58 protein-coding genes (1 of these 58 running past the window's edge) are annotated in these 55,706 nt (G+C 70.2%); 29 read left to right on the forward strand and 29 right to left on the reverse strand.

Annotated features, from left to right (window positions below; all coding sequences use genetic code 11):
• Positions 1-1,029, reverse strand: a 1,029-nt coding sequence (locus ACFFC4_RS16235) for an MFS transporter (protein ID WP_375502728.1), incomplete at its 3' end; no start/stop codon positions are given.
• 83 nt (positions 1,030-1,112) lie between these two features.
• Positions 1,113-1,697 (reverse strand): TetR/AcrR family transcriptional regulator, encoded by a 585-nt coding sequence (locus ACFFC4_RS16240; RefSeq protein ID WP_375502730.1) that lies wholly within the window; start codon positions 1,695-1,697, stop codon positions 1,113-1,115.
• 97 nt (positions 1,698-1,794) lie between these two features.
• Here ACFFC4_RS16240 and ACFFC4_RS16245 point away from each other — a divergent pair, with 97 nt between their 5' ends.
• From ACFFC4_RS16245 to ACFFC4_RS16255, 3 genes are all read left to right on the forward strand, one after another.
• Positions 1,795-2,184 carry a nuclear transport factor 2 family protein gene (locus ACFFC4_RS16245; RefSeq protein WP_375502732.1) on the forward strand — a complete coding sequence of 130 codons (390 nt, stop codon included), beginning with the start codon at positions 1,795-1,797 and terminating at the stop codon, positions 2,182-2,184.
• Positions 2,185-2,283: 99 nt separating this feature from the next.
• Positions 2,284-3,570, forward strand: a complete 1,287-nt coding sequence (locus ACFFC4_RS16250; protein WP_375502734.1) for a hypothetical protein — start codon at positions 2,284-2,286, stop codon at positions 3,568-3,570.
• A 3-nt stretch (positions 3,571-3,573) separates the two neighbouring features.
• Positions 3,574-4,668 (forward strand): Abi-alpha family protein, encoded by a 1,095-nt coding sequence (locus tag ACFFC4_RS16255; RefSeq protein ID WP_375502736.1) that lies wholly within the window; start codon positions 3,574-3,576, stop codon positions 4,666-4,668.
• A 2-nt stretch (positions 4,669-4,670) separates the two neighbouring features.
• Here the strand turns inward: ACFFC4_RS16255 and ACFFC4_RS16260 are convergent, their stop codons facing one another.
• On the reverse strand, positions 4,671-5,297 hold the full coding sequence (locus tag ACFFC4_RS16260) for a flavin reductase family protein (RefSeq protein ID WP_375502738.1): 627 nt from the start codon (positions 5,295-5,297) through the stop codon (positions 4,671-4,673).
• A gap of 38 nt (positions 5,298-5,335) precedes the next feature.
• Here ACFFC4_RS16260 and ACFFC4_RS16265 point away from each other — a divergent pair, with 38 nt between their 5' ends.
• Positions 5,336-5,998, forward strand: coding sequence for an alpha/beta fold hydrolase (locus ACFFC4_RS16265; protein ID WP_375502740.1), 663 nt, complete (start codon positions 5,336-5,338; stop codon positions 5,996-5,998).
• Between the two features lie 15 nt (positions 5,999-6,013).
• Here ACFFC4_RS16265 and ACFFC4_RS16270 read toward each other — a convergent pair whose 3' ends face one another.
• From ACFFC4_RS16270 to ACFFC4_RS16285, 4 genes are all read right to left on the reverse strand, one after another.
• Positions 6,014-7,918 carry a glycoside hydrolase family 15 protein gene (locus ACFFC4_RS16270; protein WP_375502742.1) on the reverse strand — a complete coding sequence of 635 codons (1,905 nt, stop codon included), beginning with the start codon at positions 7,916-7,918 and terminating at the stop codon, positions 6,014-6,016.
• Positions 7,919-8,133: 215 nt separating this feature from the next.
• Positions 8,134-8,775 carry a VOC family protein gene (locus ACFFC4_RS16275; RefSeq protein WP_375502744.1) on the reverse strand — a complete coding sequence of 214 codons (642 nt, stop codon included), beginning with the start codon at positions 8,773-8,775 and terminating at the stop codon, positions 8,134-8,136.
• 84 nt (positions 8,776-8,859) lie between these two features.
• Positions 8,860-9,636, reverse strand: coding sequence for a YaaA family protein (locus ACFFC4_RS16280; RefSeq protein ID WP_375502746.1), 777 nt, complete (start codon positions 9,634-9,636; stop codon positions 8,860-8,862).
• 37 nt (positions 9,637-9,673) lie between these two features.
• Positions 9,674-10,150 carry an NUDIX domain-containing protein gene (locus ACFFC4_RS16285; RefSeq protein WP_375502748.1) on the reverse strand — a complete coding sequence of 159 codons (477 nt, stop codon included), beginning with the start codon at positions 10,148-10,150 and terminating at the stop codon, positions 9,674-9,676.
• Positions 10,151-10,425: 275 nt separating this feature from the next.
• On the opposite strand from ACFFC4_RS16285, the gene ACFFC4_RS16290 reads away from it, so the two are divergent.
• Positions 10,426-11,118: a hypothetical protein gene (locus ACFFC4_RS16290; RefSeq protein WP_375502750.1), complete on the forward strand. Its 693-nt coding sequence runs from the start codon at positions 10,426-10,428 to the stop codon at positions 11,116-11,118.
• A gap of 196 nt (positions 11,119-11,314) precedes the next feature.
• Positions 11,315-12,394: a DUF4192 domain-containing protein gene (locus ACFFC4_RS16295; protein ID WP_375502752.1), complete on the forward strand. Its 1,080-nt coding sequence runs from the start codon at positions 11,315-11,317 to the stop codon at positions 12,392-12,394.
• Here ACFFC4_RS16295 and ACFFC4_RS16300 read toward each other — a convergent pair.
• The 5 genes from ACFFC4_RS16300 to ACFFC4_RS16320 all read right to left on the reverse strand — a co-directional run bounded on the left by ACFFC4_RS16300 (position 12,339) and on the right by ACFFC4_RS16320 (position 18,090).
• Positions 12,339-13,805 carry a glutamate synthase subunit beta gene (locus ACFFC4_RS16300; RefSeq protein WP_375502754.1) on the reverse strand — a complete coding sequence of 489 codons (1,467 nt, stop codon included), beginning with the start codon at positions 13,803-13,805 and terminating at the stop codon, positions 12,339-12,341. The two genes, ACFFC4_RS16295 and ACFFC4_RS16300, sit on opposite strands and share 56 nt — an antisense overlap.
• Before the next feature lie 131 nt (positions 13,806-13,936).
• Positions 13,937-14,638 carry a metal-dependent transcriptional regulator gene (locus ACFFC4_RS16305; RefSeq protein WP_375502756.1) on the reverse strand — a complete coding sequence of 234 codons (702 nt, stop codon included), beginning with the start codon at positions 14,636-14,638 and terminating at the stop codon, positions 13,937-13,939.
• 51 nt (positions 14,639-14,689) lie between these two features.
• Entirely contained in the window at positions 14,690-15,940 is a 1,251-nt protein-coding gene (gene sigB / locus ACFFC4_RS16310; RefSeq protein ID WP_375502758.1) for an RNA polymerase sigma factor SigB, read from the reverse strand.
• Between the two features lie 171 nt (positions 15,941-16,111).
• Entirely contained in the window at positions 16,112-16,537 is a 426-nt protein-coding gene (dtd, locus tag ACFFC4_RS16315) for a D-aminoacyl-tRNA deacylase (RefSeq protein ID WP_375502760.1), read from the reverse strand.
• Entirely contained in the window at positions 16,534-18,090 is a 1,557-nt protein-coding gene (locus ACFFC4_RS16320) for a methyltransferase (protein ID WP_375502762.1), read from the reverse strand. Before ACFFC4_RS16320 ends, dtd begins: the two co-directional genes overlap by 4 nt.
• Before the next feature lie 90 nt (positions 18,091-18,180).
• Between ACFFC4_RS16320 and ACFFC4_RS16325 the strand changes: the two genes are divergently transcribed.
• Positions 18,181-18,507 (forward strand): DUF3099 domain-containing protein, encoded by a 327-nt coding sequence (locus ACFFC4_RS16325; RefSeq protein ID WP_375502764.1) that lies wholly within the window; start codon positions 18,181-18,183, stop codon positions 18,505-18,507.
• Positions 18,508-18,532: 25 nt separating this feature from the next.
• Positions 18,533-18,751, forward strand: coding sequence for a DUF3039 domain-containing protein (locus tag ACFFC4_RS16330; RefSeq protein WP_375502766.1), 219 nt, complete (start codon positions 18,533-18,535; stop codon positions 18,749-18,751).
• Here ACFFC4_RS16330 and ACFFC4_RS16335 read toward each other — a convergent pair.
• Complete coding sequence (locus ACFFC4_RS16335) at positions 18,748-19,788, reverse strand: YihY/virulence factor BrkB family protein (RefSeq protein WP_375502768.1); 1,041 nt, start codon at positions 19,786-19,788, stop codon at positions 18,748-18,750. The genes ACFFC4_RS16330 and ACFFC4_RS16335 overlap by 4 nt on opposite strands.
• Positions 19,789-20,045: 257 nt before the next feature.
• Here ACFFC4_RS16335 and ACFFC4_RS16340 point away from each other — a divergent pair, with 257 nt between their 5' ends.
• Both ACFFC4_RS16340 and ACFFC4_RS16345 read left to right on the forward strand, forming a co-directional pair.
• Positions 20,046-21,761, forward strand: a complete 1,716-nt coding sequence (locus ACFFC4_RS16340) for a DEAD/DEAH box helicase (protein ID WP_375502770.1) — start codon at positions 20,046-20,048, stop codon at positions 21,759-21,761.
• Positions 21,762-22,085: 324 nt separating this feature from the next.
• Positions 22,086-22,313, forward strand: a complete 228-nt coding sequence (locus ACFFC4_RS16345) for a hypothetical protein (RefSeq protein ID WP_375502772.1) — start codon at positions 22,086-22,088, stop codon at positions 22,311-22,313.
• 341 nt (positions 22,314-22,654) lie between these two features.
• Here ACFFC4_RS16345 and ACFFC4_RS16350 read toward each other — a convergent pair whose 3' ends face one another.
• On the reverse strand, positions 22,655-23,923 hold the full coding sequence (locus ACFFC4_RS16350) for an RNA polymerase sigma factor (RefSeq protein WP_375502774.1): 1,269 nt from the start codon (positions 23,921-23,923) through the stop codon (positions 22,655-22,657).
• Between the two features lie 186 nt (positions 23,924-24,109).
• Complete coding sequence (gene ppgK, locus ACFFC4_RS16355) at positions 24,110-24,883, reverse strand: polyphosphate--glucose phosphotransferase (RefSeq protein ID WP_375502776.1); 774 nt, start codon at positions 24,881-24,883, stop codon at positions 24,110-24,112.
• Between the two features lie 109 nt (positions 24,884-24,992).
• Here ppgK and ACFFC4_RS16360 point away from each other — a divergent pair, with 109 nt between their 5' ends.
• Entirely contained in the window at positions 24,993-25,847 is an 855-nt protein-coding gene (locus ACFFC4_RS16360) for an inositol monophosphatase family protein (RefSeq protein ID WP_375502778.1), read from the forward strand.
• A 3-nt stretch (positions 25,848-25,850) separates the two neighbouring features.
• On the opposite strand, the gene ACFFC4_RS16365 is transcribed toward ACFFC4_RS16360, so the two are convergent.
• Positions 25,851-26,417 (reverse strand): LytR C-terminal domain-containing protein, encoded by a 567-nt coding sequence (locus ACFFC4_RS16365; RefSeq protein WP_375502780.1) that lies wholly within the window; start codon positions 26,415-26,417, stop codon positions 25,851-25,853.
• 284 nt (positions 26,418-26,701) lie between these two features.
• On the opposite strand from ACFFC4_RS16365, the gene ACFFC4_RS16370 reads away from it, so the two are divergent.
• Positions 26,702-27,010 (forward strand): DUF4193 domain-containing protein, encoded by a 309-nt coding sequence (locus ACFFC4_RS16370; RefSeq protein WP_375502782.1) that lies wholly within the window; start codon positions 26,702-26,704, stop codon positions 27,008-27,010.
• A 72-nt stretch (positions 27,011-27,082) separates the two neighbouring features.
• On the opposite strand, the gene ACFFC4_RS16375 is transcribed toward ACFFC4_RS16370, so the two are convergent.
• Both ACFFC4_RS16375 and ACFFC4_RS16380 read right to left on the reverse strand, forming a co-directional pair.
• Positions 27,083-27,880, reverse strand: a complete 798-nt coding sequence (locus ACFFC4_RS16375) for an SDR family oxidoreductase (protein WP_375502784.1) — start codon at positions 27,878-27,880, stop codon at positions 27,083-27,085.
• Between the two features lie 19 nt (positions 27,881-27,899).
• Positions 27,900-28,382 (reverse strand): DUF3093 domain-containing protein, encoded by a 483-nt coding sequence (locus tag ACFFC4_RS16380; RefSeq protein ID WP_375502786.1) that lies wholly within the window; start codon positions 28,380-28,382, stop codon positions 27,900-27,902.
• On the opposite strand from ACFFC4_RS16380, the gene dut reads away from it, so the two are divergent.
• The 4 genes from dut (at position 28,381) to ACFFC4_RS16400 (ending at position 30,630) form a co-directional block, all read left to right on the forward strand.
• A complete protein-coding gene (gene dut / locus ACFFC4_RS16385) occupies positions 28,381-28,932 on the forward strand; it encodes a dUTP diphosphatase (protein ID WP_375502787.1) in 552 nt (183 codons plus the stop codon). The genes ACFFC4_RS16380 and dut overlap by 2 nt on opposite strands.
• Positions 28,932-29,570: a DUF3710 domain-containing protein gene (locus tag ACFFC4_RS16390; protein ID WP_375502789.1), complete on the forward strand. Its 639-nt coding sequence runs from the start codon at positions 28,932-28,934 to the stop codon at positions 29,568-29,570. Before dut ends, ACFFC4_RS16390 begins: the two co-directional genes overlap by 1 nt.
• Positions 29,571-29,593: 23 nt before the next feature.
• Positions 29,594-29,956 carry an OB-fold nucleic acid binding domain-containing protein gene (locus ACFFC4_RS16395; protein WP_375502791.1) on the forward strand — a complete coding sequence of 121 codons (363 nt, stop codon included), beginning with the start codon at positions 29,594-29,596 and terminating at the stop codon, positions 29,954-29,956.
• 74 nt (positions 29,957-30,030) lie between these two features.
• Positions 30,031-30,630 carry a DUF3159 domain-containing protein gene (locus ACFFC4_RS16400; protein WP_375502865.1) on the forward strand — a complete coding sequence of 200 codons (600 nt, stop codon included), beginning with the start codon at positions 30,031-30,033 and terminating at the stop codon, positions 30,628-30,630.
• A 37-nt stretch (positions 30,631-30,667) separates the two neighbouring features.
• On the opposite strand, the gene ACFFC4_RS16405 is transcribed toward ACFFC4_RS16400, so the two are convergent.
• Positions 30,668-31,366 (reverse strand): potassium channel family protein, encoded by a 699-nt coding sequence (locus tag ACFFC4_RS16405; protein WP_375502793.1) that lies wholly within the window; start codon positions 31,364-31,366, stop codon positions 30,668-30,670.
• Positions 31,363-32,031, reverse strand: coding sequence for a potassium channel family protein (locus ACFFC4_RS16410; protein WP_375502795.1), 669 nt, complete (start codon positions 32,029-32,031; stop codon positions 31,363-31,365). The genes ACFFC4_RS16405 and ACFFC4_RS16410 overlap by 4 nt, the downstream gene beginning before the upstream one ends.
• A 75-nt stretch (positions 32,032-32,106) precedes the next feature.
• On the opposite strand from ACFFC4_RS16410, the gene ACFFC4_RS16415 reads away from it, so the two are divergent.
• The 5 genes from ACFFC4_RS16415 (at position 32,107) to ACFFC4_RS16435 (ending at position 39,432) form a co-directional block, all read left to right on the forward strand.
• Complete coding sequence (locus ACFFC4_RS16415; protein ID WP_375502797.1) at positions 32,107-34,185, forward strand: APC family permease; 2,079 nt, start codon at positions 32,107-32,109, stop codon at positions 34,183-34,185.
• Between the two features lie 11 nt (positions 34,186-34,196).
• Complete coding sequence (locus ACFFC4_RS16420) at positions 34,197-35,465, forward strand: class I SAM-dependent RNA methyltransferase (protein WP_375502799.1); 1,269 nt, start codon at positions 34,197-34,199, stop codon at positions 35,463-35,465.
• Positions 35,466-35,589: 124 nt separating this feature from the next.
• Positions 35,590-37,557, forward strand: coding sequence for a 1-deoxy-D-xylulose-5-phosphate synthase (dxs, locus tag ACFFC4_RS16425; RefSeq protein WP_375502801.1), 1,968 nt, complete (start codon positions 35,590-35,592; stop codon positions 37,555-37,557).
• Positions 37,558-37,591: 34 nt separating this feature from the next.
• Entirely contained in the window at positions 37,592-38,293 is a 702-nt protein-coding gene (locus ACFFC4_RS16430) for a response regulator transcription factor (RefSeq protein ID WP_375502803.1), read from the forward strand.
• Complete coding sequence (locus tag ACFFC4_RS16435; protein WP_375502805.1) at positions 38,290-39,432, forward strand: sensor histidine kinase; 1,143 nt, start codon at positions 38,290-38,292, stop codon at positions 39,430-39,432. The genes ACFFC4_RS16430 and ACFFC4_RS16435 overlap by 4 nt, the downstream gene beginning before the upstream one ends.
• Positions 39,433-39,448: 16 nt before the next feature.
• Here ACFFC4_RS16435 and ACFFC4_RS16440 read toward each other — a convergent pair whose 3' ends face one another.
• The 4 genes from ACFFC4_RS16440 to ACFFC4_RS16455 form a co-directional block, all read right to left on the reverse strand.
• Positions 39,449-40,354 (reverse strand): HAD family acid phosphatase, encoded by a 906-nt coding sequence (locus tag ACFFC4_RS16440; protein WP_375502807.1) that lies wholly within the window; start codon positions 40,352-40,354, stop codon positions 39,449-39,451.
• Between the two features lie 337 nt (positions 40,355-40,691).
• The gene (locus tag ACFFC4_RS16445; RefSeq protein WP_375502809.1) at positions 40,692-41,948 is read right to left on the reverse strand and encodes an HRDC domain-containing protein; all 1,257 of its coding nucleotides are present in this window, start codon (positions 41,946-41,948) and stop codon (positions 40,692-40,694) included.
• A gap of 1 nt (position 41,949) precedes the next feature.
• On the reverse strand, positions 41,950-42,555 hold the full coding sequence (locus ACFFC4_RS16450; RefSeq protein WP_375502811.1) for a DUF3000 domain-containing protein: 606 nt from the start codon (positions 42,553-42,555) through the stop codon (positions 41,950-41,952).
• A gap of 19 nt (positions 42,556-42,574) precedes the next feature.
• Positions 42,575-42,790: a hypothetical protein gene (locus ACFFC4_RS16455; protein ID WP_375502813.1), complete on the reverse strand. Its 216-nt coding sequence runs from the start codon at positions 42,788-42,790 to the stop codon at positions 42,575-42,577.
• A 136-nt stretch (positions 42,791-42,926) separates the two neighbouring features.
• On the opposite strand from ACFFC4_RS16455, the gene hemE reads away from it, so the two are divergent.
• The 3 genes from hemE to hemQ are packed head-to-tail and all read left to right on the forward strand — an operon-like array spanning position 42,927 to position 46,007.
• Positions 42,927-43,949 carry a uroporphyrinogen decarboxylase gene (hemE, locus tag ACFFC4_RS16460; RefSeq protein WP_375502815.1) on the forward strand — a complete coding sequence of 341 codons (1,023 nt, stop codon included), beginning with the start codon at positions 42,927-42,929 and terminating at the stop codon, positions 43,947-43,949.
• Positions 43,946-45,316 carry a protoporphyrinogen oxidase gene (gene hemG / locus ACFFC4_RS16465; RefSeq protein ID WP_375502817.1) on the forward strand — a complete coding sequence of 457 codons (1,371 nt, stop codon included), beginning with the start codon at positions 43,946-43,948 and terminating at the stop codon, positions 45,314-45,316. The genes hemE and hemG overlap by 4 nt, the downstream gene beginning before the upstream one ends.
• A 4-nt stretch (positions 45,317-45,320) precedes the next feature.
• On the forward strand, positions 45,321-46,007 hold the full coding sequence (hemQ, locus tag ACFFC4_RS16470) for a hydrogen peroxide-dependent heme synthase (RefSeq protein ID WP_375502819.1): 687 nt from the start codon (positions 45,321-45,323) through the stop codon (positions 46,005-46,007).
• Between the two features lie 7 nt (positions 46,008-46,014).
• Here the strand turns inward: hemQ and ACFFC4_RS16475 are convergent, their stop codons facing one another.
• Genes ACFFC4_RS16475 through ACFFC4_RS16495 form a run of 5 tightly spaced genes read right to left on the reverse strand, consistent with a single transcriptional unit; the run spans position 46,015 to position 50,533 of the window.
• Entirely contained in the window at positions 46,015-47,445 is a 1,431-nt protein-coding gene (locus ACFFC4_RS16475) for a serine/threonine-protein kinase (RefSeq protein ID WP_375502821.1), read from the reverse strand.
• A 35-nt stretch (positions 47,446-47,480) separates the two neighbouring features.
• Entirely contained in the window at positions 47,481-47,924 is a 444-nt protein-coding gene (msrB, locus tag ACFFC4_RS16480) for a peptide-methionine (R)-S-oxide reductase MsrB (RefSeq protein ID WP_375502823.1), read from the reverse strand.
• A 36-nt stretch (positions 47,925-47,960) separates the two neighbouring features.
• Entirely contained in the window at positions 47,961-48,212 is a 252-nt protein-coding gene (locus ACFFC4_RS16485) for a hypothetical protein (RefSeq protein WP_375502825.1), read from the reverse strand.
• Between the two features lie 14 nt (positions 48,213-48,226).
• Positions 48,227-49,135 carry a DMT family transporter gene (locus ACFFC4_RS16490; RefSeq protein WP_375502827.1) on the reverse strand — a complete coding sequence of 303 codons (909 nt, stop codon included), beginning with the start codon at positions 49,133-49,135 and terminating at the stop codon, positions 48,227-48,229.
• Between the two features lie 3 nt (positions 49,136-49,138).
• Entirely contained in the window at positions 49,139-50,533 is a 1,395-nt protein-coding gene (locus tag ACFFC4_RS16495; RefSeq protein WP_375502829.1) for an aspartate aminotransferase family protein, read from the reverse strand.
• 85 nt (positions 50,534-50,618) lie between these two features.
• On the opposite strand from ACFFC4_RS16495, the gene hpnC reads away from it, so the two are divergent.
• The 5 genes in view from hpnC to shc are tightly spaced (at most 28 nt apart) and all read left to right on the forward strand, a layout consistent with a single transcriptional unit that may run on beyond the window.
• On the forward strand, positions 50,619-51,497 hold the full coding sequence (gene hpnC, locus ACFFC4_RS16500; protein ID WP_375502831.1) for a squalene synthase HpnC: 879 nt from the start codon (positions 50,619-50,621) through the stop codon (positions 51,495-51,497).
• Positions 51,497-52,366: a phytoene/squalene synthase family protein gene (locus ACFFC4_RS16505; protein WP_375502833.1), complete on the forward strand. Its 870-nt coding sequence runs from the start codon at positions 51,497-51,499 to the stop codon at positions 52,364-52,366. The genes hpnC and ACFFC4_RS16505 overlap by 1 nt, the downstream gene beginning before the upstream one ends.
• Positions 52,359-53,720 carry a hydroxysqualene dehydroxylase HpnE gene (gene hpnE, locus ACFFC4_RS16510; protein ID WP_375502835.1) on the forward strand — a complete coding sequence of 454 codons (1,362 nt, stop codon included), beginning with the start codon at positions 52,359-52,361 and terminating at the stop codon, positions 53,718-53,720. The genes ACFFC4_RS16505 and hpnE overlap by 8 nt, the downstream gene beginning before the upstream one ends.
• Positions 53,717-54,745: a polyprenyl synthetase family protein gene (locus tag ACFFC4_RS16515; protein ID WP_375502837.1), complete on the forward strand. Its 1,029-nt coding sequence runs from the start codon at positions 53,717-53,719 to the stop codon at positions 54,743-54,745. Before hpnE ends, ACFFC4_RS16515 begins: the two co-directional genes overlap by 4 nt.
• A 28-nt stretch (positions 54,746-54,773) precedes the next feature.
• A protein-coding gene (gene shc / locus ACFFC4_RS16520) for a squalene--hopene cyclase (protein ID WP_375502839.1) crosses the window boundary here: on the forward strand, positions 54,774-55,706 show its start. The gene runs 963 nt beyond the window's last position; 933 of the gene's 1,896 nt are visible here — the first part of the coding sequence; the start codon lies at positions 54,774-54,776; its stop codon lies beyond the right edge, outside the window.

Consider the following 55,706-nt stretch of genomic DNA (forward strand, 5'->3'; position numbering starts at 1 on the left):
CCAGCGAGGAGCAATCCTCACAGGCAAGGAGTCAACCGAACCGGGGGCAGTCCCGACGGTGTTGATGCGAGCACGTGCGCTGGGGCGCAGCGAATAGATCTCGTGCTGGCCCATCACCTGGTGGCACTGGACGGCGAGGTCGAGCAGCACCCCGCCAACGGCAAGCAGGACCACACTGCGGTGGCCGGTCCCGGCCAGCCCGATCGCGGCCGCGGCCAGCAGCAACATCAGCCCGCTGCCGGCGCGCCCGTACCCGTGATCGCCCAACCAGCCGCCGACGGGTGCGGCGGTCGCACCGCCGGCGCCGATCAGGGCGAACACCGCGATCGCGCCCTGCGACAAGCCGTGCTCGTCGACGAGCTCGTAGGCGATCGCCGTCCAGAAGGCGGTGAAGGCGCCGAACATCGCTCCCTGGCACAGGGCGCGGGCCCGCAGGATCGGCTCGTGCCGAACCAGTTCGAGCACGGACGCGAGCAGCGAACGGTAGCCCTCGGTGTGATCTGGACGCCGGGTGGGCAGCACCCGGTGCAGCAGCACGACCAGGACAGCCATCAGCGCCGCCGAGATCAGGTAGATCGCCCGCCAACCGAGCCACTCGGCCACCAGACTCGCGGCGGTGCGGGCGAGCAGGATCCCGAGCAGGAGCCCGCTCATGACCTGGCCCACCAGGCGACCGCTGTGCTCCGGCGGCGCGAGGTGCGCGGCGAGCGGCACCAGGATCTGCGCGACCACAGACGTCAGCCCGACGAGCACCGACAAGGCGACGAACACCCCGAAGACGGGTGACAACGCGGCCAGCACCAGGGCGACGGCAGTGCCCAGCAGCACCCGCGTGACGAGCGTGCGGTTCTCGACGAGATCGCCGAGCGGCAGCACGAACAGCAGGCCCAACGCGTAGCCGACCTGGGTCAGCGTGACGACGAGGGTGGCGGTGCCCTGGCCCACGTCGAAGGACTTCGAGATGAGGTCGAGCAGCGGCTGGGCGTAGTACAGGTTGGCGACCGTGAGCCCGCACGCAAGGGCCAGCACGATCGTGACCAGCCGGAGGGACGCGGGGGCTTGTCGGACGCGCGGTTCATTTACTGAACGCTACGGCTAGGAATGGTGACACGCTAGTCCTGGTGACCTATGCCATGCAGCAACTGGTTCACGAGGCGGTGCGCCAGGTCGTCGGGCAACGGGCCGTGGCCGAACATCAGCCGGAAGTACAGCGGGCCGTACAGCTGGTCCATGACGAGCTCGACGTCCAGATCGGGGCGCAGATCGCCGGCCGCGACGCCGGCGGTGAGCACAGCCGTGGTGACCGCGCGGCGCGGCGCCAGCCAGCGCTCGCGGACCGCGCGGGCCAGTTCGGGGTCGGACTGCGCCTCGCTCGCGATACCGCGCAGGGCAGAGCCGATTCTGGGGTCCCGGAACAGGGCCACCAGCTCCCCGATCTGGAACTCGAGCGCCGCCACGGTGCGGAGCCCTTCCGGAATGGCCAGCGAGTGACGCACCCGCTCGAGGAAGCCGTCCAGCACGACCGCGCCCCGGTTGGGCCACCACTTGTAGATGGTGGCCTTGCTGACGCCGGCCCGCCCGGCGATGGCCTCGACATGCGCCGCGGCGAGGCCACCTTCGAGCAGCAGGTCACCGGCCGCTTCGAGCACCGCGACGCGCGCCTGCTCACTGCGCGGTCGACCGCGCTGCCCACCCATGCGACTCCCTCAGGACCACGCGCCGACCTGAACGCCGCGTCCAGCAATGATGCCACCTGTGGCCTGGCAACGAACGCGAACCTGCCAGACTCCACCCATGAGCGTTCCTGCTGCCGTGCGCGCCTGGCACGAGGTGGCCGAGGCCCGCGACCCCGGGTTGCTGGCCGACCTGCTTGCCGACTACGTCGTCTTCCGCTCGCCGGCGGTCCATCGGCCGCAGGCCGGCAAACAGCTGACGACGGCCTACCTGACCGCGGCGCTGGTCGTACTCGGACCGACGCTGCGCTACGTCGAGCAGTGGCACAACGAGAGCAGCGCCGTCCTCGAGTTCGAAGCCGACCTGGACGGCACGTTCGTTCAAGGCGTGGACATGCTGCGCTGGAACTCCGATGACCGGCTCACCGAATTCACCGTCCTCGTCCGCCCGCTGCGCGGATTGCAGGTCCTGATCGACCGCATGGGTGCGCAGCTGCGCCCGGCCGGCTGACCTCGTGCTTGATTGTTGTTACTGACGGGTAGATCAAGGCGACGTGACGGCGCCGCATCACTAGAGTCGCCTGATGGCGGCGGCTAGGACGAGGGGAGCGTGGGCGGCGTAGTGGACAGCAAGACGATCGCCGACCTCATCTCGATCCCGCTCTTCACCGGCATCATCGGCTACATCACGAACTGGACCGGCGTCCTGATGCTGTTCCGGCCCATCCGCTTCCACGGCATCCGCGTGCCCGGGTTGCAAATCCTGTTCCCGGTGCTGCCGCGCAAGATCCGCGTGCTGCCGCTGTTCCGCTACGACGGACGCGTCGGTTGGCAGGGGATCGTCCCGTCCCGCGCGGACAAGATGGCCAGCATCAGCATGGACAAGGGCCTGGCCAAGATCGGCAGCGTCAGCGACTTCTACCGCGAGCTCGAGCCGGACAAGATCGCCGAGCACCTCGCCGCGGTGGCGCAGAACGAGATCCGTGACGTCGTCGAGCAGATCATGCAGCAGGAGAACCCCCAGCTGTGGCACGACCTCCCGCCGGTCATCAAGGAAGCCGTGTTCGCACGGGTGCGAGCTCAGCTGCCCGGCATCGTCAAGAACATCACCGACGAGATCGGCGAGAACGTCGATCAGCTGATCGACGCCAAGATGATGGTGATCAGCTACTTCGGCCGCAACCCTGAGTTGCTCAACGAGCTGTTCCTGATCATGGGCAAGAAGGAACTGAAGTTCATGCAGCGCTTCGGTTTCTATTTCGGCCTGCCGATGGGCTTCGTGCTCTTCGGCATCCTGCAGGTCTACCCGCAGTGGTGGGTCCTCCCGCTCGGCGGTGTCGTCATCGGCTGGGTCGCCAACTTCATCGGCATCGAGATGATCTTCGAGCCGGTGCACTACAACCGATGGATCCCGTGGCACCAGGGACTCCTTCTGCGCCGCAAGGAGGAGGTCACCGAGCTCTACTCGCGGATGATCTCCGACAAGGTCATCACCTTGCAGAACATCGGCAACGAGTTGCTCACCGGCCCGCGCAGCGACCGCACGCTGAAGCTGCTCGAGGACTCGTTGCGCCCCGCAGTCGACAGGGCGGTGGGGCCGGCCCGGGCGGCCGTGCGGATCGCGATCGGTTCGGCCGAGTACGACAACATCAAGGCCTCGGTGGCCACCGAGGCCACCGGGTTCGCGCCGATTGCCTTCAACGACGCAGAGTTCAGCCGTCAGCAGTCCTCCCGGATCTACACCTTCATCTCGGAGCAGATGAAACACATGGGCTCGGAGGACTTCACCGAGATGCTCCGGTCGGCGATCAAACAGGACGAGTGGCTACTGTTCTTCCACGGCGGCGTGCTGGGGCTGTTCGCCGGGCTGTTGCACCTCGCGATCTTCGGAGTCTGACCCATGGCCGAGAACCGGGTCGAGAACCTGGCCGACAATCTCGTTGAGAACGTCGCTCACGGCGTCGACAACGTCGCCCAGGGCGTAGTCGGCGCTGCGTCCGGGGTGGCTGACGCGGCGAAGGCCGTCGTGCGCCGCCCGCGGCCCGTGCCGAACGTCTCGCCCGACGGCACGGTCGTACCGCGCCGCCGCCCGATGCCCGGCCCGCCGGTACTGCGCGCGGCGCCCGACGTCGCCCGGGTCGCCGCTGCCTCTGCCTGGCACCTGGTCAGCTGGTCGGTGGGGGCCACCATCGCCGGGGCGAATTACGTCTCGCGGCGGGCCGTCGCCGGCGAGCCGGCCACTGCGATCCTGCAGGAGGCGGCATCAGATCTGCGGGCCGTGGCCTGGCGAGCGCTCGGCCTGCCCGGGGGCACCGCCACGAGTTCGAACGCCCATCCGCAGGACAAGGCAAACCCGCGCGGGTCATCGGTGCTCGACCTGCAGCGACGTGGCACCGACCTGCTGCGCCGCTCGAACGACGTGCACGTCATAGAGGACACGCATCCGGCCTTCGCCCGCATCCTCGCCGACATCACTCCCGATGAAGCGCGCATCCTGCGCTACGTCTACCTCGAGGGTCCGCAACCGGCCCTCGACATCCGCACCTACCGCCCGTTCGGCATCGGCTCCGAGCTGGTGGCCAGCGGGATGAACATGATCGCCGAGCACGCCGGGCTGCGCAACGTCGAGCGCATCGACCTCTACCTCACCAACCTCAGCCGGCTGGGCATGCTGGAGTTCTCCAAGGAGCCGGTCAAGAACCCGACCCGTTACCAGGTCATCGAGGCCCAACCGAAGGTCGCGTCGGCGATGGAGTCGGCAGGTCGCATGCCGCGCATCGTCCAGCGCAGTGTCATCCTGACGTCCTTCGGCGAGGAGTTCGTTCGCACCTGCCTGCCGCTGAACGGCAAGAGCGTGCCGAACCGCGAGGGGAGCCGCCCCGTGCCCAGTCGAACCGTGCCCAGCCGAACCGTGCCCAGTCGAACCGTGCCCAGTCGAACCGTGCCCAGCCGAACCGTGCCCAGCCGAACCGTGCGCTCCGAGCTCGGACGCTGAGCTCAGTCCGCCGAGCGACGGCCGTCGGCCCAGTCCTCGTAATGGATCCGATCGAGGTCGACAAGCTCGCCGAGCCGTGACCATTCGCTACGGCCGAGCCGGGCGAGCGGGTCGACCAGCGTCGCGTCGGGCAACCCGTCCTCGGCCAGCACCGAGCGGTGCGCGGCCAGGTGGACGACCTCGCCGAACACCATCACGCAGTCGCCGATGACGTGCTCGCCGGACACCCGGCACTCGAACGCGATCGGGGCGTCACGGACCCGCGGTGGCCGCACCACCACGCTGGGCTCTCGCTCGAGCGACGCGGCGTCGAACTCGCTGAGGTCGCCGGGGAAATTCGTGGCCGAGTCGTTCATCCGGTGCAGCTGCGAGCCGCTGCCGATGTTCAGGACGAACTCGCCGATCGAGCGGGCGTTGCGCAGCGTGTCCTTCGCGCCCACCGACACGAAGCACAGGGTCGCCGGGTCGATGCCGGCCACGGTGTTGAACGAGTGCGGGGCCACGTTGTCGACGCCGGCGTCCGACACCGTCGACACCCAGGCGATCGCGCGGGGAATGAGCGAGGCCGTGAGCCACGGATACACCTTGCGGCCGAGCTCGGCAGGGTCCAGTTCGATGCGATCGGGCATGCCCTCACTCAACCAGACCCGCGTGGCAGGGTAGGCGGGTGACCACCCTGTTGCTCGTGCACGGCATGTGGCACGGCGCGTGGTGTTGGGACGACGTCTGCGCCCGGTTGTCGCGGCCGTCGGTCGCGGTCGAGCTACCGATGCGCTCGCTGGCCCACGACGCAGAGGTCGTGCGCGCTGCGCTCGACTCCATCGACGACGAGGTCGTGCTCGTCGGGCACAGCTACGGCGGTGCGGTGATTACCGCCGCCGGGGCCCACCGGCGGGTCCGACGGCTCGTGTATCTGGCCGCTTTCCTGCTCGACGAGGGCGAGAGCGTGTCCCGCGTCGCCCCCGAGCTCGGCATCGCCGACACCGGCCTGGGAGCCGCCCTGCGGTTCAGCGAAGACCGCAGCGAGGTGAGGATCGATCCCGAGCTCGCACCGACGCTGCTCTATCAGCGCACGAGTCCAGCTGCGGTCGCGCAGGCTTCGGCCCGCCTACGTCCTGTCGCCCGTGCGGTGTTCGGTGAACGCCCGAACGCACTGGCATGGCGGCGCGTGCCCTCGACGTACGTCATCTGCACCGAGGACCGCACGGTGGCCCCGGCGCTGCAGCGGGTGATGGCCGCCCGCGCCACCGACGTCGTGGAATGGCCCAGCGACCACTCGCCGCAGGCCAGCCGCCCGGACGACGTCGCCGCCCTGCTCGACAGTGTTTAGGGTGCTTTACGCCTGCTAGGGGGTGGTCGCGCTCGGGACCCCGTCGGCCAGCTCAGCGGTGTCGATCACGTGCATCACGGCGTTGATCAGCGCCAGGTGGGTGAACGCCTGCGGGAAGTTGCCCAGGTGGGCGCCCGAATGCACGTCGATCTCCTCGGCGTACAGCTCGAGCGGACCGGCCAGCGAGAGCAGCCGAGCGCACAGGCCGCGCGCCCGCGTGTAGTCGCCGATCTCGCACAGTGCCGACACCAACCAGAACGAGCAGATGGTGAACGAGCCCTCTTCACCGCTGAACCCGTCGTCGGTCTCCTCGACGCGGTAGCGCAGGACCATTCCGTGCTCGGTCAGCTCGTCGGCGATGGCCCGCACGGTGTTGACGATCCGCTCGTCGTCCGGCGGCAGGAAGCGCAACAGGGGAGCGAGCAGGAGCGACGCGTCGAGGGCCTTCGTGCCGTAGTAGGCGGTCAACACCCCGCGGTCATCGACGCCGTGCTCGAGGATGTCGGCCTTGATCTCCTGGGCCGCGAGCTCCCACTCACCGGCCGCGGCGTCCTGGCCGATGACGGCGGCCAACCGCGCGCCCCGGTCGACGGCCACCCAGCACATGATCTTGGACGAGGTGAAGTGCTGCAGCTCGCCACGGACCTCCCAGATGCCGGCGTCGGGCGCCCGCCAGTTCTTCAGTGCGGCCTGCACCTGCTTGGCCAGGATCGGCCAGATGCGGCTGTCGACGTGGTCGGCGGCCTTGCTGTGCAGGTACACCGAGTCCAACAGCGCACCCCAGACGTCGTGCTGCTGCTGGGTGCTGGCCGCGTTGCCGATGCGCACCGGCCGTGAGTCGGCGTAGCCGGGCAGATGGTCGAGCGTGTGCTCGGTGAGATCGCGCTCCCCGCCGATGCCGTACATGATCTGCAGGTCGTCGTCGCGTTCGGCAATGTCGGCGATGAAGCTGAAGAAGTCGACGGCCTCCCAGTCGTAGCCCAGTGAGTACATGCCCCACAGCGCGAACGTGGCGTCGCGGATCCAGCTGAAGCGGTAGTCGTAGTTGCGCCCGCCGCCGATCGTCTCGGGCAGGGACGTGCTGCCGGCGGCGCAGATCGCCCCGGTGGGCGCGTAGGTCAGGCCTTTGAGGGTCAGCGCCGACCGCTGCAGGTAGGAGCGCCAGGGGTGGTCGGGAAAACGGCCGCGGGCCAGCCAGTGCTGCCAGTGGTGCGCGGTCCAGACCTGTCGGCCGTAGGCGTCCTCGTAGGTCAGGGGCGGGTCCTTGCGCCCCCAGGACAGCGCGATGAAGCGGGTGTCACCCTCCTTGAGCAGGGTGCGCGCGCTGGCCCGGCTGCCTTCGAACCCGAGTCGCATGTCGGTGGTGAGCAGCAGTTCGTGCTGCCAGCCCGGAGCCGTGCCGACGCCCTGGTGATAGACCTTGTCCGAGTACTGCCAGCGCACCGGTGCGCGGCCGTAGTCGGCGATCGGTTCGCATTCGACGACGGTCTGCACCTCGCCCTTGACGCAGCGGATCGTGCGCAGCAGGACGTGCTCGGCCTCGTAGTCGGTCGGCGTGCGGTGTTGGGTGCCCGACAGCGCCTCCTCGTGACGCCAAGGGCCCATGATCAGCGCGTCGCGGACGATGATCCAGCCGGTGTCGGTGCCCCAGCTCGTCTCGAGCACCATCGTGCCCGGCAGGTAGCGACGGGCGGACGGGACGGTGACGTCGGTCGGCGCCACCCGGAAGCTGCCGGCATGTCGACCGAGGATCGCTCCGAAGATGCTGGGTGAGTCCATCCGCGGCAGGCACATCCAGTCGACCGACCCGCCGGGGGAGACGAGCGCGGTGACCTCGCCGTCGGACAGGAAGCCGTAGTCGCCGATCGGGGTGGCGTGCGGTGCGATGACGCTGGGGCCCGCGCCGGCAGGGGTGGACATCAGCTGGTCTCCAGGCTTGTCGAGGTAGCGGGAAGCTTCCCGCTGTCGGCCGCGCCGCTCAACTCCGTCGAGCGATCCGGGCGTGGATGCGCGTCGTCCCAGCGGCTCGCACACTCACTGCTCAGGCGCTCGCCGCTGAACATCGTCGTGTGCACGCGACCACTATCCCGCGCGGGAGCGGGCCGTGGCAGCCCGTCCCCCAAGACCGCTGACCGTCAGTCGATGCGGACGCTGCCGCGCGGCGTGCCGAAGGTCGCCGCCACGACCCCGGTGTCGCCGTCGAAGGGTGAGAGCCATTCGACGTCGATGCCGTCGAGCGGCTGGCGGGAGGACGCGCCGAGGTAGTTGTCGACGGTCGGCTCGTCGCCGGCGATCTCGAGTGACTGCAGGGTGATCGTGGACCCGCCCTGCGCCGGGTGGTGCTCGGCGTCCGACTCCCACTGTGTGAAAAACGGCAGTTGCGGGTCCTCGGAGACGTCGTTGATGCCGATCTGGTGCCAGAGCAGGTCGAAGCCGTCGGGTCGTCGGCGATGCCCGCGGGCGGCCTTGCGGCCCAACCGGTCCTCGATGACCGAGATGTCGTCGACGGACACCGCCCACGCCAGCCAGCCGCCGCCGCTCTCGGCGCGCGCACGGACGGCCCGGCCGAACGGGGCCCGGTCGGCGGCCGGGTGGTCGAGGGCCTCGACGACCTCCAGGTAACACCCGTGCTCGAGCGGCAGCACGAAGTTGCGGGTGCCGAACGACGGATGGATGCCCCCGTCGCGGAAGCCGGCACCGAGCCGGGCCCCGAGGCGCTGCACGCAGGCGGCGAGGCCTTCGGGCCCGGCGGCGTAGGAGAGGTGGTCCAAGCGCATGCCGTCATGGTGACCCACCGCTGGGTGCGTGCGGTAGGCGGGTCACCCGCGCCCGGCCGGGTGCCCGTGGTAGCGGGTGCGCCGTCAGTTGGTGAAGAGGTCGAGCCGGCCGTCGGTGCGCTCTTCGTGACCGGCGCCGTCGCAGTCCGCCCAGGCCGCCGTGACGTCCTCGACGGTGGCGACCCGACCGCCGGCGGCAACCCGGCGAACCAGGGCAGCGCACAGCCGCCCCTTGCCCAACTTGCTGGTGTAGCTGATCACCGCGTGCCCGCCCCTGGGCGCGGGAGACAGCACGCGTACGGCCACCACCCGATCCGCTCCCGCCCGCTCCGGGCGCCACATCGCCGCGTAGTCACCTGAACGCAGATCGACGACGAGCCCGCGCTGCAACCGCTCGCCGAGCACGTCGACGAGCACGGGCCGCCAGAAGGTGGCGGCCACGCCGAGGCCGGGCAGGACGGCCTTGCCCGGGACCCGGTAGGCGGGCACCGGTTCATCGCCGCGGACGACGCCGAACAGCCCCGAGAAGACGTGCACGCTGCGGTTGGCGACCCGCTGCTCGGCCGGGGTCAGTGCGGCGAAGTCCAGGCCGTCGTAGACGACGCCGGCGTAGCGGCGTAGCGCCGGGGTGGTGCGTGCGTCGAGGACCCGGGCGTTGTCGGCCAGCGCCTGCTCGGTCACGCCCTTCGGCAGCAGCAGCGCGTCGGCGGCAACGGTGCGGTCGCCCGCGACCAGCTGCGCAAGCGCCGCGGTGGTGCGGACCCAGGCCACGCCGAGCGGACCGTCCCCGATCCGGTCGCGCAGCGGGCGCCCTCGTCCGCCCGCGGTCTTGGCCTCGCTGGGCGGCAGGAGCACGTGCACGTGCCGCGACGCTACGGCAGCGCCGCCGGGAGGGTCGTCACGCAATCTCGACGAGGGGGCGCAGCTCGGGCCAGGCGGCGGCGAATCCTCGGTGCAGCGCCAGCGTGGCGACCTCGGCGATCGGCCACCAGCGCACGGCCGTGCTCTCGGCGTTGGCCGGCTCGATGTCCAGGGCCTCGGCGGTGCGGGCCACGATGGTGGTGTACGTCCAGCCGCCGTGATCAACGCGCAACTCCTCGACCGGTTCGACGCTGGCCGGGTCGAGGCTGGTCTCCTCGCCGGTCTCGCGCAGCGCGGCGTCGAGTGCGCTCTCGTGGCTGTCGCGGGCGCCTCCGGGGACGGCCCACGTGTCGCCCTCGTGCGTCCAGGCCGCGCGGTGCTGCAACAGGACGTGCCGGCCGTCGGTCACGAGCAGCCCGGCCGCGCCGTAGCGACCCCAGTGCCGGTGGCCGTGCGCGCAGATTACCCAGCCGTTGCCGTCGCCACTCGACGTGCGGGAGGCACTGGAGACCACGCGTGAGTCCTGCCGTCGTTGGGCCATGGCCCGGGGTGGAGACGTCGGCCCGCCAGGTCGCCTCTCGGCAAAAGGCCGCTCATGGCGGCAGTTGTGGGACCGGGGGCCATGGATCGGGCCGACGTCGATCACCACGGTACCAATGCAAAGCGCCACGTGCAGTGCTGTGCACCGTCGGTTCCGTAGATCCCACCGATGCAGGACGAGGTCATGGACGCTCGCGGGCGACCCGGAACCGGGCCGTATCCTGGAGCCGTGATCCAGATGAGCAGCCGGTGACCCCGGGGGAGCAACCGCGCCCGCACCGGCCCGCGCTGTTCGCCGACCTCACCGAGATCATCGACGCCGCCGGTGGTTCGTCCTCGCCCTACGCCCGCGCGGAGATGGCATCGAGCACGGCTGCCGTGCTCGTCCAGGCCGGCCGGTCACCGGGCGACGACGAGCGCTTCGTGGAGCTGGCCGACCGGGTCGGGCTCGACACGCTGGCTGCGCTGTGGCGCGACGCCGATCCGGTCAGCCTGCCTGGTGCGCTGTGGGCGCTCTACCTGTTGAGGCAGTGGTGCCGTACTGATGGCGACGAGGTCACCCGGTTGTGGCGCGCCGGCGAGCCGCTCGCGCCGGCCGAGGCCGCGGTCGCGGGGGTGGCGGACTACGCCGACGTCTCGGCCGTCCAGCAGCTCGCCGACGCAGTGCTGTCTGGCGTCTACCGCGGCGACCTCGACGTCGCGCTCGAGCGCGCGGCGGCATTCTTCCGGGTGGTGGCCGCCGGCCGGCGCAGCTTGCGTCCCGACGGTCTCTCGACTTCTGACCGTCTTTCAACTTCCGACCGTCTTTCAACTTCCGACCGTCTTTCAACTTCGGACGGTCCCGCGACGTCCGACGCTGACGAGCGGGCCGAACGCAACGACCGCGCGGCCGCGGCCCTCACCGCGGCCGCGGCGCGCTGGCGAGCCGGCGACCTGCATTGAGTCGACCGCACCGCCAGTAGCACGGTCCACTGACAACTCCAGATCCGCACCGCACAGCGACCGTGGCTGTCCACAGGACGCAAACCGGTCCGGTGCGCACGACCCAACCGAAGCACGCTCCTCCCATGACCGCCCTCCGCTTCGCTCCGGCCGCCTATGGCCAAGCCCATTTGTCCTGCTCCGACTGCGTCGTCGCATGACACGCCCGCTGCCCACTCAGCGCATCTCGGGCCCGGCCGAGCTGCTCGACGCCATCCCGTACCTGCTCGGCTTCCACCCCACCGAGAGCCTCGTGCTGATCGGCGTGCACGCGGGCCTGCTCGGCGCCACCGCTCGGCTCGACCTCACCGACACCGGGCAACCGGACCTGGTGGAGCACACGGTCGCAGCGCTGCATCGTGGGGGCGTCGACCGGCTGGTGGTCGCGGTGTTCGACCACCGGTGCGAGCCGCCGGGCGCCGCACTTCCCTCGGCCAGGCCCTGGCAGGACGCGGTGTCCGCCGTCGAGGACGCGGCGCGGCGGGTTGGCAGCGAGATCGCCGAGGCGCTGCTCGTGTGTCGTGGCCGTTGGTGGTCCTACCTCTGCGACGTCGCTGACTGCTGCCCGAGCGGGGGTCGTCCCCTGGCGGGCGCTCCATCGCCGTATGCACTGGCGGCGACAGTCGACGGGGTGGTGGCGCTGCCCAGTCGGGCGGCCCTGGCCCGGACCCTCGAACCGTTGCCCGATGCGCGGCGGGCGGCACTCGAGCCGCTCATCGCCGAAGCCGAGCATGCGTCGGTGCTTGCAGTGCTCGAGGACCGGCTGTCGAGCCACAACCGCGAGCTGGTCCGCGAGCTGATGCTGGCGGCTCGGGGGAGTACGGCCGACGGCTGGCGGCCGCCCGACGATGCCACCGCTGCCCGCCTGGCCGCTGCGCTCACCGCACTGCCGATACGCGACGAGGTGTGGGTTGCCGTTGACAGCCGCCGCCTGGACGGCCGGCCGCTGTGGACCGATCTGGGCCGTCGGTGCCCGGCGCCCTACGACGCGGCACCGCTGTTCCTGCTGGGCTGGGCCAGCTGGCGTGACGGCAGCGGAGCCATTGCCGGCATGGCCGTCGAACGCGCGCTGGCCAGTGACCCGACCTACAGTGCCGCCGACCTGCTGCTGGCCGCCCTCGACCAGGCTGTCGACCCGCGCAGCTTCCCGCGTCTCACGGACGCAGGCTTCCAACCGGGCGTCAGAGGCCGACGGCCCCGGGGGCGACGGGTCGCGGTAGTTCGGAAACCCCGCTGAGCGCGTGGTCCACCGCGGCCGCGCAGGCGCGCCCCTCGGCGATCGCCCAGACCACCAGCGACGCGCCACGGCTGGCATCGCCGCAGGCGAAGACGCCGCCGGCGGTGGTCTGCCACTGCTTGTCGATGGCCACCGAGCCGCGGCCGGGCTTCTCGTCGACTCCGAACGCGTCGAGCAGTTCGGGGACATCGGTGCCGATGAAGCCGGCGGCCAGCAGCACCAGCTGGGCGGGCAGCTCGGTGCGCGAGCGGGGTACCGGCCGGAATTCGCGCCGGCCGTCGACCCGGACGATCTCGACCTCCTCGACAGTCACCGCGCGCACCGCGCCGGCGTTATCAGCTTCAAAGGCGACGACCTCGCGGGCCCACGCCTCGTGCACGCCCTCGTCGTGAGCCGGCGACATTCCCCGGCTGTTCATCGCAGCCGGCCAGTGCGGGTTCACCAGATTCGGTCGCGGCTCGGGTCGGGGGTTGTGATCGAGCACGGTCACCGACAGCGCGCCCTGCCGGTTGGCGGTTCCGAGGCAGTCCGCCGCGGTGTCACCGCCGCCCACGATGATCACGTGCTTGCCTGCGGCGTCGATCTCGGGCGCCGCGACGTCGCCGGCCTGCACCCGATTGCCCTGGGGCAGGTAGGTCATGGCCTGGTGCACGCCGTGCAGCTCGCGGCCGGGGGTGGTCAGCTCTCGGGGAGCCAGCGCGCCCACGGCCAGCACGACGGCGTCGAAATCGACGCGGAGCCGGGCGACGTCGTCGGGGGTGACGTCGGCATTGACCCGGAACGTGGTGCCCTCCGCCGCCATCTGGGCGATGCGCCGGTCAATGATGTCCTTGGGCATCTTGAAGTCCGGAATGCCGTAGCGCAGCAGGCCCCCCAGTCGGTCGTCGCGCTCGAAGACGGTGACCGCGTGCCCGGCACGGGTCAGTTGCTGGGCCGCGGCAAGCCCGGCCGGTCCCGATCCGATCACGGCCACCGAGCACCCGGTGCGCTCGGAGGCAGGTTGCGGGTCGACGAAGCCGTCACTGAAGGCCCGCTCGACGATCGAGACCTCGACCTGCTTGATGGTCACCGGGTCGGTGTTCAGAGCCAGCACGCAGGCCGCCTCGCACGGCGCAGGACAGATCCAGCCAGTGAATTCGGGAAAGTTGTTGGTGGCGTGCAGGCGCTCGCTGGCCGTGGACCAATCGTCACGGGCGACGTATTCGTTCCACTCCGGGATCAGGTTGCCCAGCGGACAGCCGCTGTGGCAAAACGCGACGCCGCAGTCCATGCAGCGCGCCGCTTGCTCACTCACCACCTCGGGCCGGGCCCGCAGGTAGATCGGCTGCCAGTCGCGGACCCGCTCTTGCGCCGGTCTCTTGGGGGTGTCCTGACGCTCGTGCTTCAGGAACCCCTGGGGGTCGTAGGCCACCGACACTCTCTCTCGGGCTCGCAGGCTCACTCGGCTCGCAGGACGTGCACGGGCGAGGCGGCATCGGCTCGCAGCGGGTCAGTCTATCCAGCCCCGGAACCGGGAATTGCCGGGGCTGCGCGCGCTCAGGGTCAGGCGACTCGGACGAACACGTGATCGCTGATCATGCGGTCGAACAGGATGCGTTCGCCGCCTTCGATCCATACCTCGACGCCGGGTCCGGCAGGCGCTATCTGCACCACACTGCCCGGCCGCATACCGGCGTTGGACAGCCGGTGCATCAAGGCGGCATCGGGCTGGAGCTGCTCGCTGATGCGGTTGATCACAACCGAGCCGTGCACGGGTTGCTGAGCCGCCGTGCTCAGGCTCATCAGCGGGCCAACCTGCTCGGCGCTCGCGAACGGCAGTCCGAGTTGGTCGAGCCCGGGGATCGGGTTCCCGTGCGGGCACACCAGCGGCTTGTCGAGCATGGCCACGATGCGGCGCTCGACGGCGTCGCTCATGACGTGCTCCCAGCGGCACGCCTCGATGTGCACGTCTTCCCAGTCCAGACCGATCACGTCGACGAGCAGGCGCTCTGCCAGGCGGTGCTTGCGCATGACGCCAACTGCTTCGTGGCGACCGGCGTCGGTCAGCTCGAGGTGCCGGTCGTCGGCAACCTGCAGAAGCCCGTCACGCTCCATTCGGGCAACGGTCTGGCTGACGGTCGGGCCGCTTTGCCCCAGCCGTTCGGCGATCCGAGCTCGCAGCGGGACGACGCCCTCTTCCTCGAGCTCGTACACGGTGCGCAGATACATCTCGGTGGTGTCGATCAGATCGCTGTGGTGACTCATCAACACCTCCTCAGTGGCCGTCCAGGCTAACTCTAGCCACGCCGAGGCGGCTCAGGCGTCTAAGTAGTCGCGCAGCACCTGCGAGCGTGACGGGTGACGCAACTTGGCCATCGTCTCGCGCTCGATCTGGCGGATGCGCTCGCGGGAGAGCTTGAACGCCCGCCCGATCTCGTCCAGCGTCTTGGGCTGTCCGCCGTCCAGGCCGTAACGCATCCGCACCACCGCCGCCTCGCGGGCGTCGAGGGTGTTCAGGACCTCTTGCAGGTGTCCGCGCATGAGGCCGCTCTCGACGACGGTCTCGGCCGCGAAGGTGGACCGCTCGTCGGCGATGAAGTCGCCCAGGGAGGCGTCGTCGTCGGTTCCGACGGTCTGGTCGAGGCTGACGAGGTCACGCGAGAGGTCGATCAGCTCACGCACGCGCTCCTCGGTGATATCGAGCTCGTGAGCCAGCTCGCCGTGGTTCGCCTCGCGGCCCAACTGCTGGTTCATCTCGCGACGGATGCGCTGCAGCTTGTTGACCTGCTCGACGAGGTGGACGGGCAGCCGGATCGTGCGCGACTGGTCGGCCATCGCCCGGCTGATCGCCTGGCGGATCCACCAGGTGGCATACGTCGAGAACTTGAAGCCCTTGGTGTAGTCGAACTTCTCGACCGCGCGGATCAGGCCCAGGTTGCCTTCCTGGATGAGATCCAGGAACGGCATGCCGTGACCGGTGTAACGCTTGGCCAGCGAAACGACCAGGCGCAGGTTGGCACGCAGCAGGTGGTCCTTGGCCCGCTCGCCGTCACGTCCCAGTGCCCGCAAGTCGCGCTTGCGCGCGGCGGTGTAGTCGTTGGGCTGGGTGAGCAGGTGGGCCGCGTACAACCCGGCCTCGATGCGCTTGGCGAGGTCGACCTCGTCGGCGGCGGTCAGCAAGGCGACCTTGCCGATCTCGTTGAGATAGACGCGGACCAGGTCGGCAGAGGTCGCGACCTCGTCGAGGTCGAGACGCAAGGTGGGCACCGGGGCCGGCTCGTCCTCGTCGGTCGCGGACTCTGCGTTCGACGCGGATTTGGTGGTACCGGCCTTAGTCTTAATACGGCGGGTAGCCGTCTTGGTGGCCGCGCGAGCAGGGCTTGGCGACTCTTCGACGACGGCGTCGAGGCCGCCTTCGACGACCGTCTCGACGCTGTCGTCGGCCGGGGCCGTCGTGCGAGCGCTGCGGTGGCCGCCCGCCGACAAGCGCTGCTCGGTGCCCGCAGACCTGGGCCCGGACGCGCGACGTGCGCTGGCGCGCGGAGTGGTATTGGAAGAGGTTGCCACGATGTACCAGACCACCTTGATCGACTCGGGTGCGCGGAGGCGAACATCCGTTCGCGACCAGTTCGAAGAGGACAACGTGCCGACCCGGGTCTGGTGTTCCCGGAACCGAACAGACAATCGATCTGCTCAGGCCTGGCTCAGGCGGCGAGCCAAACTGCCGAGCAGCTCGGATCACGTCTCGATCAGGAGCGTCATCGGTCCTTCATTGACTAGATGTACCCGCATGTCGGCGCCGAATACTCCCGTTTCCACTCGGGTTCCGAGGCTGCGCAACGTGTCGGCCACGGTAGCGACAAGGGGCTCGGCCAACGGCCCTGCGGCTGCGGCCGCCCAGGTCGGGCGACGGCCCTTGCGGGCGTCGCCGTACAGGGTGAACTGGCTGACGACCAATACGCCGGCATCCGGGTCGTCGGCAACGCTGCGCTCGCCGGACAGGATGCGCAGGCCGTGCAGCTTGCGCGCCACGGCCTGCGCTGTCGCCGACGTGTCGTCATGGGTCACACCCACCAGGACCAGCAAACCGCCCAGGATCTGCCCGACCACCACCCCGTCGACCTCGACCCGTGCCGAACTGACCCGCTGCACGAGCGCTCTCACGCGGCGACCAGCAGGAAGCCGCGGCCGATCAGGTCGCGGACGACCGGCAACGCCGCCGCGATCACGTCCTCAACCCGCGCGTCGATCGAGGCGGCGAGCACGGCCAGGTCCAGGGCGAGCGGCGTCGAGCCGACACAGCCGGCGATCAGGGCAGCGATCGCGTCATCCACCTCGAGCTCCCAACGCAACCCGTGGGATTGGCGCACCACGTCGCGCGCGTCCTGCCACCCGCCGGCCGCGGTCAGCAACCCGTCGCGCGCACGCACCAGGTCGGGCGCCGCGCGCAGCAGCGTCCCGAGCAGTACGTCGTCGGAGCTGTCACGCAGCCAGCGCTGTCGCCCGAACCAGTCCGACACCTCGGCGCCGACCGGTTGCTCGACCGCCTGCGGCACGTCCTCGGCGACCAGTACCTGTGTGCTGTCGCCCGAGACGTGCCGGCGCAGGGCAACGAACCCCATGCCGACGGCGGCCACCTGCGACCGGTCGAACCAGTCGGCCCAGGCGTCGTAGCGCTGTGTCCAGCGCAGCGAACCCGGCGTCTCGCCCACGTCGCGCAGCCACAGCGACACGTACTCGCCCGGGTCGGCGACTTCACGCTGCCAGATCCACGCGTCGCAGCCGCGACCGGCCAACCAACCCGTCACCCGTTCCTGCCACTCGCCCTCCCGGGGGATGACCCAGTTGGCGAGCAGGACCGCGATGCCGTCCGGCGCCAGGTTTGTCGGCAGCCCGCGCAGCAGCGCCTCGCAGACCCCGTCACCGGCCAGGCCACTGTCGCGGTAGTCGAAACCGTCCCCGCCCGCGGAGACGACGAAGGGCGGGTTGGCCACGATCAGGTCGTACTGCTCACCGTCGACAGGTTCGAGCAGCGAGCCGTGGCGCAGCTGCCAGTCCTGCCCGCTCAACGCCGCGGTGGTGGCAGCCAAGGTCAGAGCTCGGGTGCTGACGTCCGTGGCCACCACCCGATCGCTGTGTCCGGACAGGTGCAGAGCCTGGACGCCGCACCCTGTGCCGACGTCCAGCGCGCTGCCGACCGATGTCCGCGGGGTGGCGTGGGCCAGGGTCAGCGAGGCCGAACCGACGCCGAGCACGTGATCGCGAGGCAGGGGACCGGGCCGGACGTCCGAGCCGAGGTCGGAGACCACCCACCACTGCTCGGGTGCGGGCGCCGGCTGCCACGGGGTCGCGCTTGTCTCGGCGTACGGCCGGATCTCGAGCGTGGCCCGGACCGAACCGACCGATACCTCGACGACACCTGCAGTGACCGCCCGGTCCAGGGGCAACGGCGCAAAAGCGGCGCGAGCGGCGGCCTCGTCGACCTCGCTGCCGAGCAGGAACAAATCGACCAGAGTACCCAGCCGGGCGTCGGCGCTGCCGCGGTGCAAACTCTGTCCCAGCGCCCGGGCGACCCCGGAGAGGTCGGCGCGGGAATGGGCCGCCTGACCGGCCAGGCCCAGGGCGTCGTGCACAGCGTCGACGGTGTATCCGGCCAGCGCCGCGCGCAGTCGATCGAGGTCGTTCGGGGCGAGCAGAGGCACGACGTCGCGGGGCACCGGCTCATGGTGACGCACCAGACGTCGCCGGCCGCCAACCAGTCCCGCGCATCGCAAGCTTTCCGGTGTGTTCGGTGCAAATATGAAGACATGCGCCGCTCCCACGCCCCCGAGGCACTGCTCATCACGAGCGCTCCGGTGAGCAGCGACGACGAGTACGACCGCCGCCGCAAGAAGTACGCCGTGATGATGTCCATTCGTGGGCTCTGTGTGATCGCCGCCGCGTGCACCTACCAGGCCTCGATCTGGCTGGCGATGGGCTTCATGGTCGGCGGCGCGGTCTTGCCGTGGTGCGCCGTGCTGATCGCCAACAACGGTCCCGTGAAGAAGCGCGTCCCGACGCCGGCCTACCGGCCGGGCATGGGCACCGAGCGCGCGTTGACGGCCGGCGACGACGGCCGCACCATCGACGGCTGAGCCACCGCCAGGCAGACTTAGGGGTATGACCGACACCCAGGTGCTGGAGTCCCCGTCCACCTCGGACACCGATGCGGGGTCCGAGGTATTCCACTACGTCCGCAAGAACAAGATCGCCGAGAGCGCGGTCATGGGGACAATGGTGCAGGCGCTGTGCGGGGAGGTGTTCCCGGTGACGAAGACCCCGAAGCCTGGCTCGCCGGTGTGTCCGCAGTGCAAAGAGGTCTTCGAGAGCATGCGTTAGGGCTGATCGTTGGCTTTGGCCCGGTTGCGGCTACGAGCGGCGATCAGCCGGCGCCCACCGGGCGGCTCGACACTTGCCGTCGAGCCGCCGCTCGTTCCGTTCACCTGGTCCGGGGTGAACAGCTGCCAATTACGCGGGTCGAGCACCCACGGCGGCTTGGACTTGGCCGGCTTCAGTTGTTCGATCGCCGCGTTCAACTCGGCTCCCAGCAGGACGCCGAGCGCGAGGATGAAGAAGAACAGCAGTGCGGCGATGGGCGAGGCGAGCGCGCCGTAGGAGTGGTTCTTGTCCAACACGTACTCGATGTAGGCGCGCAGCCCGATCGAACCGAGCAGGAACACGATGCCGGCGAGCGCGGCGCCGGCCAGGCCCCGGTGCCAGGGCAGCCGCCGTGGCGGTGCCAGTTTGTAGAACGTGGCCAGGCCGAGCAGGAGCATGACGACCAGCACCGGGTAGTAGCCGTTGTCGATGAGCGTGCTGACGGTGTGCCTGGCACCGCGCGGGAACGACTTGCGCAGCAGGTCCGGGCCGAGTACGAGCATCGGGAGCAGGAAAACCCCGAGCACCACGGTGGCCAGGAACAACCACAGGGCCAGCAGGCGGCTGCGAACCGGTCCCCGCAGATCGCGCTGCCCGTACGCGATGGTGATCGTATTGACGAAGGTTGCGGTGGCCGACGAGCCGGCCCACAGGGCCAGCACGAAACCGATGCTGATGGCTGGGGCACGGTCACCGCGCAGCACCTGGTGCAATGTCGGGGCGATGACCTGCGAGACCACCTCTTCGCTGAATGCCCGGCTCAGCGTGTTCTCGATCTGCTTCTCGGTGCGATCGACCGTCCCCGGCCCGAACCAGCGCGAGACATAGCCCAGGGTGGCCAGCAGCGCGAGGAACAACGAGGGCAGGCTCAGCATCTGCCAGAAGGCGGCCTCGGCGGACAGGCCCAGCACCCGATCGTTCCAGGCCTTGACGACGGTCTTCTTGAGCAGTACCGGCAGGTAACGGCGTGCCTTCAGCAACCGCCGCACCGGGTTCATGACTCCACAGTCTGCCCGCCCGGTACCCATGGTGCCGATCTCCGTTCGGGCCTGCGTGTCGACCGCGGGTGGTGGTGGGGGCGATGATTGGGGTGATCTGTCTGTCGTGGCGGGCGCCCGGCGCGCCCCCTCACCCGGACGCGGGAGCGCCGACTAGGTTGGACGCTCGGTGCCGATGAGCGGCCCGCCCGCCGCGACACCGGGCGCGCGGCCGGCGACACGTCCTGGAATTCGAGTAACCGCGGGGGGTCTGCGTCGTGACGCTTGCCGCGCCGCTACCCACTCCCGCCGGGCCCCGCCTGCGCGCGTGGCAGCGCGCCGCGCTCACCGCCTACCACGAGGTCGACCGGCGCCGCGACTACCTCGTCACCGCCACCCCCGGCGCTGGCAAGACCACCTTCGCCCTTGCGCTGGCCCGCTCCCTCGTGACGGCGCGCGTCGTGGACCGGGTCATCGTGGTCGCGCCGACCGACCACCTGCGCACCCAGTGGGCCGAGGCCGCCGACGCAGCGGGATTACCGCTGGACGCCGCCCTGACCAATGCTGTCGGGCCCGTGCGCGCAGACCTGCGGGGTTACGTGACGACCTACGCGCAGGTGGCGGCCAAGCCCGCCCTGCACGCTGCCCGCACCGCGGCGAAACGCTCGCTGGTCATCCTCGACGAGGTGCACCACGCCGGTGACGGGCTGTCGTGGGGCGACGCGGTCGCCGGCGCCTTCGAGCTCGCCGCCCGGCGGTTGTGCTTGACCGGCACGCCGTTTCGGACCCGACCGGACGAGCGCATCCCGTTCGTGCGTTACGTCCAGGACACCGAGGGTGGGCTGTGCAGCGAGGCCGACTTCAGCTACGGCTACCGCGAGGCGCTGCGCGACGGCGTCGTGCGCCCGGTGGTCTTTGCCGCTTATACCGGCACCACCCGGTGGCGCAACAGCGCCGGCGAGGTCATCGCCGCCTCGCTGTCCGAGTCGAACACCCGCACGGTCGAGGCAACCGCCTGGCGTACCGCGCTCAACCCGGCCGGCCGGTGGGTGCCGCACGTCATCGCTGCGATGGACGAACGGATCACGCACCTGCGCAGTTCCGGGATGCCCGACGCGGCCGGGCTGGTGCTGGCCAGTGATCAGGACGACGCGCGTGCCTACGCCGACATCGTCGAGCAGGTGACGGGGGAGAGCCCGGTGCTCATCCTGTCCGACGACCCGAAGGCCAGCGAGAAGATCACCGCCTTCACCCACGGCACCCAGCGGATGGCGGTGTGCGTGCGGATGGTTTCCGAGGGCGTCGATGTGCCGCGGGCTGCCTGCCTGGCCTGGATGACGTCCTATCGCACGCCGCTGTTCTTCGCGCAGGGCGTCGGGCGCGTCGTTCGGGCCCGAGGGAGCCACGAGGCGGCGACGGTGTTCCTGCCGGCGGTACGTCCGTTGCTTGCCCTGGCCGCCGAGCTCGAGGAAGAGCGGAACCACGTCATCCCGCCGCCGGCCGAGCAGTCTGACGAGCTGCTGGACGTCGAGCGGGTCGAGACCGAGCCGGGCGAGGCCGATCGCGCCGAGCTCGTCGACGCCGACGCCTCGTTCGCGCATCTCCTGCACGGCGGGCGCGCCGTCGTGGCCGCGCCGGACAACCTCACCCCCGAGGACGAGGACTTCCTCGGCTTGCCCGGGATCCTCTCACCGGAGCAGACGGCCGCGTTGCTGGCTCGTCGCGATACCCATGCACGCAACCGGGTCGCCGGGCTCGGCGCGCCGACCGACACGACGAACGGCGCGTCGGCGGTGCCGTCCTGGCGGGCGGGCGCGGAGTTGCGCCGTGAGGTCAACCGGCTGGTCGGGGTGTACGCGGCGCGCACCGGGGCGCCGCACGGTCAGGTGCACGCCCAGCTGCGCCGCGACGTGCCCGGGCCCGCCTCTGCTGCCGCGCCGGCCGACGTCCTGGAGCGGCGTCGTGACCGGTTGATGGAGTTATTGGGGGTTTGAGTGTGACGTGGGTGGTGTGATCGGCCTGCCAGGGGATACCGGGAATCGTGGCTGGGGTATCAGTCGTTGGACAGGGTGTAACCGCTAATGAACCTCGAGGTCATCTCACACTGCTGATAGATGCAGGTCTGGGTGTTTCGATCAGTCACCGGCTGTTGCAGATAGGTTTCGTCTTCAGGGTGTCGCCACTACGCCTCAGCATTCGGTGGTTGTCTTGAGGACGAAGGTAAGAATCTGAGCGGCTGGCTCAAGCCGTCCGACTTCGAACCGATTCAATAGGTAGTACCGCCCAGTACCACCCAGACAGTAAAGAGAGGTGTGGACGTGACCACGACGATCGCCGCGAGTCCGCTCACCGCCACCGACCGATGCGACCGGTGCGGAGCACAGGCATACGTCCGAGCCACCATGGCTTCGGGGTTCGACCTGCTGCTCTGTGCTCACCACTTCCACGAGAACGAAGCGCGCCTGCGTGCCATTGCGAGCAACATCCACGACGAGTCCGAGCGACTCGTCGTGGTACCGGCCACGGCGAATGCCGACGAGCGCTGATACCAGCACCAACGCGCGCGCGAAAGGCCCCGTCCGGTTCGTCCGGGCGGGGCCCTCGTGGTCTGCAAGCCGTTGTGGTCTGCGAGCCGTTGTGGTCTGCAAGCCGTTGTGATTTGCGAGCCCCGGACATACAACAACCCCGGCCATCGGGGGGAAGGCCGGGGTTGTCAAGCACGTGGTGCAGGAACGGGGGGGATCCCACACCGTGCTCGCCAAACATACGTCGAATGTTCGGTTTTCGCTACTCGACGTGACTTGACGCTCGCAGACTTAGCATCGATATCAGTTGGAGTGTCCGCGCCGTCGCCCGTGCTGCCCAGCGATGACCCCGGTCGTGCCGGTCAGTCTAAGTAGTCGCGAAGCACCTGAGAGCGCGACGGGTGGCGCAGTTTGGACATCGTCTTCGACTCGATCTGGCGGATCCGCTCGCGGGTGACCCCGTAGACCTGGCCGATCTCGTCCAGGGTGCGGGGCTGGCCGTCGGTGAGCCCGAAGCGCAGCTTCACCACGCCGGCCTCGCGCTCGGAGAGCGTCTGCAGCACCGACTGCAGCTGATCCTGCAGCAGGGTGAACGAGACGGCGTCAACGGCCACTACCGCCTCGGAGTCCTCGATGAAGTCGCCGAGCTGGCTGTCGCCCTCGTCGCCAATGGTCTGGTCGAGGCTGATCGGCTCGCGCGCGTACTGCTGGATCTCGAGCACCTTGTCAGGTGTGATGTCCATTTCCTTGGCGAGTTCCTCGGGCGTCGGCTCGCGGCCGAGATCCTGTAGCAGCTCGCGCTGGATGCGACCCAGCTTGTTGATGACCTCCACCATGTGCACCGGGATGCGGATGGTGCGAGCCTGGTCGGCCATGGCGCGGGTGATGGCCTGCCGGATCCACCAGGTGGCGTACGTCGAGAACTTGTAGCCCTTGGTGTAGTCGAACTTCTCGACCGCGCGGATCAGGCCGAGGTTGCCCTCCTGGATGAGATCGAGGAAGGCCATGCCGCGGCCGGTGTAGCGCTTGGCCAGGGAGACGACGAGGCGCAGGTTGGCCTCGAGCAGGTGGTTCTTGGCGCGCTCGCCATCACGCACGATCCAGCGCAGGTCGCGGCGCATCTGCGTGGACAGCTTCTCGTTGGCCTCGTCGGCCTGGCGTAGCCGCTCGGCGCCGTAGAGCCCGGCCTCGATGCGCTTGGCGAGATCGACCTCCTCCTCGGCGTTGAGCAGCGCCACCTTGCCGATCTGCTTGAGGTAGGCGCGGACGGAGTCGGCCGAGGCAGTCATCTCGGCGTCCTTGCGCGCTTGGCGCAGGGCCTCGGACTCCTCTTCCTCCTCGTCCCAGACGATCTCCTCGGACTCTGTCGCCGCGCCCTCGGGAGTGTCACCCTCAGCGGTCTCGGCGCTATCGGGGACAACCGGTGCGTCGGCTGCGGAATCCGCAGTGGTCTTCGCCGCGCCCTTCCTCGCCGGTGCCTTCTTGGCCGGCGCCTTCTTCGCGGGGGCCTTCGCGACCGTAGCGGTGGCGGTGCGCTTCGTGGCGCTGGCGGCGGGCAGTACGCGCGAACCGGCGTCGCTGGCCGGGCCGGTCTGGGACTCGTCTTCGGCTGTTGTCTGCTTGCTGGACACGAATGACCTCTCACGAAGTTGCGCACGATGCGCCGAGCGGGAGCGCCGTCGGCGTGCGCGGAACGAGCCGCGTTACGCGGAGTGCAGGGTCTTCTCGGCCGTCTGTTGGTTGCCTCAGTGTCGAGTCCAGAACGTGCGCTGTGCCCTGAATGACATTGTACTGCGGCGTGGTCGAGTGCGCGTCTGCTACTCGCCGAGACCCTCGACGGCAGCGATCGCCGCACCGACGATGCCGGCGTCGTTGAGCAGCTGGGCCGGCTTCACGGGCGTCTTGAGCTCCAGCAGCGGCACCCACTTCTCGGCCGCCTTGCTGACCCCGCCGCCGACGACGAACAGATCCGGGGTGAACAGCCGCTCGACGTGCTGCATGTAGGCCTCGACGCGCTTGGACCACTTCTTGTAAGACATACCGTGTTCGTCGCGCACCGAGGCGGCGGCGCGCGTCTCGGCGTCGTGACCGTCGAGCTCCAGGTGACCGAGTTCGGTGTTCGGCACGAGCACGCCGTTCATGAGCAGTGCGCTGCCGATACCGGTGCCGAACGTCAACAGGATGACGACGCCGGCGACACCCTTGGCCGCGCCGTAGCGGGCCTCGGCTATGCCCGCGGCGTCGGCGTCGTTGAGGACAAGCACCTCGCTGGTACCGCCGACGGCCTGGGTGAACGTCTTGTCGGCGTCGGTGCCCACCCAGGTGGGATCGACGTTGGCCGCCGACTGCGCAACGCCGTGCTTGATCACCGCGGGGAACGTCGCACCAATCTTGCCCTGCCAACCGGCCTCGGTGACCAGCTGGGCGACGACCTTCGCGACGGCGTCCGGCGTGGCTGGGTGTGGGGTCAGGATGCGCTTGCGCTCGGTGACCAGCTCGCCTGTGCCGGTGTCGACGACTGCGCCTTTGATGCCGGTACCGCCGATGTCGACCCCGAACGCCTGGCCGGCCGGCCCACCCGTGACCACCATGGACCGCTCCTCGCTTGTCGCCCGGACTGAAGCCACGACCTTATTACCCGGTCGCGGCAGCACCGCACCGCATGCCCCGACGCCGGCCCATCCGTGATCGGATGCATGCGTGAACTGCGATCCCGACGAGATCCGTGAACTCGAGGCGCTGGCGCTGCTCCTCGCCCAGGGCGCCGGCGAGGTCGTACGGGCCGGACGGGAGCAGGCGTTCGCCGTCGACGCAAAGAGCACCGCGACCGATCTCGTGACCGAGGTCGACCGGGCCAGCGAACGCTGGCTCGTCGACCAGCTCGCCGAGCGCCGCCCCGGTGACGACGTCCTGGGCGAGGAGGGCGCCGGGCACGCTGCTGCGAAAAGCGGCGGTGTTGGCGCGCGCGTGCGGTGGGTCGTCGACCCCATCGACGGCACGGTCAACTTCGTTCTCGGCCTGCCCGACTACGCGGTGTCCGTCGCGGCGGAGATCGACGGGGTGGCGGTGGCCGGCGCCGTCTGCGCCCCGGCCCGCGGTGAGACGTTCCACGCCCGGCTGGGCGGTGGCGCGGTGCTGCTGCGCGATGGGCGGGCGCCGCAGCGCCTGACCGGTCCGCGCGAGGTCCCGCTGGAACGCGCCGTCGTCGGCACGGGTTTCTCCTACGACGCGACCATCCGGGTCCGGCAGATTGCCGTGATCGCCGAGCTGCTGCCGCGCATCGCCGACATCCGTCGGCTCGGCGCTGCTGCGCTCGACATCTGCCACGTCGCCACCGGCCGGCTGGACGCCTACTTCGAGGCAGGCCTGCACCGCTGGGACTACGCGGCGGGCGCCCTGATCGCGGCCGAGGCGGGCTGCGTGGTTACCGGGTTACGCGGTGCGGACCCGTCCGGGCGGTTGCTTGCCACGACCGGACCGCAGCTCGTCGAGGACTTCGTCCGCGTGCTCACCGAGTTGCAGGCCGACGAGATGCGTGCCGACGAGCTGCGCTGAGCGTCAGCAGCTGGTGGCCGAGCTGGCCGCAGGGGTGGGTGTCACAGTCGTCAGGGTCACCTTGTCGGCCGCCAAGCGGGCGGCGACCGTCTTCTGCGGCTGCACCGCGGTGTACTTCGGACCGAGGCTCACCGTCACCTGTGCCGAGACCGCGGTCTGCTGCACCAGCTGAGCGCCCGGGAAGTAGTACTGCAGCAGCAACGCGGCAGGTTTCTTGTCGGGGGTGAAGCGGATCTGCGCCGAGCCGGTGACCTTGTTCTTCGTCAGGTCGTTGCTGGCGCGTTGGGTGGAGCGGAAGCCGTCGGCCAGCAGCGTGGTGCGGACCTTGCCCGCGAGTCCAGAGCGGGTGGTGGCGTTCAGAACCAACACGTCGACGGACTTCTGCGGCGGCAGGGTGCGCGGCGCGGTGGACGTGACACTGGTCGACGGCGTCGGGCAGGTTTTGGCCTTGGCCGCGGAGCTGTCGTCGTTGCGGTTCGCGACCCGCCACCACACCAATGCGGTGAGCAACAGCAGCGCCAGCAACGCGATCAGCGCAGGCAGCGGCCGCCGCGTGGTGGTGCTTGCCATGAACCGACGACCTTCCTGTTCCCGGGTGGGCATCGTATCGGCGCGACACGCGGGATTGCGTTCGCCGGCCCGTGCGTTAGCGGAAACACGGTCGCGGTACCGTTCCGCGGCCGGAGGGTGACGAGCGTCTCCGGCGGTTAGCGCACCGGTGGGCACAAAATCGCGGGGCGGTGCGTTGCAGCGCCGAACGGCCGAAATCTGCAGCCACGAACGAGCACCGCACACGCGGCAGCACGCCGCATAGATCACGATCGTGGGTTCGCCCACGGAGGAGTTGACGCCACATGGCGACCGACTACGACGCACCGCGTCGGGGAGACGTAGAAGAACTGAACGAGGACTCGATCGAGGAGCTGAAAGCGCGCCGCGCCGAGGCCCAGTCGGGTTCGATCGATGTGGACGAGACCGAACTCGCGGAGTCGCTCGAACTGCCCGGCGCCGACCTGTCCAGCATGTCCGGCGAGGAACTCACCGTCCGGGTCCTGCCGAAGCAGAGCGACGAATTCACCTGCTCGTCGTGCTTCCTGGTCCACCACCGCAGCCGCCTCGCCCGCGAGAAGAACGGCCAGCTCATCTGTCGCGACTGCGCCTGACCGGTACTACGAGCACGACACCGCCCGGTGACCGACAGGCCACCGGGCGCGCTTGTCTAAGCGGCGGTTCCCTCAGAGTCGCGAGCTGAGCGCGGCGCCGCCGTCGACGACAAGGGTCTGCCCGGTGATCCACGCGGCGTCGGACGAGGCAAGGAATGCCGCGGCGGCGCCGATGTCCTCGGGTACGCCGAGCCGGGCCAGCGGGTAGCCAGCCGCCGCCTTGGCCTCGTCGGCCTCGTACAACGCGGCGGCGAAGCGGGTCTTGACCACCGCCGGTGCGATCGCGTTGACGCGGATCCGCGGGCTGAGCTCGTGCGCGAGCTGAATGGTCAGGTTGATCAGGGCGGCCTTGCTGACGCCGTAGTAGGCGATACCGGGGGCGGGGGACAGGCCGGCCACGGAGGCCATGTTGACGATCGCCGCGCCCGGTGCGTCACCCAGCCCCGCCGCCACCGCACGGCGCGTCCAGGCCAGCGCCGCCAGCACGTTGACGTCCATGATCTTGCGGGCGGCGGCCTCCTCGATGTCGAGCAGCGAGCCGTAGGCAGGGTTGACGCCGGTGTTGTTGACCAGGACGTCCAGGCGGCCGAAGCGCTCGATCGCGGTGCGGACCGCCTCGTCCTGATGCTCGGGGTCGTCGGCGCGCCCGGCCACCGAGACCGCGTTCGGACCGAGCTGCTCGATCGCGTCGGTGAGGCCTTCGGGCTTACGGGCCGTGATCAGCACCTGGGCGCCCTCGTCGACGAGACGCTGGGCGACGCCCAGCCCGATGCCGCGGCTCGCGCCGGTGACGATCGCGGCCATGCCGGTGAAGCGCCGCCCATGCTCGGCGGTGGGGGTGACGACGGGGATCTCGGGTGACGCTGTCATGAGCGAGAACTTAGCGCGCTCACCCGGCCGCGCGGACAAGCGCCAGCACGCGATCCGGATGGCGGGTGCTGACCACCCAGTACGGCGTGGGGTCATCGGGATCGTCGAGCCACAGTTGCACGCCGGGCCCGACCCACGGTCGGATCTGGACGAAAGCGGCCGGGTCGCCCTCGCGGCCGACAACGAGTCGCAGGGTGCGTGGGTCGAGTCCCACCGCGCCGCTCACGATCCGCAGCGGCAGGTGCGCACCCTGGATGCGCAGCTCGCCGCCGCGCACCTCGAGACGGCTGCGGCCGAGCCACCAGACGAAGACTGCGGACAGCGGCAGCAGGACTGCGAACGGGACCCACGCGGTCAGCGGCAGACCGCCGACGTGGAACTCGGCCGCGAGCAGGCACGCCACCCCGAAGGAGACGAGGTACCACCACCAGGGGGTGCGCAGGGTCTCGCGATAGGTGATCGTTTCGTGGGCGCCGGGGGGACTGTCACTGCCGGTGGCCATGCGCCCGAGGGTAGCCTCAGGCCCCGTGCCGACCGATGTGGAGACCTCAGGTGCGCCGGGTGCGCCGACCAGTGGCCCGGACGTCCTGGTACGGCGCCTGGACACGCAGCTTCCGCTCCCGCTGTACGCCCTGCCCGGCGACGCCGGCGCCGACATCGTGACGGCCGTCGACGTCACCCTGGCACCGGGGGAGCGGGCGATCCTGCCCACCGGCCTGGCCATCGCGCTGCCCACCGGGTACGCCGCCTTCGTGCACCCTCGCTCCGGGCTCGCCGCCCGCGCAGGCCTTGGCCTCGTCAACGCGCCCGGCACGATCGACGCCGGGTACCGCGGCGAGATCAAGGTCATCGCCATCAATCACGACTCCGCACATCCGCTGACGCTCGCGCGCGGCGAACGCATCGCTCAACTTGTCGTGCAGCGCGTCGAGTTCGCCCGCTTCGTCGAGGTCGACGAGCTGCCTGACTCGGTGCGCGGCACAGGTGGGCACGGCTCGACCGGCGGATCCGCCGCGCTTCGAGCAGATCAGTCCGAGGAAGGACCCCAGTAGTGCCGGGACGACGCAGGCAGAAACGCACCGAGGCCTCGAAGATCGACGCCACCCCACCGTGGGAGACGCGGGCCCGAGCCGAGCCCGACGTCACGACCGGACCGTACGACGAGCGCGACGCCCCCGACGACGAGCTCGAGCGCATCGATCTGGGCGCCCTGCGCATCCCCATCGACGGGGGCTTCGACGTCCAGGTCGAGGTCAACGAGGTGCAGCAGGTCATCGCTGCGACGCTGGCCGGCCCGCACGGCACCGTTCAACTCGGTGTCTTCGCCGCCCCGCGCAACGAGGGCATCTGGAACGAGGTCCGCGCCGAGATCGCCGAGTCGCTACGCGGTCAGCGCCGCCCCGTGCCCAGCGAGAAAGAGGGCCCCTTCGGCACCGAGCTGCACGGCACGATCCCCGACGACACGGGGCGGGGCACCGTGCCCGTGCGCTTCGTCGGCGTCGACGGGCCGCGGTGGTTCCTGCGCGCGCTGTTCGCCGGTCCGGTCGCCACCGACGATACGGCGGCCGAGCCGTTCGAGCAGGCCCTGCGCGGGGTCGTCGTCGTGCGCGGCACCGAGCCGCTACCGGTCCGCGAGCCGGTACCGCTGCAACTGCCCACCGGCGTCGAACTCCCCAATCCCGGTTCCTGACCCACGCGGGTTACGCTGTTCCGGTGGGACGCGCATCGCTGCTGCAACGGCTGACGGCCAGCGCCGAGAACCTCGACGCCGCCGAGCTGCAGGAGAGCGTCGGCATCCGCTCGTGCATGCCGGTGTGCGACCTGCAGCGGGGCAACTACGTCAAGGTCGTCGGGCGGCTGCGGGCCGTCGTCTACACGCCCAGCGAGACCGTCCCCACCCTGCTGGCCGACCTGTTCGACGGCACCGAGTCCCTCGACCTCGTCTGGCTGGGCCAGCGCCGCATCCCCGGCATCGAGCCGGGCCGGCGGGTCCTGGCCCGCGGGCGCGTCGGCGAGCACGACGGTCGGCTGGCGATCTACAACCCCTGGTACGAGCTCCTGGCTCCCGGGTCCTGATCGGCGCCCGACCCATTCCGCCCGAGGACAAGCGCGACCTGCGCGAGACCTACCGCCAGCAGACGATCGCCAGCATCGGTGGCTGGTCGGGCGCGCTCATCACGGCCGTCCCCACGACGGTGTTCATCATCGTCAACGTCGTTACCGAGCTGCGGCCGGCGATCATCGCTGCGGTCGCCAGCGCGCTGGCGCTGGCCGGTTACCGGCTGATCCGCAAGCAGTCGGTCCAGCAGGCGCTGTCGGGTCTGCTCGGTGTTGTGGTGGCCGCGGTGATCGCCGCCCGCACGGGCGAGGCGCGTGGCTATTTCCTGCTGGGGATCATCACCAGCTTCCTGTACGCGGTGCCGTTCGCGATCTCGGTCGCGGTGCGCCGCCCGTTGGTCGGGCTGGCGTGGGAGTTCCTCGACCCCACACCCACCGCCGAGGACGCGCTCGACGGCGAACCGGCGACGCCGTGGTACCGCCGCCGCCCGCTGCTCATGGCCTATACGTGGGCGACGGTGGCCGCGACCGCGGTCTTCCTGGTGCGCGGCGTCGTCCAGCTGATCCTCTACCAACACAACGCCACCGGCTGGCTCGCGTTCGCCCGCATTGCCATGGGCTACCCGCTGTTCATCGCCGCAATCGGCTTCAGTCTGCTGGTCGTGCGGCGGGCCCGCAGACAGTGCGGCTGACGCGCTACTGACGCGCTACTGACGCACTACAGACGCATTACAGCGACAGGTGTTCGTCGGCTTCGGGTGGCTGCTCGTCGCCGGGCAGGACCGCGGCCCGCAGGGCGTCCTCGGCCTCGGGCACTGTGACGAACAGCAGCTCGTCGCCGGCCTCGAGCGGTTCCTCCGGCGAGGGTGAGATCACTCGACGGCCACGCACGATGCCCACCAGCGTGGTGTCCTTTGGCAGCCGCAGGTCACGAACCGGACTGCCGGAGCACGGCGCGTCCTCAGGCAGGGTCAGCTCGACCAGATTCGCCTGACCCTCGCGGATGCCGAACAGCCGCACGATGTCACCGACCTCGACGGCCTCCTCGACCAACGAGGCGAGCACGCGCGGCGTCGAGACGGCGGTGTCCACGCCCCACGCATCGGTGAAGAGCCATTCGTTGGACGGGTGGTTGATGCGCGCGACGACGCGGCGCACCGCGAACTCGGTCTTGGCCAGCAGGGACACGACCAGGTTGGCCTTGTCGTCGCCGGTGGCGCCGACCACGACGTCGCACTCCTCGAGCAGCGCGGCCTCCAGGTTCGCCACCTCGCAGGCGTCGCCGAGCAGCCATTCCGCGCCGACCACCCGGTCGGGCGTGACCTTGGCCGGGTCCTTGTCGATGAGCAGGACCTGGTGCTTCTTGCTCAGGAGCTCCCGGGCGATCGAGCGCCCAACCGCGCCGGCTCCGGCGATCGCGACCCTCATCCGTGCACCGCCTCCGGCGGGCTGGTGGCAATCGTGCGCACCGACTGCGCGTTGTCGTCGGTGCTGAGCATGTAGAGCTTGTCGCCGGCCTGGATCAACGTCGAGGGCAGCGGCAGGTTGCCGACCCCGAAGCGGGTGTAGAGCGCGGCCCGGGTGCCCGAGACGGCCTCCAACTCGGTGAGCTTCGTCCCGACCCAACCCTCGTGCGGAACGACGACGACGATCGACACCGCGCCCGACGGATCGCGCCACGCCTCGGCCGAGGTCTCACCCAGCACCGACTTCATCAGCCGGCCGGACGTCCAGGGCACGGTGGCGACGGTGGGGATGCCGAGCCGCTCGTACACCTCGGCACGCTTCGAGTCGTAGATGCGGGCGACGACGCGCTGCACGCCGAACGTCTCGCGGGCCACCCGCGCTGCGATGATGTTGGAGTTGTCGCCACTGCTGACCGCGGCGAACGCGCCGGCCTGCTCGATCCCTGATTCGATCAGCGTCTCGCGGTCGAAGCCGACGCCCGTGATCTGCCTGCCGGGGAAGTCGTCGCCCAGACGACGGAAGGCCAGCGGTTCCTGATCGATCACCGCGATCGAGTGCTCGAGCGGGGCCAGCTGCAACGCCAGCGCGGCACCCACCCGTCCGCAGCCCATGATGACGATGTGCACGGGCCGCACACTACCGACGGTGCGCCCGTCCGGGCGCGCGCAGCACCACCGCCGACAGCCGTATCGTGATGCGACGTGGCCCGTTTCACCCGCGTGATCAAACGCGCGATCATCGGCACCCCGGTTGCCAGTGAGAACGCCGGCCACAGCCTGCTGCCCAAGCGGTTGGCGCTGCCGATCTTCGCCAGCGACCCGCTGTCCAGCGTGGCCTACGCGACGCAGGAGATCCTGCTCGTCCTGACCCTCGGCGGCACCGCGTTCCTGTACCTGGCACCGTGGATCGCCGTTGCCGTGGTCGTCCTGCTGACCGCGGTCGTCGTGTCGTACCGCCAGCTGGTCAAGGCGTATCCGACCGGCGGCGGCGACTACGAGGTGGCCAGCAAGAACATCGGTCGCGCGGCGGGTGTCATCGTGGCCAGCGCCCTGCTCGTCGACTACGTCATGACGGTGTCGGTGTCGGTGTCCTCCGGCGTCGACAATGTCATCTCGGCCGTCCCGAGCCTGCACAGCTACCGACTGCTCATGGCCCTAACGTTCGTCGCCCTGTTGACGGCGGTGAACCTGCGCGGCGTGCGGGAAGCCGGCTTCGCGTTCGCAGTGCCCACGTACATGTTCACGGCCGGCGTGTTCATCATGATCGCGACGGGCCTGTTCCGGACGCTGGTGGGTGACGCGCCGGTGTCCGAGAGCGCGCACTACAAGATCGAGACGACGCACGGCTACGGCTCCCTCGGTGCGTTGGCGCTGATCTTCCTCACGCTGCGTGCGTTCTCCTCGGGCTGCACCGCGCTGACCGGTGTGGAGGCGATCGCCAACGGCGTGCCGGCCTTCCGCCCACCCAAGGCGCGCAATGCCCAGAAGACGCTGGTGATCATGGGTGGCCTGGCCATCAGCATGTTCGTAGGCGTCACCGCGCTGGCCCTGATCTCCAAGGTGCACATCACCGACCCCACGACGAACAGCTGCCTGCTGCAGGGCGTGCCGGACTGCAAGACCACGCCGCAGCGCACGGTCATCGCGCAGGTGGCCGGCGCCGTGTTCGGCGGCCCGCATTCGGTCGGCTTCTTCTACCTGCAGGCCACCACCGCGCTGATACTGGTGCTGGCCGCGAACACCGCGTTCAACGGCTTCCCGCTGCTGGGCTCGATCCTGGCCCGCGACAGCAACCTGCCCCGTCAGCTGAACAACCGCGGCGACCGCCTCGCCTACAGCAACGGCATCCTGGCCCTGGCCGTTGTGGCAGGCGCCCTGATCGCGATCTACGACGCCAACACCACCAAGCTGATCCAGCTCTACATCATCGGGGTGTTCACCTCCTTCACGCTCGGCCAGACCGGCATGGTGCGGCACTGGAACCGGCTGCTGCGCACCGAGCGCGACCCGGTGCAGCGGCGTAGCTACCGCACCACGCGCTTCATCAACGCCTTCGGCGCGAGCTTCACCGGGCTGGTGCTGGTGATCGTCGTGCTGACCAAATTCACCAAGGGCGCCTACCTGGTGATCATCGCCATGCCGATCCTGTACGCGGTCATGCGAGCGATCAACAAGCACTACACCAGGATCTCCGAGGAACTCGTCAGCGACGACATCGGCCTGGTGCTGCCCTCGCGCAACCACGTAGTCGTGCTCGTCTCCAAGGTGCACAAGCCGACGCTGCGTGCGCTGGCGTTCGCGAAGGCGACCCGGCCCGACACGCTGACGGCGCTCACCGTCAACGTCGACGACGAGGACACCCGCGCGCTGCAGGCCGAGTGGGAACGTCACGACCTGCCGGTCGCCCTCACCGTCCTCGAATCGCCGTTCCGCGAGGTCGCCCGCCCACTGATCGGCTACATCAAGAAGCTGCGAGCCGACCGGCCGCGCGACGTCGTCAGCGTCTTCATCCCCGAGTACGTCGTCGACAAGTGGTGGGAGCAGCTGCTGCACAACCAGTCCGCGCTGCGGTTGAAGGGCCGGCTGCTGTTCGTGCCGGGGGTGATGGTCACCAGCGTCCCGTGGCTGCTGGACTCCGACGCCGCCCGCACGAAGTCGCACCGCCCGGACGGGCCGTCCGCACCGGCGCGGACGGTGCGCCCGGAGATCAAGCCGGCCCGACCCGCGCCGCCCGTCGATCTGCCGGACCCGAACGCGGACGTCCCGGTTCGTCGTGGCTGAGATGCCGCTCCGTGGCTGAGGCGGGTCCGCTCGACGGCGCAACCCTCGAGCTCGACGTCGGCGGCCCCGCGCACGGCGGGTCCTGCGTCGCCCGACACGGGGACCCGACCAGCGGCCGGGCGGTGTTCGTCCGGCACGCGTTGCCCGGCGAGCGCGTGCGGGCCGTCGTGACCGAGGACCGCGGCGGGTCGTACTGCTTCGCCGACGCCGTCGAGATCGTGAGCGCCGCCCCGGAACGGGTCGAACCGCCGTGCCCGCACGCCGGGCCGGGCCGTTGCGGCGGTTGCGACTGGCAGCACGCGAGTGGCGCAGCGCAGCGGGCGCTGAAGGAAACGGTGATCCGCGACCAGTTCACCCGGCTGGCCAGGCTCGAGCTCGGCGACCTGCTGGGCGGCGTCGAGGAGTTGCCCGGCGGGTTGCTCGGCTGGCGTTCCCGGATCCTCTGGGCACTCGACCGCGATGGTGCGCACGGCCTGCGCAAGCACCGCTCGCACGACCTCGAGCCGATCGATCACTGTCCGCTGGCGCAGTCCGACATCGCCGACTTCCCGGTGCTCGCCGGCGATGCCGACCTCGGGCGGGCGACCGGCGTCGAGCAGGCCCTCGGCACCGAACCCGAGGCAGCGCTGCTCGTGCACTCACCGGGCAGCGGGCGGCAGGCGCGCGGTCGGCGCCCACCCGACCGCTTGCGTGTCGTCCGCGGCCCCGAGGTGCTGCACCACGACGTTCGCGGGCGCACGTTCGGGGTGCAGGCCGGCGGCTTCTGGCAGGTGCACCCGGCCGCGGCCGAGACGTTTGCCGCCGCCCTGCTCGACGCGGTGGCACCGCGGCCGGGCGAACACGTACTGGATCTGTACGCCGGCGCCGGAGCGCTGACGGCTCCGCTGGCCGAGGCCGTCGGACCGCTCGGATCGGTGCTCGGCGTCGAGTCCGCCGCTGCCGCGGTTGCCGACGCGGCGGCCAACCTGGCCGACCTGCCGAACGCGAGTGTGCAGCGCGCTCGCGTCACCGCTGAGTCGTTGGCTGCGCTCGAGCAGTCACCCGACGTGATCGTGCTCGACCCGCCGCGTGCGGGTGCCGGCCGTGAGGTGATGCAGGCGCTCATGGCCCTGGCGCCACGGGTGATCGGCTACGTCGCCTGCGACCCCGCCGCGCTGGCCCGCGACACCGCGGTCGCCCTGTCGGCCGGCTGGCGCCTGACCTCGCTGCGCGCGTTCGATGCGTTTCCCATGACGCACCACGTCGAGTGCGTGGCCCGCTTCGAGCCCCCGTCCGGGTAACCCTCCGCGCGGCCACACCGGCCGCGATGGGCACCAGCCCGTAGGATCATGGTGTGAGTGAAGCTTGCGAGCGAACCGTGGGCATCGAGCTCTGCCGGTCGGCTCGAGCGAAGCGAGACCGACCGTGACGCGACTTGTCGATCGGCTGGGGTCCACAGCCGATCTGCGCGCGCTCGACGGACCGCAGCTGGCCACGCTGGCCGCCGAGATCCGCGACCTGCTGGTGCAGACCGTAGCGCGTACGAGCGGGCACCTCGGCCCGAACCTCGGGGTGGTCGAGCTGACCATCGCCCTGCACCGCGTCTTCGACTCACCCGCCGAACCGATCCTGTTCGACGTCGGCCACCAGGCCTACGTCCACAAGATCCTCACCGGCCGGGCAGCCCAGCTGCCCACCCTGCGCCAGGGCGGCGGCCTGTCGGGTTATCCGAGTCGGGCCGAGAGCCCGCACGACTGGATCGAGAACTCACACGCGTCCACTGCGCTGTCCTACGCCGACGGGCTGGCCAAGGCTTACGAGGTGCGCGGCGAGCGGCGCCCGGTCGTCGCCGTCGTCGGCGACGGCGCGCTGACCGGCGGCATGTGTTGGGAGGCGCTGAACAACATCGCCGGCGCCGACCGTCCGGTGATCGTGGTCGTCAACGACAACGGCCGCAGCTACTCACCGACCGTGGGTGGGTTGGCCAAGCACCTCGCGGCGCTGCGGTTGCGACCCGGTTATGAGCGGGTCCTGGGCAACGTCCGCGACACCCTCGAGCGCACGCCGGTCGTGGGTCAACCGATTTTCGACGCACTGCACGGTGTGAAGCGCGGCCTGAAGGACCTGCTGCAGCCGCAGAGCATGTTCGAGGACCTCGGGCTGAAATACCTCGGCCCGGTCGACGGCCACGACATCGACGAGCTCGAGAACGCCCTGCGGCTCGCGCGCGGTTTCGACGGCCCGGTGCTCGTGCATTGCAACACCCGCAAGGGTTACGGCTACGCCCCGGCCGAGAACGACCTCGCCGACCAGATGCACCAGTCCGGGGGGTTCGACCCCTCGACGGGGCTGGCGAGCCCGAGCTCCGGTCGTTCGTGGACCGCGGCCTTCGGTGACGAGCTGGTGCGCCTGGCCGAGCAGCGCCACGACGTCGTGGCCATCACTGCGGCCATGTGCAACCCCACCGGCCTGGGTGCGTTCGCCGAACGCTTCCCTGAGCGCTTCTTCGACGTCGGCATCGCCGAGCAGCATGCCGTCACGTCCGCGGCAGGGCTGGCGATGGGTGGCATGCATCCGGTTGTGGCTATCTATGCCACCTTCCTGAACCGGGCCTTCGACCAGGTGCTGATGGACGTCGCGCTGCACCGCCTGCCTGTGACGTTCGTCCTCGACCGTGCCGGCGTCACGGGGCAGGACGGCGCGAGCCACAACGGCATGTGGGACCTTGCGCTGCTCGGCGCCGTCCCTGGCATCCACATCGCGGCTCCGCGCGACGAGCAGACGCTGCGCGAGCTGTTGGGCGAGTCGCTGGCGATCAACGACGGCCCCAGCGTGGTGCGCTTCCCCAAGACGCCGCTGCCCGATCCGATCCCCGCCGTGCGCCGCTTGGGCACCGTCGACGTGCTTGCCGAACCTGATTCGGGACCCGATCACGTGCCGTCCGTCGACGTCCTGCTGGTGGCTGTCGGTTCGCTCGCGCTCGAGGCGCTCGAGGCAGCTGCGTCCGTCCGCCGTGCCGGGTACACGGTGCGCGTCGTCTCGCCGCGCTGGGTGACGCCGGTCGATCCCGCGCTCGTCGAGCTGGCCGTTTCCGCACAGCTGGTGGTCACCGTCGAGGACGGCGTCGAAACGGGCGGTGTCGGGGCGCGCGTCTCGCAGGATTTGCGTAACGCCGGGTACTTGGGTCCCACACGGGAGATCGGCATACCTGTACGTTTCCTTGAGCATGACAGCGTGGCCGGCGTGAAGGCGGCGGTCGGGCTGACGGCCCAGAACATCGGGCGACGCATCGTCGAGTGGGCGGCCATCCATGCAGCATCAGTGGCGGTCGATGGCGGCGCCGAGGCCTCAGACGTACCGGACGTTACTGCGCGTCACGGTGAGTGGGATTAGCAGTGACGCACGGTAACGGGGGAGGGAGAGGTTCATGCGCATCCTTGTAGTGGAGGACGAAGTCCAGCTGGCCGAGGCGGTGGCCCGTGGGTTACGCCGGGAGGGCATGGCTGTCGACGTCGCCACCGATGGTGACGACGGGTATCGCAAGGCGGCGCTGACGCGCTACGACGTCGTCGTGCTCGACCGCGACCTGCCGGGCCTGTCCGGTGACGAGATCTGCCGGCGGTTGCGCGACGAGGACATCCTCACTCGCGTCATGATGCTGACCGCGAGCGGCACCGTCGAGGACAAGGTCACCGGCCTGGGTCTCGGCGCCGACGACTACCTGGCCAAGCCGTTCGCGTTCCAGGAACTCGTTGCCCGCGTGCGGGCGCTCGGCCGGCGCACCACGCCGGCGGCACCGCCCGTGTTGCAGGCCGGCGACATCGAGCTCGACTCGTCCAAGCGAACGGTCACTCGACACGGCGAGCTTGTTGATCTCACCCGCAAGGAGTTCGGCGTCCTCGAGACGCTGATGACATCGAACGGTGCCGTCGTCAGCAGTGAGGAACTGCTCGACCGGGTGTGGGACGAGAACGCCGACCCGTTCACCACGACCGTCCGGGTGACGATGATGACGTTGCGCCGCAAGCTCGGCGAGCCGGCCATCATCGACACCGTTGTCGGGTCGGGTTACCGCATCGATCCCGAGGTGCTCGGCAAAGGACACGAAGGAGCCGGGACGGGCAAGTGAGCTTGTTCCGCCCGACGCTGCGCGTACGCATGGCGCTGCTCTACGGCGGACTTGTCCTGCTCGTCGGGATATCGCTGCTGGCGACCAGCGTCATTCTGCTGAGTCGCGCGTTCGACTCGGCGAAGAACGATCAGAACCGGGCCGCGATCGATGTCGCGCAGCATCAGGCGCTCGGTTACCTGTTCAGTACCGGCCTGCTGTTCTTCGGCATCATCGTCCTGGTCGGCACCATCGGCGGTTACATGCTCGCGCGCCAGTCACTGCGCCCGATCGCCAGGCTGACCCAAACGGCCAGGGCGCTGTCGACCGAGAACCTCGACCAGCGCATCAACCTCGGCGGACCCGAGGACGAGTTGCGCGAACTCGCCGACACCTTCGACGACATGCTCGGCCGGCTCGACGCGGCCTTCGACAGCCAGAAGCTGTTCGTCGCCAACGCCAGTCACGAACTGCGTACTCCGCTGTCGGTGATCCGCACCGAGCTCGAGGTCACCCTCAGCGACCCGGACGCCGACGCCCGGGAATTGCGGCGCATGGGCAGCGTGGTCGCCGACGCCACCGAGCGCGCCCAGCGTCTCGTCACGTCGCTGCTGACCCTGGCCCGATTGCAGGCTGTCGGTGGGCGCGGCCTCGAGGTCACCGAACCGGTCGACCTCGCGTGGCTCGTCCCGTCGGCTCTCAATGCCGTCGCGACGGAGGCCGACGCCAAGGGCATCCACATCGAGACCGAGGTCGAGTCGGCAGCGGTGGTCGGCGACCCGCGCCTGCTCGAGCGGTTGATCGGCAACCTGGTCGAGAACGGGATCCGGCACAACGTCCCCGACGGTTGGTTGCGGATCACCACCGGGCAATCGTCGACGAAGGCCTGGCTGCACGTGGCCAACGGCGGGGCGGTGATCTCCTCCGACGACGTCGACCGGCTCTTCGAGCCGTTCCGCCGCGGCGGGCGGGTGCGCACTGCGACCCGCGGCGCCGGCCTGGGCCTGGCTATCGTCAAACTGATCGTGGAATCCCATGGCGGCAAGTTGACCGCCGCCGCGCCGCCGTTCGGCGGCCTGTCGCTGCGCATCGACCTCCCCCGCGACACCAGTGAGCAGGCGGCGGTGTCTGCCGGTGCTACCGCCGACGGCGCCGACTGACACGCTGCGGGTGTGACTACGGCAGGTAGTACATCGGGTTCGGCAATTTGAAGGTCCGGTCGGCGTAGCCACCCGCGAGGTCGCTGTACTGGTCACCGAAGTTGGCCTTGATGTCGTAACCCAGAGACTCGATGTAGCGACGCGTCAACGACTTGTACTGGGTCGTCGTGCACGTCGGGTTGGTCGAGGTCGGTACGGCGACATAACAGGACGCGTAGATCGGCTTGGTCAGGTCCTTGAGGTAGACCTGGCTGTCGACCACCGGGTACCCGACCTTGGTCAGGTTCGTGTCGGTGCCGGGTCGTTGGACCTCGCCACGTCCGGTGAGGAAGAAGATCGTATAACCCTCGGCCTTGGCTTTAGTCACGAGCTGCACCATGTGGAAGACGGCTGGGAAGGCCGCGCTGTTGACGAAGGCCGCGTTCTGCGCCGGGTTGTAGACGAAGTTCGAGTAGATCTCGTAGTTGTAGGTGTTGAGCGTCGTGTCGTCGACGTCCAGGACGATTGCCTTCTTCGCCTTGGCCTTGGCGCCGTGCCCCTCGGTTGGTTTTGCGAGGTACGTGGCTGCGGTGCGGGTGATGCGGCCCAGCTCCCTGTCGTACGCGCTGCCGACGGACGGGTAGTGCAGCGTGACGTCGGCGCCGTCGGTGGTGATCGGGTCGACGGCCGGTCCGCCGGGCAGCGGGGTAGTGGTGTCGCCGTAATAGCCCTTGATGGCCGTCTTCACCTGGTCGATGTTCTGGATCTGATTCGCGTGGGTGGGGCTGGTCGGCGGCGCCGGGACCGCCGGGCCGCCGTGCGAGCTGTAGGCCCCCGCGGTGCCCGCGGCTACCAGGCCGGCGACCCCGAGCACGGCAACGCCGGTGGTGACCCGCGTGGGCAGCGTCCGCAGCCGAGTCGGGAGGGGGGACAGACGAGCCATCGACACAACCTTCCAGAAGGTGCGAAACAGTCGTGCCTACCTTCCCTGACTCGGCCTGACAGGCCAACCCCCTGGTAGGGCTCGCGGGCATCGTCCAGGCGGCGCCGCTGCACCTCCAACCCGGTGAGCACCCCGGCCAGCTTCAGCGCGGGCACGGTGTCGCAATCCAGCGCGAGCACCCCGTCTACCGCAGCGCGCAACGCGTTCATCGCGTCGTCGACCACCGCCCCGTCCATACCGAAAACGATATGGACGGGGTCCGACAGAAAGGCCCCTCCGGAGCGCTGCCGACGAAAGATCTTGAACAATTTTCTGCGGCGTGTCAGGCCGGACGGGCTTACTCCGTCACCGGCGTCAAGGCCGTCGCGAGCGGACCGGCCGTGAGGGAAATCTGCCACGGCCTCGCGCCGAGTTCGACGAGCCGCTCGGCGACGGAGTCGGGGTCGGCGGCGGTCGGTTCCCAGCACACCCGGCGCACGAGGTCGGAGGCCAGCAGGTTCTGGCTCAGGACGGTGTGTTCCTCGGCCACCGTGCTGATCGCATCGCGCGCCCGGGCCAGGCGCGCCGCGGCCTCGGGATCGCGCTCACGCCAGCGCGAGGCGGCGGGCATGCCGTCGCCGACTCCGCTGGTGATCGGCGGCAGTTCCTCGTCGGGCAGTGCGCGGGCCTCGGCGACCGCGCCGTACCAGCGGTCGAGGCGGCGCCGCTGACGGGGGCCACCGAACACCGGCAGGGCGGCGAGGTCGCGGGCCGAGGCCGGCGCGTTGCGGGCGGCGTCGACGATCGCGGCGTCGGGTAGCACCCGGCCGGGGGCGATGTCGCGCTCCGCAGCGTACGAATCCCTGGCATACCAAAGGGTACGGACAATGGCGAGCTGCCGTCGGTTGCGCAGCTTGTGAGTGCCTGAGGTGCGGCGCCACGGATCGACCCGCGGCGCCGACGCGGGCGCCAACCGCACCGCCTCGAACTCCTGCTGCGCCCAGTCGGTCTTGCCGGCCTCGGCGAGCAGATCGGCGAGCACGTCCCGCAGTTGCACGAGCAGCTCGACATCCAGCGCCGCGTAGATCAACCAGTCGTACGGCAGCGGACGGGTGGACCAGTCCGCGGCCGAGTGCCCTTTCTCGAGCCCGATGCCCAGGTGCTTCTCGACCATGGTCCCGAGGGCCACGCGCTCGTCGCCCAGCAGCCGGCCGGCGAGCTCGGTGTCGAACAGCCGCGCCGGGCGCATGCCGACCTCATCCAGGCACGGTAGGTCCTGGGATGCGGCATGCAGGATCCACTCGGCCTCGCCGATGGCCTCGCCGACGGTAGAGAGGTCGGGCAGCGCGATCGGGTCGATCAACGCACTGCCGGTGCCCGCCCGGCGCAGCTGCACCAGGTAAGCGCGCTGGCTGTAGCGGTAGCCCGATGCCCGCTCCGCGTCGAGCGCGACGGGTCCGCTGCCGGCCGCCAGGGACGTGACCAGCGCGTCCAGCCGTTCGGCGTCGACCAGCGGCTCGGGCACACCGTCGCGCGGCTCGCGCAATACCGGGACCGGCGGAACCTCGGGTTCGGTGTTGACTGCTTCGTCGGTGGGGCCGGGGTCGTCGACCACGTCAGCTCGAGGACAGGATGGTGACACCCTCGGGTGGCAATCCAGCCGCCGTGCACAGCAGGTCGACGAAGGCGAGCAGGTGCGGTCCGAGGTCGGCGGAGTCGGCCGTCCACGAGGCTCGCATCTCGAGCGAGATCGTCGTCGCGGGCCCGGCAAGATCGCCGAAGCGGGTCGAGGTTGTTTGGGTGACGGTGCCGCCGGCTGCCCGGTGCGCGGCGCCGCGTTCGACGAGGGCGTCGGTGAGCCAGCTCCAGCCGACGGTGGGCAACATCGGGTCGACACCCATCTGCTCGTCGAGCTCGGCGGAGGCGTACGCCACGAGGCGCAGTACGCCGTCCCACGCGTCGTGGCCGTCGGGGTCGTGCAGCAGGACAAGGCGACCGGAGGCGAGATCGCCGCCGTCCGGGTCGATGATGTCGGCGCTCAGCGCCCAGCTCCACGGGGCCAGCCGCTGCGGCGGGCGCAACGGCTCGACAACGACCTCGGGACGGATGCGGGTGGCGCCGAGGTTGTCCACCGCTTCGACGAAGATCGCAGGACGCACGGCAGCGGGCGCATCGGTGGGTCGCTCTTCGGTCATGCGGGCCCCCGGCGTGGCGGCGGTCATGTGACGACGAGGAGGGTGGTCATGCCGCGTGCCGCGGGCGGAGATGAGAGACGGGCATCGGCCTGACGAACTCGACGATCGGCGCATCGAACAGCGCGGTCCCGCAGTCCAGGCAGACGAGGTCGGGGCACCGGTCGTCGTGACCGTCGGCGCACGGCGGCGCCTCGGCAAGGCTCTCGCGGGCGCAGGTCGGGCAGTACACGAACAACGAATCCCATATCGGCTGGGGCGACATCAGTGACTCTCCTTTCCTGCGCCGGACGAGCGGAACAGTGCTCGTGGCTGGAAGCCAAACGTGCCACGCGGGTCCGACCATTTCGGGCAGGCGCGCCGAACAGACGTGCGAACCGGCGTGGGACGATGGCAAGGTCATGACGACCTCGGAATCCCTGCTCCTGCGCGCGGCCACCGGGCGTCCAGCGAGCCGCCCGCCGGTGTGGTTCATGCGTCAGGCCGGCCGCTCGCTGCCGGAGTACCGCGCGTTGCGGGTCGGCACCTCGATGCTGGCGGCCTGCCGCACCCCGGACCTCATCACCGAGATCACCCTGCAGCCCGTTCGCCGGCATGGCGTCGACGCGGCAATCTTCTTCTCCGACATCGTCGTGCCGCTCGTAGCGATCGGCGTCGGTGTCGACATCGTCGCCGGGGTGGGGCCGGTCGTCGACAAGCCGATCCGCGAAGCCGCCGATCTCGACCGGCTGCGTCCGCTGGACGCCGCGGACGTCCCGTACATCACCGAGGCCGTGCAGACACTGACCCGCGAACTCGGGCCGACGCCGCTGATCGGTTTTGCCGGCGCGCCGTTCACGCTGGCCAGTTACCTGGTGGAAGGCGGGCCGTCGAAGGATCACGCGCTCACCAAGTCGTTAATGCACAGCAATCCCGACCTCTGGCACGCACTGCTCGCCCGCTTGGCCGACATTGCGCGACAGTTCCTGCGCGTGCAGATCGACGCCGGCGCCTCGGCCGTCCAGCTGTTCGACTCCTGGGCCGGAACGCTGTCGCTTGCCGACTACGAGGAGTTCGTGCTGCCGCACAGCCGGGCGGTGCTCGAGCCACTGGCCGGCACCGTGCCACGGATCCATTTCGGGGTGAACACCGGCGAGCTGTTGGCTGCGATGCGCAGTGCCGGAGCCGACGTCGTCGGGGTCGACTGGCGGGTGCCGCTCGACGAGGCGGCCCGCCGTCTCGGGCCCGGTGCGGTGGTGCAGGGCAACCTCGATCCCGCGCTGCTCGGCGCCGGACCGGCCGTGGTCGACGCCGCGGTCCGCCGGGTCGTCGAACAGGGCCGTGCGGCTGACGGGCACATCTTCAACCTCGGGCACGGCGTTCCGCCGGACACCGACCCGGACGTCCTCACGCGCATCGTCGACACCGTCAAATCATTGAAATGACGACCCTCGTCGTGGTCGGCGGTGGCATCTCCGGCCTCACCGCCGCGTGGGCCGCGGCCGAGGCCGGCTTCGACGTCACCGTCTTCGAGGCGTCACTGCAGGTCGGCGGGAAGTTGCGTACCGAGCAGGTGGGCGGCGTGACCCTCGACGTGGGCGCCGAGTCGATGTTGACGACGCGCCCTGAGGCGCTGCAGCTGATCGAGGAACTCGGCCTGGCCGATCAGCGCATCGCGCCGCTCACGACGTCGGCCCGGGTACGGGCAGGCGGTCGAAACCACGCTCTGCCGGCCCGCACGATGATGGGCATCCCATCCGACGTCGAGGCCGCCCGCGCGTCCGGTGCCCTGTCGGAGCAGGCGCTGGCCGCCATCGCTGCTGAGCCCGCACGCGACCCGTTACCGCCGCTGACCGCTGACGTCGCGGTCGGCGCGCTCGTCCGTGACCGGCTGGGTGACGAGGTCGTCGACCGGTTCGTCGAACCGTTGCTGGGCGGCGTCTACTCCGGACGCGCCGACGCGCTGTCGCTGCGCGCAACGGTGCCCAAGCTGGCCGAGGCGCTGGCCGACGGTGGGTCGCTCGTCGAGGCCGCGCGAGCCGCCGTCACGGGCGCCGGAACGCGGGCGCCCGGCGCCGGGTCGATCTTCACCAGCCTGCGCGGCGGCATCGGCCGATTGCCCGGCGCCCTCGCCGGGTCGGGACGCTTCACGGTGCGCACCTCGGCCACCGTCCGCAAGCTCGTCCGCACCCCGACCGGGTTCGCGCTGACCGTTGGCGCGACCCCGCAGGCGGAGTGCATCGACGCCGACGCCGTCATCGTCGCACTTCCCCCGTCGAAGGCCGCCCGGCTGCTGCGCGGCGTGGCCCCGGGCGCCGCGGGGGAGCTCCACCAGGTCGACACCGCCAGCTCGGCCATCGTCGCGCTCGCCTTCGACGACATCGACGTGCCCGCCGGTAGCGGCCTGCTCGTCGGCGCGGGGGAGCGGCTGGCCGTCAAAGCGCTGACGTTGTCGACCAATAAGTGGCCCTTGGACGCGGGCGCGCGCACTGTGCTGCGGGCGTCGGTGGGCCGGGCCGGTGAGACGGCCGCGTTGCAGCTGCCCGACGACGCGCTCGTCCGCCTCGTCCGGCACGAGCTGCGCCCGCTGATCGGGGTGACGGCCGAGCCCATCGACGCGGTGGTCACCCGGTGGGGCGGCGGCCTGCCGCAGTACGACGTCGGGCACGTCGAGCGGATCGCCCGGGTGCGGGCCGACGTCGCTCACGTGCCCGGCTTGGCTGTGTGCGGAGCGGCGTTCGACGGCGTCGGCGTGCCCGCCTGCATCGCCAGCGCCCGCGCCGCAGTGCGCGCCGTCCGAGGAGGACACTGAACGTATGACGAAGTCGGCCCGTGAACTCAACAACGTCGTCCGCTACACCGCCTGGTCGGTGTTCCGCTCCGCCCGCCCGCTCGGCGTCGACCGGACGTCGTTGGCGACCGAGGTGCAGGACCTGTTCGACGACCTCGAGAGCAAGGACATCGTCGTACGCGGCACGTACGACGTCTCGGCGTTGCGGGCCGACGCCGACGTCATGGTCTGGTGGCACGCCGAGACCTCGGACGAGCTGCAGGAGGCGTACTCCCGCTTCCGGCGGACCCGCTTCGGCGGGTATCTCGAGCCGGTGTGGTCGAACATGGCGCTGCACCGTCCGGCCGAGTTCAACAAGAGCCATGTCCCGGCGTTCCTCGCCGACGAGGAGGCGCGTCCGTACGTCAGCGTCTACCCGTTCGTGCGCTCCTACGAGTGGTACCTCCTGCCCGACGAGGAGCGCCGCGCATTGCTCGCCGAACACGGTCAGATGGCTCGCGACTACAAGGACGTGCGGGCCAATACGGTGTCCTCGTTCGCTCTCGGTGACTACGAGTGGATCCTGGCGTTCGAGGCCGACGAGCTGCACCGCATCGTCGACCTCATGCGCCACCTGCGCGCGTCCGGCGCCCGCCGGCACGTCCGCGAAGAGGTGCCGTTCTACACCGGCCGGCGCCGCAGCGTCGCCGAGATCGTCGACGCCCTGCCGTAACGGCGGGCTACTTGGGCTTCTTCGTCTTCGTCGCCTTGCCGACCTGCCCGGGTGGGACCACGACGGCCGGGATCGACAAACTCGACGACGCGCTGCTGCTGGCACCGGTCGTCGAAGTGGCCGAGGACGGCGTCGTAGACGCCGATGACGACGGGGTGGACGACGGCGGCGACGAGTCGTTGCTCGGCGCCGCGCTGTCCGAGGCGGGCGCTGAACTGTCCTGCGGCTCACTCGACGCCGCACTCGTCTCCGGGGCAGGCGTGGTCGGTGCCGTGGTCCGCGGTGTGGACGCCGGCGTGCTCGCACCGCCGCCACCACTGCCGGAGTCGGACGTCGCCAGCAGGATGACGCCGACAAGGGCCAGCACAGCGATGACGCCGACGAGGACCGCGACCCAGACCGGCACCCGGCGCGGGGGTGGCGGCGGAGGTTCGGCGGGACGCAGCGCCCGGACCGGCGGCGGCCCGACAGGAGGTCTGCCGGTGGGCGGCAACGCGGTCGTCGAACCTGCCGCCGCCACCGCGCTGCGCGGGAGGTAGGCCGTCGTGTTGTCGGCCCCGGGCGGGGGCAACAGGGCCGGCACGGGTACTGCCAGTGCGGCCGCGATGGTGTCGGTGTTGCGCAGCGCTTTGGCGACCTGCGCCGCGGTGGGCCGGTGCGCCGGGTCGCGGGCAGTCATGGCGTGCAGCAGGCCGGGCCACGGCTGCGGCAGGTCGTTCGGCACGAACGGGTCGTTCGTCAGACGGGCCATGGCTGCCTCGAGCGCCGGGCCCTCGAACGAGCGGCGTCCCGTCAGGGCTTCGAGCAGCGAGAGGCCGAGGGCGTACACGTCGGCGGGCGGCCCCACGCCCGATCCGCGGGTCTGCTCGGGAGCGAGGTAGGACGCCGAGCCGAGAGTCATGTCGGCCTGGGTCAACGGCTCGTCGCCGACGAGGCGCACGATGCCGAAGTCGGTGAGTCGGGCCCGTCCGAAGTCGGTGTCGGCGATGCGATCTGTACCCAGCAGGATGTTGGCCGGCTTGACGTCGCGGTGCACCATGCCCGCCGTATGCACGAACGCCAGGGCGTCGGCGACCTGCGCCCCGACCTCGGCCGTGTGCTCGATGCCCAGGCCGCCGTTCTCGATGGCCTCGGCCAGACTGCCACCCTCGATGAGCTCCATGACAAGATAGGCCGGGCCGTCCTGCCCCACGATCGACCCGTCGTACAGCACGGTGAGGTTGGGGTGGTTCAGGCGGGCAAGGGCACGCAGTTCGGCCTGCTGGCGCTCGACACTCATGGCGGTGTCCGGCGTCGTCGGCAGGCTGCGGAACACCTTGACCGCTACGTCACGGTCCAGGAGCTCATCGCGCGCGCGGACGACGTCGGCCATGCCGCCCGACCCGATCCGGCCGAGCACGCGGTAGCGCTGCGCGATGCGCCAGACTTCTTCGGCCATAACCGTCGATCATGCCGGGTGGAGCTGAAGACCGTTCAGCCGGTGACGCCCTGGGTGTCATCGGCGAACGTCAGCGAGATCGAGTTGATGCAGTAGCGCAGGTCGGTGGGCGTGCCGTAACTCTCGCCGCTGAACACGTGTCCGAGGTGACTGTGGCAGTTCGCGCACAGCACCTCGGTGCGGACCATGCCCATCGCGCGGTCGCTGCGCTCGATGATGTTCTCGCCGGCAAGCGGGGTGAAGAAGCTGGGCCAGCCGCAGTGCGAGTCGAACTTGGCCTCGCTGCGGAACAGTTCGTGCCCGCACGCCCGGCAGCTATAACTGCCCTCGCGGTGGTTGTCGGTGTACTCGCCGGTGAACGCGGGCTCCGTGCCGGCCTTGCGCAGCACGGCGTATTCATCGGGCGCGAGCTGCTCGCGCCATTCCTCATCGGACTTGCTGACGGGTGCTTCGGGGAGGTCTTCCTTGGTGCGCCACATGCCCTCGACGGTACTGCGCCGAGCTCAGGTCGTCGCTTACCAGATCCTGACGATCCCGAAGGCGCCGTAGACGATGGTGAGCAGGACGCCGATGAGCAGCAGCCAGACCACCACTTTGGCCGCGACGCGACGCGGGCCGCTGAGTCGGGCCAGCCCGTTGCCGAAAGCGGCCATGTTCTGCAGCTCGCCCTCAACGGTGTTCGGGTTGGCCGTCCGTCCCCAGGCGCCGTCGACGTACGGGACAGGGCCTTCCGGCTCGTCCTCGTCGTCACGATCGGTCGTCCACACCGGGCCAGCGTAGGTCAGGCGGCAGCCGGTTCGCCGACGGTGCGCTCGGTCGACTGCTCGTTGAGATCCGCCAACAGGGGAGAGTGGGCCAGCAGCAGTACGCCGAGGCCCACAGCCATGCCGCCGACGGTCGCCGGCACGAGCCACCAGCCGGTGCGCGTCATCTCGTCGAAGACGAGGACACCCCACAGGACCGAGACCAGCGGGTCCATGAGCGTGAAGCCGGGCTGGGCGGCCAGCAGCGGCCCGGTGTGCAGCGCCCACTGCATGACAACGAGGCCCACGACGCCGAACCCGACGGCGACGTATGTCTGCCAGGTGGTCAGGACGCCGACGATGCCGCGCGCGTCGGCCTGCGAGATGGTCTCCTTGATGAACGTCGCGGTGAGTCCGAAACTCGTACCGGTGGCCATGCCCAGGCAGGCCGTGCGCCAGATCGGCCCGCCGCGGCGCGCGAGCCCGACAAGCAGCGCGATGGTGGCCGCGGTGGCGCCGCCGGCCACCGCGTAGGTCAGCGACCGCACCTGGGTCTCGGTGCCTGGACGCGGCGCCAGCGCTGCGACGAGCATGATCATGCCCGCGGTCATGAGCAGGATGCCCGTCCACTCCGGACGGTGCAGGCGGCTGCCGAAGACGCGTGCCGCCACGAGCAGGGTCAGCGGGACCTCGAGGGTGATGATCGGCTCGACGGCCGAGAGCTGGCCGAAGCCGAGCGCGACGGCCTGCAGCACGAACGACCCGACCAGACCGAGGAAACCGACGAGCCAGGTAGGGGAGCGGACGAGGTCCCACAGCAGGCCCGCGCCGAACGAGCGCTCCGGGTCCTGCTCCAGGCTGGACTTGCGCTGCATGACGTTCGCGAGCGCGTTTCCGGTCGCCGCGAGCGCGGCCAGCAGGTAGCTCAGCAGGTCGGCGGCGCCCACGCCTCACTCCGATCGTCGACGGGAGCCGGCCAGCGTGACCGCGAAGTCGCGGGTGAGCGCGAGCCCGGCGTGTGCGTCGTCCATGACCTCGATGAACGCGGTCATGAACCGGTCGATCTCCGCCTCGCCGATGATCAGTGGCGGGATGAGCTTGATGACCTCGATGTGGTCGCCGGAGACCTGCGTCAGGATGCCGTGCCGGTGGAACAGCGCGTGGACCACGGTCTGCGCGAACAGGCCCTTGCGCGCAAGCTGCAGGGCCCGCCAGTGGGCGCGCAGCTTGAGCGACGACACGGGCGGGCCGAACTCGATACCGATCATCAGGCCACGCCCGCGGACCTCGTGCAGCAGCTCGTAGCGCGGCACCAGTTCCGTCAGCCGGCGTTGCAACTCGGCCCCGACGACCCGCGCGTTCTCGACGACGTCCTCGTGCTCCAACACGTGCAGCGTGGCCAGGCCGGCCGCCATGGCCTGGGCGTTCGAACCGAACGTCGAGTCGTGGACGAGGACGCGGTCCATGCTCGAGTAGACCTTGCCGAAGATCTCGTCACGGCCGAGTGTGGCGCCCACCGGCACGTACCCGCCGGACAGCGCCTTGGCCACCGCGACCAGGTCGGGCTCGACGCCCTCGTCGCGTTGGAAGGCGAAGAACTCACCCGTGCGCCCCAGCCCGCACTGCACCTCGTCGGCGATGAGCAGCGCCCGGTAGGAACGCAGCAGGCGCTGGGCCTCGAGCAGGAAAACGGGCGGTACGACCTGCACACCCTTGCCCTGTACCGGCTCGATCAGCAGACCGGCGACGTCACCGTGGGCGAGCTCGCGTTCGAGCGCGTCGAGGTCGCCCCACGGCAGCGCCGTACCCGGGAGCATGGTGCCAAAACCCTTGCGGAAATCCTTGCCGCCGTTCACCGACAACGAGCCGGCGGTCAGCCCGTGGAACGCGCCGCCGAAGTACAGGATCCGCTTGCGGCCGGTGTAGTAGCGGGCGAACTTCAGGCACGCCTCAACCGCCTCGGTGCCCGAGTTCGAGAAGTACACGCGGTCGAGGTGCGGGACGTGCGAGAGCAGCGCCTCGGCCAACGGGCCGGCCAGCACGGGCGCGTCGAACTGGGTCAGGTCGGCGAGCCCGGCGTCGAGCACGTCGTGCAGCGCCTGCCGCACGACCGGGTGATGCCGGCCGAGCGCGAACACGCCGAAGCCGGCGAGCATGTCGAGGTAGTCGCGGCCCTGCTCGTCGTAGAGGTACGTGCCCTCACCGCGCACGTAGGTCTTGTCGAAGCCGATCGCGTGCAGCATGCGCGGCAGCTGCGGGTTGAGATGGCGGCGGTGCAGCTCGTACCGCTCATCGCCGCGGGTCGAGACGAGGTCGGCCAGCCGGAACGGTTCCGAGGTGCCCATGTGCGCCATTCTGATATACCGGTGAGAGGAAGGTCGTTAGCCTGGCTAAGTTTGTTGCATCAGTATGCCGAGCGGGGGTGCGAGCATGACGGCGGCGGGTGAGGTTGACGGTACGGCCGATCCAGCGCTGCTGCGCACGCTCGCCCGACGCTCGGCCGGCCAGATGAGTGCCGAAAACTTCCCGGTCGCCCTGCGGGTTCTACCCGCTGAGATACGTGCCGACCTCGCAGCCGTCTACCGCTTCGCCCGGTTCGTCGACGATGTGGGCGACGAGGCCCCGACCGATACCGACGGCCGCTTGCACCTGCTCGACCTCCTGGAGCAGGACGTCCTGCTGCTCGGTGCCGGCACGCCCACGCTCCCACCGGTCGTTGATCTTGCCGCCGTCACTACCCGTCGGGCGGTGCCCCTGACGACGTACCTCGACCTCGTCGAGGCCAACCGGGTGGATCAGCGCCGGACGAGCTACGAGACGTTCGACGACCTGCTCGGCTACTGCCGGCTCTCCGCCGCTCCGGTCGGGCGGATCGTGCTGCACGTCGCCGGCGCGGCCAATCGGGAAAACATCGCCGACTCCGACGCCGTGTGCGCTGCGTTGCAGGTGCTCGAGCACTGCCAGGACGTCGGCGAGGACGCCCGTCGAGGTCGCGTCTACCTGCCGGCGGCCGAACTGCGCTCGCACGGCGTGGCCGACACCGCGCTGCGCGCCGCCGGGACGTCCCCGGCGCTGCGGGCCGTGCTGGCCGAGCAGGTGACGCGCGCCCGCGGGCTGCTCGAGCAGGGCCGGCCGCTGGTGAGCCGGTTGTCGGGCTGGGCGCGCCTCGCCGTCACCGGCTACGTCGCGGGCGGGTTGGCCACCGCCGACGCGCTCGAGCGCGCCGACCACGAGGTCCTCGCTCGGCCGGTTACGCCGTCGAAGGCGCGCACGGCGCGCGCCGCGGCCTGGCTCTGGGTCAGGCGCTGATGGACGTCTCCACCGCGTACGCCGAGTGCGAACGCATCACTCGGACCGAGGCCAAGAACTTCGCCTGGGGCATCCGCCTGTTGCCCGACGAGAAGCGCCGGGCGCTGTCGGCGGTGTACGCCTTCGCGCGGCGCATCGACGACATCGGCGACGGCGACCTGCCCGACGACCGCAAGCTGGAGCTGCTGGCTGGAGCCCGCGCCGACGCGGTTGACCCGTCGGCCCGTCCCGACGACCCGGTGCTCGTGGCGCTGGCCGACGCGGCCGAACGACTGCCGATTCCCCTCGACGCGTTCGGCGAACTCGTCGACGGTTGTGAGCAGGACGTCACCGGCCACAAGTACGCCGACCTCGACGACCTCGTGCACTATTGCCGCTGCGTGGCCGGTTCGATCGGCCGGCTGTCGCTCGGCGTATTCGCCCCCGGGCTGTTGCCGGCTGAATTCGCAAGGGCCGCCGACCATGCCGACGCCCTCGGCGTGGCACTGCAGCTCACCAACATCCTGCGCGACGTACGCGAGGACCTGATCAACGGTCGCGTCTACCTACCGACGCGTGACCTCGACCTGTTCGGCGTGACGCTGTCGGTGCGCGGCGACGGGCACCTCGACCCGTGCGGCGGCGCGCTCGCCGAGCTCGTCCGCTTCGAGGCCGCTCGGGCGTGGGGCTGGTACGACCGCGGTCTCCAGCTGCTGCCGCTGCTCGATCGCCGCAGTGCGGCGTGCTGCGGCGCGATGGCCGGCATCTACGTCGAGCTGCTGCGGCGCATCGCCGCCGACCCGGCACAGATGATGACCGGGCGCATGTCGCTGCCCCCGTCGGTCAAGCTGCGCGTTGCGGCCGGGGCCCTGGCGGGCCGGCATGGCTGATGTTGTCGTGGTCGGTGGGGGACTAGCCGGTATTTCCGCTGCCCTGCGCCTCGCCGACGAAGGCGCGCGCGTGACCCTGCTCGAGGCCCGTACGCGCCTGGGTGGCATGGCGTCGTCGTTTCGCCGGGGGGAGCTGTCCGTGGACAACGGCCAGCACGTCTTCCTGCGCTGTTGTTCGGCGTACCGCGGGTTTCTGCAGCGCATCGGCGGCACCGCGCAGACGGTCCTGCAACCGCACCTGGACATCCGCGTTCTGCGTCCCGATGGTCGCTCGGCCAGGTTGCGACGTACACCGGGTTTGCCGGCCCCTTCGCACCTGACCATGACGCTCGCGACCTACCCGCTGCTCTCGCCGCTCGACCGGCTGCGCGCGGTGCGCGGCGCTCTCGCGTTGCGAATGCTCGACCCGGACGATTCCACGCTCGACATGCACACCCTCGGCGACTACCTGCGCCGACACGGCCAGACCACGGCCACGGTCGACGCCCTGTGGGCGGTGCTCGCGGTCGCCACCCTGAACATCGACCCCGACGACGCGTCGCTCGCGCTGGCCGCCAAGGTGTTTCGAACCGGCGTGCTCGACCGCGCCGACGCGGGCGACGTGGGCTATGCCGACGCACCACTCGGGGAACTGCATTCGACGCTTGCGCAACGCGCGCTGGCGGCGGCCGGCGTCATGGTGTGCCTGCGTCACCACGTCGAATCGGTTGGCCAAGATGGGCGGGTGAGCGTTCGGCACGGACAGGACCGGCACGTCGTCCAGGCCCGCGACGTCGTGCTCGCCGTACCACCGCGCGTCGCGTTCGCCGTGGCCCCCGAGCTGGCCGGCACCGACGTCGCCGGCGCGCGCGACCTGCAGACGTCCCCGATCGTCAACGTGCACGTGATCTACGACCGCCGCGTCACCGACCTCGACTTCGCGGCGGGCGTCGACTCGCCGGTGCAGTGGTTCTTCGACCGCACCTCGACGTCCGGCCTCACGTCGAGCCGACCGGGCGCCCAGTACCTGGCCGTCACCGTCTCCGCAGCCGTCGATCTCATCGACGTACCCGCCCCACGCATCATTGAGCGCTTCGTTCCCGAACTGGCCCGCCTGCTGCCCGGCGCCCGCGACGCCGAGGTACTGGACGCCTTCGTCACCCGTGAGCGGCACGCCACGTTCCGTCAGGCCGCCGGGACGGCCGCGTTGCGGCCCGGAACAGAATCCGGCCTCAACGGCGTTTGGTTGGCTGGTTCATGGACGGCCACCGGGTGGCCGGACACCATGGAGGGCGCGGTGCGCAGTGGCATCCGCGCGGCCGACGCCGCGCTGCGAGTCGCGTCCCAGAGGGACGTATCGAGGTGCAGCGCATGAGGAGCACGACCGGAGCCGACACGCCGAGCGCCATCGGCTGGGCCCGGCCGATCTTCGAGCCGGCGGTCCGGGCGAGCGTCGAACGGTTGGCCGACCACCGCGTGCGCCTTGTCGCGGGCTACCAGCTCGGCCAGTGGGACGCCGACGGCGCGGCTGAATCAGGTGGTGGGAAAGCCGTCCGACCAGCATTGGCGTTGCTGGCGGCACGAGCCGTGTGCGGGTCACCCGAGCCGGGGGTGGCCGCCGCGGTGGCCGTCGAACTGATCCACAACTTCTCGCTGCTGCACGACGACATCATGGATCGCGACGTCGAGCGGCGGCACCGCCCGACGGGGTGGGTCGTATTCGGCGAGGGCCAGGCCATCCTGGCCGGCAACGCCATGATGGGCGCCGCGTTCGACGTGCTGCTGCGCCAGGGGCCGCATCCCGAGCGGACGCTGCCCGTGCTGCTGGACACCGTCCAGGCGCTGATCAGCGGGCAGTCAGCCGACCTGCACTACGAAAGCGACGACACGGCCTCCGTCGAGGACATCCTGACCATGGAGGAGGGCAAGACGGCAGCGCTGATCGCGGGCTCGCTCGCACTCGGCGCGTTGTCCGCCGGCGCGGAGCAAGGCGTCGTCGACGGGCTGCACGAGGTCGGCCGGCTGATCGGCATCGCCTTCCAACTGATCGACGACGTGCTCGGCGTCGTGGGCGATCCCGCCGTCACCGGCAAGTCCGCGTCCTCGGACGTGCGAGCCGGTAAGCGAAGCGTCCCAGTGGTGGTGAGCCTGCGCGCCGACAGCGAGGCCGCCCACGAATTGGGCCGGTTGCTGGCCGGCGGACCGCCGACGTCGGAGGTCGACATCGCCCGCGCCGTCGAGCTCATCGAACGGGCCGGCGGGGTTGCCTGGGCCAACGCCGAGGCGCAGCGGCTGCTGGACGAGGCGCTGGACCTGCTGGCCGGAATCCCGTTGGCCGACGAGCAGGCCGTGGCAGAACTCCGCGAGGTGGCCGAATACCTGATCCGACGAAACCGTTGACGCACAAGCGCACCCGGGAGGTAGAGGCGTGACGACAGCAAGCAAGAGCGATGTCCGGACGGATGCGCTGGCAGCGCTGACCAACGCGCGCGCGCACCTGAACTCGCGCCAGGCGGCGGGGGGCTGGTGGAAGGGCGAGCTGCGCACAAACGTCACCATGGATGCCGAGGACCTGCTCATGCGACAGTTCCTCGGCATCCTCACCGCCGACGAGCTCGAGCAGTCGGCCCGCTGGATCCGCAGCCAGCAGCGGGCCGACGGCACCTGGGCCACCTTCACCGGCGGCCCGGGCGAGCTGTCGACGACGATCGAGGCCTACGTCGCGCTGCGGCTCGCCGGCGATTCGGCCGACGCGCCACACCTGCGCCGCGCCCGCGCGTTCGTCCTCGAACTTGGTGGCATCGAGGCCAGCCGCGTCTTCACCCGCATCTGGCTCGCGCTGTTCGGCGAGTGGGCGTGGGACGACCTGCCGTCGATGCCGCCCGAGGTCGTGCTGCTGCCGTCCTGGATGCCGCTGAACGTCTACGACTTCGGCTGCTGGGCCCGGCAGACGGTCGTGCCGATCTGCGTCGTCACCACGCTGCGCCCGGTGCGTCCACTGCCGTTCACCGTGTCGGAGCTGCGGACCGGGCGGCGTCGTTCTGCGCCCCGCGGCCTGTACGCCACCGGATTCAGCCTGCTGGACAAGGCGTTGAAGCTGTACGACCGCTCGCCGGTGCAGCCGGGGCGGGGTGTGGCGTTGCGCCAGGCCGCCGAGTGGATCATCGCCCGCCAGGAGGACGACGGCGGGTGGGGCGGCATCCAGCCGCCGTGGGTCTACTCGATCCTCGCGCTGCACCTGCTCGGGTACCCGATGGACCACCCGGTGCTGTCCACCGCGATCGCCGGGCTCGACACCTTCCTCGTGCACGAGGCGACACCCGAGGGGCCTGTGCGCTGGCTCGAGGCCTGCCAGTCCCCG

It is taken from the genome of uncultured Jatrophihabitans sp., assembly GCF_964244045.1.
Lineage (GTDB): Bacteria > Actinomycetota > Actinomycetes > Mycobacteriales > Jatrophihabitantaceae > Jatrophihabitans.

Coding starts and splice junctions, on each gene's coding strand:
- hemQ (WP_375502819.1), top strand. CDS start 45,321: ATGACGAAGTCGGCCCGTGAACTCAACAACGTCGTCCGCTACACCGCC.
- dut (WP_375502787.1), top strand. CDS start 28,381: ATGCGCCCGAGGGTAGCCTCAGGCCCCGTGCCGACCGATGTGGAGACC.
- ACFFC4_RS16455 (WP_375502813.1), bottom strand. CDS start 42,790: ATGTCGCCCCAGCCGATATGGGATTCGTTGTTCGTGTACTGCCCGACC.
- hpnC (WP_375502831.1), top strand. CDS start 50,619: ATGACGGCGGCGGGTGAGGTTGACGGTACGGCCGATCCAGCGCTGCTG.
- hpnE (WP_375502835.1), top strand. CDS start 52,359: ATGGCTGATGTTGTCGTGGTCGGTGGGGGACTAGCCGGTATTTCCGCT.
- ACFFC4_RS16335 (WP_375502768.1), bottom strand. CDS start 19,788: ATGAACCCGGTGCGGCGGTTGCTGAAGGCACGCCGTTACCTGCCGGTA.
- ACFFC4_RS16245 (WP_375502732.1), top strand. CDS start 1,795: ATGAGCGTTCCTGCTGCCGTGCGCGCCTGGCACGAGGTGGCCGAGGCC.
- ACFFC4_RS16270 (WP_375502742.1), bottom strand. CDS start 7,918: ATGTCCACCCCTGCCGGCGCGGGCCCCAGCGTCATCGCACCGCACGCC.
- ACFFC4_RS16370 (WP_375502782.1), top strand. CDS start 26,702: ATGGCGACCGACTACGACGCACCGCGTCGGGGAGACGTAGAAGAACTG.
- ACFFC4_RS16325 (WP_375502764.1), top strand. CDS start 18,181: ATGCGCCGCTCCCACGCCCCCGAGGCACTGCTCATCACGAGCGCTCCG.
- hemE (WP_375502815.1), top strand. CDS start 42,927: ATGACGACCTCGGAATCCCTGCTCCTGCGCGCGGCCACCGGGCGTCCA.
- ACFFC4_RS16295 (WP_375502752.1), top strand. CDS start 11,315: ATGACACGCCCGCTGCCCACTCAGCGCATCTCGGGCCCGGCCGAGCTG.
- ppgK (WP_375502776.1), bottom strand. CDS start 24,883: ATGGTGGTCACGGGTGGGCCGGCCGGCCAGGCGTTCGGGGTCGACATC.
- ACFFC4_RS16405 (WP_375502793.1), bottom strand. CDS start 31,366: ATGAGGGTCGCGATCGCCGGAGCCGGCGCGGTTGGGCGCTCGATCGCC.
- ACFFC4_RS16365 (WP_375502780.1), bottom strand. CDS start 26,417: ATGGCAAGCACCACCACGCGGCGGCCGCTGCCTGCGCTGATCGCGTTG.
- ACFFC4_RS16495 (WP_375502829.1), bottom strand. CDS start 50,533: ATGGGCACCTCGGAACCGTTCCGGCTGGCCGACCTCGTCTCGACCCGC.
- ACFFC4_RS16260 (WP_375502738.1), bottom strand. CDS start 5,297: ATGCCCGATCGCATCGAACTGGACCCTGCCGAGCTCGGCCGCAAGGTG.
- ACFFC4_RS16440 (WP_375502807.1), bottom strand. CDS start 40,354: ATGGCTCGTCTGTCCCCCCTCCCGACTCGGCTGCGGACGCTGCCCACG.
- ACFFC4_RS16450 (WP_375502811.1), bottom strand. CDS start 42,555: ATGACCGCCGCCACGCCGGGGGCCCGCATGACCGAAGAGCGACCCACC.
- ACFFC4_RS16505 (WP_375502833.1), top strand. CDS start 51,497: ATGGACGTCTCCACCGCGTACGCCGAGTGCGAACGCATCACTCGGACC.
- ACFFC4_RS16375 (WP_375502784.1), bottom strand. CDS start 27,880: ATGACAGCGTCACCCGAGATCCCCGTCGTCACCCCCACCGCCGAGCAT.
- ACFFC4_RS16305 (WP_375502756.1), bottom strand. CDS start 14,638: ATGAGTCACCACAGCGATCTGATCGACACCACCGAGATGTATCTGCGC.
- msrB (WP_375502823.1), bottom strand. CDS start 47,924: ATGTGGCGCACCAAGGAAGACCTCCCCGAAGCACCCGTCAGCAAGTCC.
- ACFFC4_RS16430 (WP_375502803.1), top strand. CDS start 37,592: ATGCGCATCCTTGTAGTGGAGGACGAAGTCCAGCTGGCCGAGGCGGTG.
- ACFFC4_RS16475 (WP_375502821.1), bottom strand. CDS start 47,445: ATGGCCGAAGAAGTCTGGCGCATCGCGCAGCGCTACCGCGTGCTCGGC.
- ACFFC4_RS16330 (WP_375502766.1), top strand. CDS start 18,533: ATGACCGACACCCAGGTGCTGGAGTCCCCGTCCACCTCGGACACCGAT.
- hemG (WP_375502817.1), top strand. CDS start 43,946: ATGACGACCCTCGTCGTGGTCGGCGGTGGCATCTCCGGCCTCACCGCC.
- ACFFC4_RS16380 (WP_375502786.1), bottom strand. CDS start 28,382: ATGGCCACCGGCAGTGACAGTCCCCCCGGCGCCCACGAAACGATCACC.
- ACFFC4_RS16240 (WP_375502730.1), bottom strand. CDS start 1,697: ATGGGTGGGCAGCGCGGTCGACCGCGCAGTGAGCAGGCGCGCGTCGCG.
- ACFFC4_RS16255 (WP_375502736.1), top strand. CDS start 3,574: ATGGCCGAGAACCGGGTCGAGAACCTGGCCGACAATCTCGTTGAGAAC.
- ACFFC4_RS16275 (WP_375502744.1), bottom strand. CDS start 8,775: ATGCGCTTGGACCACCTCTCCTACGCCGCCGGGCCCGAAGGCCTCGCC.
- ACFFC4_RS16515 (WP_375502837.1), top strand. CDS start 53,717: ATGAGGAGCACGACCGGAGCCGACACGCCGAGCGCCATCGGCTGGGCC.